Source organism: Ruegeria sp. BI7 (genome assembly GCF_056537925.1).
This window is the reverse complement of record NZ_JBQFSK010000008.1, coordinates 114,554-172,224: the sequence shown is the minus strand read 5'-3', so window position 1 is coordinate 172,224 and position 57,671 is coordinate 114,554. Positions and strand designations below refer to the sequence as shown.

Below are 57,671 nucleotides of genomic sequence, written 5' to 3'. Positions count from 1 at the left end.
TGCGCCACGATAAACGGAAACCCAACCAAGGCGCACATCGTCTTCCAACGTGAGCGACAACTTCTCGGCTTCGTCAAGTGGATCTAGAATAGCGGCGAACTGCCCCAGTGCCCAAAGAACGTTCCGTAGCGCAAATTTCGTATCTATTGCTGCGGTCGCAGTTTCGGCATCCACTTCAAATTTTTTGCGCGCGTCGAGCGCCCTGCGAAACTGGCTTGCTGCTTCGCGCAGCGCCGAGCGTTCAACCGCGTCTTCGCCTGCTCTGCGAAACTCTCGGAAAGCACGCGGCCAATCCTCGCCAAGAAAGGCGTGATGGGCCACAATTCCTGCGATTTCGCCATTGTTATCAGAACTTTTTCTTTCAAGTAGATCGGCAAATGCTGAGTGCAACTCGTGGCGTCGGCTCTTTAATAAAGTGGAGTAGGCAGCATCTTGGACGAGAGCGTGCTTGAACATGTAGCTTGCCATTGGCGGAACGCCCATGCGGAGCATCAATCCAGATTCAACAAGCTTTTCAAGCGCTTGCAGGCAGTTCATGCCGACCTCTGCCGACAAGTCCACAATGTCTTTGTGATCGAATTCACGCCCAATGACGGAGCCAATCTGAGCAATCGCTTTTGCCGACCCAAGCCGATCCAGGCGTGCTGAAAGCGATGTGTGAAGCGTGGCGGGAACAACATCCCCACTGCTCAACCCCGCCTCTTGAAATGCCTTGGTCAGTTCCTCGATGTAGAGCGGCACGCCATCGGCACGTTTAACAATTTGCGCGGCGGCTTCCTCGCTCACGTCTCCCCCAGAAACGGAGTTTAATATCCGCAAAGATTGCCGCCGACCGACCCGACTAAGGACAATCTCACGCCAATAGCCGCAGTCGTTCCAATCAGGCTGAAATTCCGGTCGGTACGTTAGCAATAACATGATTGGCGCTTCGGCGGCCTCAGAAATCATGTTTTGCAGCAGCTCCAGCGTCGACGGATCGGCCCAATGGATGTCTTCAATAACTATGATGATCGGGTGCTGCGCGCTCATACGCAGCACTTGATCTATCAGGCAGCGAATTATCGCGCGGCGCAATTGCACCGGAGGGAAATCCGGGGCATCGTAGCGCCCTTCAGTTTCTACCCTTAACAGCGACGCGATCAGAGGCACGCTTTCGGTCAACGGGATATCCGTCAGCCCCAGTATATTCTCTAGTTTTTCAAGTTGCGCCGCTACCGAATCCTGTTCTGCAATCCCGGCTGCTCTCCGCATCCCGGTGATCAATGGAAAAAAGGCATCGTTGGTGTGATGAGGAGAGCATTGGTAACGATAGCCGAAACGCCTGTCTCCAGAGATTTCGTGCCGCATTTCTTCTACCAATCGCGATTTGCCGATGCCCGGATCTCCGGTCAATGAAATCACTTGACCCGATCCTGCCTTTGCTTGCTGCCATGCATCACGAATTAAGTGAAGGTCCGAAGCTCGTCCAACCAATGGCGTTGAACCTTGGAACCGGGATGCTTCAAAACGTGTTTCGACAGTTGTTTCCGTGCCGACGCGCCAGGCTTGTACAGGCTCGTCAAACCCTTTCAATTCATGTTGGCCGATGTCTTCCACTTCAAAACGGCGGCCCAAGAGTTGACGGGTTAATGGGCCAACAACAATTTCGTATGGCCGCGCCAGGCGTTGAAGCCGGTCAGCCAAGCCGGGTGTTGCCCCGATGACGGCGGCGTCATCATTCATGACATCGCCAACTATTGTTCCAATAACAACTTCTCCGCTAGCTGCTCCTGCACGCGCTTGGAGTTGCCGTCCGTCTTGTGAGTGAATTTCCTGGATTGCTGCAAAGGCATCTTTTGCTGCCTTTACTGCTCGTTCAGCTTCATCTTCATGGGCTTCGGGCCACCCAAAATAGGCCAAAACGCCATCTCCGAGAAACTTGGCGACATAGCCTTGATACCGAAGGACAGCTGATACAACTGCCGACTGGTACTTTGTGACCAGATTCCGCATCTCTTCGGGGTCCAGCTGTCTTGAGAGGACAACGGAATCTACAATATCAACGAACAAAACAGTAAGCAGCCGCCGCTCGGGTGCTGCGTTTTCAATCGTGTCTTTCTTTACGGCTTGTGCCGCTGGCGAAATGGCCGCAAGCAGGCGACGACGGTGCCCAAGGCTGAAGCCAAGGTCTTTCAAGTCCTCGTCATTCAGATGGCGCAGAGTCTCAATGTCGACGTCGTTTTCTTCCAACAACGAAGCATAGCTCTCCAATCCCAGGCGACTCAGCCAGGCACGCAATCGTTGATCCACGTTGCCCCCCTCAGGTTCTTCGGGCTTATTGTATCACATCACAGAGAATTTATCTTTCGTATTGACAGTGTGATGGCCAGAGCCATTGGATGAGGGTCAGATTGTCAATCGTTGTCCCAAGCCGAGAATTAGCGCATTCCACAGCATTTTTTGCGGCACTGCCCCTAAAAAAACCATCCAGTGCTGCGGCTTTTCACCGAAAATTCAAAAATCGCAACAAGTTTCAATAACCTGCGGCGTTTATGCAATCAGCTTCCAATTGGGGAATTTTGGAGCCTTTCTGAAATGGTTTTGGCAGCTTGGACAACCGATGCTGCCAGATCTTCAAGCTTGTTTTCGGGAAATCTTGTAACTGGACCGGAAACCGAAACGCCCGCAACAACTTTGCCCAGCGAGTCGAAGATAGGTGCAGCAATACAACGCATACCCAAAAACCGTTCTTCATCGTCCAAGGCCCATCCACGCTGTCTGGACTTGCGGAGTACTGACTTCAGCTCTTGCAGGTCTGTAATGGAATTGGGCGTCTGGCGGACTAGTGTTTGTGGGGCCAAAAGGGTCTCAACCGCGGCCTCGTCCATAAATGCCATCATAGCTTTTCCCACACCGGATGTGTGAAAGTACGCCGCAGTTCCGTTTTTGAAAGAAGCCCTAATTGGGTTATCGGATTCGACCTGAATGAGAAACAATAGCTGCCCACATTCTTCGATTGCCAGATTTGCTGTCTCACCGGTGTCTTCTGACAGCGTGCGCATCACTGACGGCGCGACTTCGAGCAAATTTGATCCATCTTCAAACGTACTGCCGATCCGGTAGGCCTGCGGTCCAATTCGCCATTTGCCTTGCTCGGCATAATGAACAACCATGCCTCGCTGCTGCAACGTGGTCAGAAGCCTGTGTACCGTCGCAACTGGGATTGCCGTGACTCTGGCCAGTTCCGCAAGTGTCGCGCAGCGCGTATCCGAGAGAGCGATCAGCACGCGAATGCCGCGATCCAGCGCAACAACGGGCGATGTTTCGGCTTTCTCCTCATTCGCTTTTAGGCGCGGGCGTCCTCGGCGAAGCGGGTTTTTTTGTTCATTCATACTCAGGGCAACCAATGCTCAGTTTCTTACTGAAAGATTCTAGCTCGTTCAGCGGGGTAAAAAAATGAAAAATAAAAATATCAAACAATCAATAGGTTGATTGGATTTACTGTCCAAATTTCAAGAGTTTTCCAAAATATTTTGAAATATTTGGAATCTGTCTTATCGTTACTCTTATCCGCTGGAGAGCGGATTGGTGCCAATGCCGAGGCAAAATCGGTCAAGGCCCAGTTAAGGGAGGAAACATGACAAAATCTTTGAACCGCAGAAATTTTCTGCGTGGCTCTGCCGTTGTGGGCGCCGGTGCGCTTGCAGCTCCGGCTGTCCATGCTCAGGAAGGAACCAACCTTAAGATGCAGGCCGCCTGGGGAGGCGGTATTTTTCTGGAAAACGCGCAGTCTTACGTTAACCGCGTGAACGAAATGTCCGGCGGGAAACTCACGATCGAACTGTTGCCCGTGAATTCCGTCGTAAAAACAAGCCAGATGCAGGATGCTGTTCACCGCGGCGTTCTGGATGCTGCGCACTACGTGCCGGCCTATTGGTACTCTAAGTCGAAGACAGCGTCGCTCTTCGGAACTGGCCCCTGCTTTGGCTGGTCCAGCCAGGAAGTTCTGGGTTGGGTGAACTATGGTGGTGGTCAGGAACTATTCGACGAATTGATGGGCATTCTGGGCCTCAATGTCGTATCATTCTTCAACTCACCCATGCCGGCTCAGCCGCTTGGCTGGTTCAAAGAAGAAATCACAAGCGCAGATCAAATGAATGGTCTGAAGTACCGCACCGTTGGTCTTGCGGCAGATGTCTTGCTTGAGATGGGAATGTCGGTCGTACAGCTGCCGGGAGGTGAAATTCAGCCAGCAATGAAGTCAGGTCTGATCGACGCGGCGGAATTCAACAATCCAACGTCGGACCGAGACTTTGGGATGCAGGATGTGTCCAAGCATTATCACCTTGCGTCGTTCCACCAGAGTCAGGAGTTCTTCGAGGTCACGTTCAACAAGGACAAATACAACGCCCTTGCGCCTGAGCTTCAAGCCATTTTGAAGTATGCGTCAGAAGCCGAAAACTCCAACTTCTACTGGAACAACACCAAACGCTATTCCGAGGATCTGGTCACACTGGCAGAGGAGCAGGGCGTTAACGTATATCGCACCCCCGACAGTGTGATGCAGGCACAGCTGAATGCTTGGGATGTGGTCGTTGAACGGATTGCCAACGAGGATCCGTTCTTCGCAAAGGTAATTGAAAGCCAGAAGGCCTATGCGAAGACCGTGATGAATTATCTCAACCTGAACCAACCGGACTACAAGCTTGCATACAAGCACTACTTCGGTTGAGGCCTGAATACCTTTGAAATGAGGAGGTCGCGTTGTGGCGCGGCCTCCTGAACTCCGGGCAGAACAGGCGAGGAACTGACCTTGATCAAGACAATCCACGCCATCGAAGGGCTAAGCCAATGGGTCGGCAAAGCCTTCGGATGGTGCATCCTAATTCTGACACTTTCCGTGTCTTACGAAGTGTTCGTCCGGTATGTGCTGAACAAGCCCACCGTCTGGGCGTTCGACATGATGGTCCAGATGTATGGCGCGTTGTTTCTGATGGCAGGGGCCTATGCGCTGGCGCAAGACGCGCACGTCCGCGGCGATGTTCTGTACCGGCTGTTCTCTGTCCGCTGGCAGGCTCGGGTCGATTTTGTTCTATACATTCTGTTCTTCTTTCCCGGCATGTTCGCTTTGTTCTGGTACGGGTGGGAGATCGCGAAAGACAGTTGGCGCTATGAAGAGGTCAGCTGGAACAGCCCTGCGCGCATCCAGATTTACTTTTTCAAAACCCTGATCCCGGTCGCTGGTTTCCTTCTTATGCTTCAAGGCCTTGCTGAAATGGCCCGGTGTTGGCTGGCGATGCGAAATGGCGTCTGGCTCGAGCGGCTCGATGACGTGCGCGAAACCGAAGACATGTTGATGGAAAATACCATCGACAAAATTCGAACAACTGGCACTCAAAAAGGAGGTCGCAGCGATGACTGATCCACAAGTCGCCATCCTGATGCTCAGCCTCTTCATTGTTTTGGTGCTGCTGGGTTTTCCCATTGCGTTCACGTTGCTCGCCATGGGTGTCGGTTTTGGCTACTACGCCTACTACCAGTCCGCGCCCGAGACTATTGCGGACATCTTCAACAACAACATCTTCTACCTTCTGAACCAAAACACCTACTCGGTGATGGAGAATGATACGTTAGTTGCCATCCCATTATTCCTATTTATGGGATACGTCGTCGAGAGGGCGAACATCGTCGATCGCCTGTTCTTCTCGCTCTACATGGCGGCACGAAATCTACCGGGCTCGTTGGCCATTGCGGCGCTGCTGACCTGCGCAGTTTTTTCGACCGCGTCTGGGATTGTTGGTGCAGTTGTTACTCTGATGGGTCTGCTTGCATATCCTGCGATGGCGAATGCCGGGTATCAGCGCAGCTTCGCCTCTGGCGTTATCTGTGCGGGTGGAACTTTGGGCATTCTGATCCCACCGTCGATTATGCTGATAGTCTATGCCGCCATTGCAGAGCTATCACCATTGCGCTTGTATGCTGCGGCTGTTTTCCCGGGTCTTTTGTTGGCGGGGCTATACATCGTCTATGTGATGGTGCGCGTCTGGATAAACCCGTCGCTGGCACCAAAACCACAAGAGGAAGACATTCCTCCGAAACGTCAGATTTATATGGATTTGCTGGTTTCGTTTGTGCCTTTGACCGTTTTGATCATGCTGGTGCTTGGCTCTATCCTTGGTGGTCTGGCGACCCCGGCTGAAGCGGCGGCAATGGGCGCATTGGGCGGTTTGGTTCTGGCGATGCTGTATCGATCGCTCACTTGGGACAAAGTCAAACAGAGTGTCTTTCTCACAGCTAAGGCGACGGCCATGGTGTGCTGGTTGTTTGTCGGCTCTTGGACCTTCGCCTCGATCTTTTCCTATCTTGGTGGACACGATGTGATCGAGCATTGGGTCGTCGGTATGAACCTTCAACCCTGGCAGTTCTTGGTCCTTGCTCAACTGATTATCTTTCTACTCGGATGGCCGCTTGAATGGTCCGAGATCTTGATCATCTTTGTGCCTATCTTTCTGCCGATGCTGGATACGTTTGGGGTCAATCCGTATTTCTTCGCGATGCTGGTTGCACTGAATTTACAGACCTCATTCCTGACGCCTCCCATGGCCATGTCAGCCTATTATCTGAAAGGGGTTCTGAAGAACCAGATCCAGTTGATGGAGATCTTCAAAGGTCTGATGCCCTATCTGGCCATCGTGATCCTGTGCATGGTGCTGATGTATCAGTTCCCGGGGATCGCCCTGTGGCTTCCTGATTATCTGTTTGGGGTTTGGGTGCCATGACAAAGCATGATCTGTCACTGTTCTCGGCGGTTCAATCCGCCGAGGCTATCCGAACCGGGCGCATTTCATCCGAAGCATTGGTTGAGGCCTGCTTGGCGCGAATTGAGGAAACGGATGACAAGGTTCGGGCATGGGCATACCTGGACGCCGGCGTGGCACTCGATCAGGCGCGTGAGCTGGATCGTATTCGCAAGGCAGGGCGGGCGATAGGGGCGCTACATGGTGTACCCGTCGGACTGAAAGACATTGTCGATACAAAAGACATGCCCACGCAACGCGGATCGGCAATTTTTTCAGGCCGCCAACCTGAGACGGACGCTCGGCTGGTCGAGCATCTTCGTGAAGCCGGAGCGGTGATCATGGGCAAGACCAAGACCACTGAATTTGCCTTCATGAATCCGGCCGACACCACCAACCCTTTGGATCACAGCCGAACTCCGGGCGGGTCTTCCAGTGGATCTGCCGCTGCAGTTGCGGCTAGGCACGTTCCATTGGCGATTGGAACCCAGACCGGTGGTTCGGTGATCCGCCCCGCCTCGTATTGTGGCGTATACGGTTTCAAACCCTCCCGCGGAACAATCTCGCGTAGCGGTGTCTTTCGCACATCTGTGTCGCTGGATCATGTCGGCGGATTTGCAAATTCTCTGGAAGACATAGCTTTGTTGACAGACGTCCTGTCTAGCTATGACCAAGCCGATCCCGGCAGCTTTGCGAGACCGCGGGCTAACATGCTGAAAGGCGTGCGGGCAGAGGTGCCTGTCGAACCGAACATCGCCTGGCTGGATTTTCCGTTCAATGATCGTTTGGATGTGGATACCGTCGAAGGCCTTAATGCCGTTGTCGAATGCTTGGGTGGCCGGGTCGAGCGATTTTCGGCATCCCGTCAATTAGCTGACCTCATTAATGTTCACAAAACGATCTACGATTACGAAATTCGCGAGAACATGGTTGAGATTTCCGAAGCTCATTGGCCGGAACTCAGCCTCGAAATGCAGTCTGCAATAACCCGAGGAACAGAAATAAGCTTGGCGCAGTATGAAGATGCCTTGGCTGTCATGATCTCTGCTCAAAGCTTTTTCGCAGAATACTTCACCGAATTCGATGCAATCCTTGCCCCTGCGGCTACTGGAGAGGCCGTGCCACTGACAGCAGGGCATACTGGCGATTCAGTCTTTTGCCTGACTTGGACGCTGGCGGGATTGCCGTGCCTCACCTTGCCTTTGCTGGTTGGACAGAATGACCTACCAATCGGCGTGCAATTGATTGGCGCAGTCGAGGAAGACGACCGGCTTCTGCGCACTGCATCATGGGTCCAACGCACCCTCGCCGAACAAGAACAGTAAGGAAATTAAACGATGTCGCGACTTACCAACATTCTTATGGGCATTATCGGCACCGGTCTGATGATGGTTTTTGTTCTTGGCCTTGCACACAGCATTTCAACTGGCTTTGCCGGGTTTTGGGGAGGTTTGCCTTTCCTGTGTATTGCGGTCTTTGTGATTGCCTTGGCGCTTTATAATTTCTGGGAAGACGCCGTCAAAAAGGACTGAACGCATGAGTGACAGACCAGTCCTATGGCTGCCGCGCCGCGTGTCCGACGCAACCATTGCCCGTGCGCGAAAGGATTATGACGTGATCCTGAACGAAGCCGATACTCCGGGCACGTCAGAAGAGATCATTGAGATGAGTTCGAAGGTGGACGCAATAATGCCCTGCCATTCGGAACACTTCTCAGCAGAGGTCGTGTCAAAGCTTGACCCGCGTTTAAAAATTGTCGCGAACCATTCTGTTGGTGTGGACCATTGCGACCTGCCGGCCTTGGCAGCAAGGGGGGTCGTGGTGACAAACACACCAGACGTCCTTTCTGACGCTACGGCGGAACTTGCAATGTTGCTCATGCTTGGTGCGGCGCGGCACGCTGTCCGAGGCGATCGCCTTATGCGTACAGGTGCTTGGGACAGTTGGAGCCCATCTTTCATGGTCGGCAAGCAACTCACGGGTGCGCGCCTGGGCATCGTCGGTATGGGGCGCGTGGGTCGGGCATTTGCAACAAAAGCACGCGGGTTTGATATGGAAGTTCACTATTTCAACCGCACCCGCCTGTCACCTGATAAGGAACAGGGGGCAATTTATCACGAAAGCGTCGATACTCTTTTGCCAGTGGCCGACTTTTTGTCGCTTCACTGTCCTGCGACGCCCGAAACTCTGGACCTTATGAATGCCGAACGGCTGGCTGCGCTGCCTGACGATGCAATACTCGTCAACTCAGCTCGTGGCGCTCTTGTTGATGAAGACGCGCTGGTGCAAGCCATTGAAAGTGGAAAGCTGGCCGCCGCAGGGCTTGATTGCTTTAAGACAGAACCGGGCGGAAATCCAAAGTTCGCAGCGCACGAAAACATCTTCATGTTGCCGCATATAGGTAGCGCCACGACTAAAACCCGGGACGCCATGGGCTTTCGCGCTTTGGACAATTTAGACGCTTTCTTTGCCGGAAAAACACCGCGCGACCTTTTATAGAGTAGGAAGCTGTAAGGGTAAAAATTGCTTTTTTTGACCTAGGTGTGGTGGACTTTCCAAAGGCGAGTCATCCGAGGTCTGGAACGCATTGACCGCCTCGTTTTTTTAACGGGAACGGCAGATCGAAGATTCAGAACTTTGTTGCCTTTGCCCTTTTTGTCAGGTCGGTCTGACCCGATCAAAGATGCTGAGCGAGAGTACATGCTTGGGCGGTGATGATTTTTCAGAAAAATTGATCAGTATATTCGATCAATATCGGTGTAAAAGTCGGGTATCGTGAATAACAACCCATTTTCGCGGAGCGCTCCGGTATGTTTCTGGATTTCGAGGAACTGACTCTGAATGTCGGCGAGCAGAAGATTTTTGTTCGTCACGGGGGCGACCCCGGCAATCCGGGCCTTTTGTTGTTGCACGGCTATCCGCAGACATCGGCCATGTGGCATGCGGTTGCCCCGCAGTTCACAGATCAGTTCCATGTCATCTGTCCCGACCTGCGCGGATATGGTCGATCGTCCAAACCCGCCTCGGATGATCAGCATACGCCTTATTCGAAGCGCGAAATGGCAAAGGACATGGTCTCGGTCATGTCTCAGATGGGACATGAGACTTTTCTGGTTGGTGCCCATGATAGAGGTGCGCGCGTCACGCATCGAATGGCTCTGGATCATCCCCAGAATGTCCAGGCGATGGTCCTACTGGATATCGCTCCGACGCGTGAAATGTATCGCGACACCTCGAAGGAGTTTGCCACCGCCTATTGGCACTGGTTCTTTCTGATTCAGAAACACCCCATCCCGGAACAGATCATCGGCAATGACCCCGCACAGTTCTGGAAACTCAAATGCTTCAATCAGGCTAAAGGTGAAAGTCCCTTTACCGCCGAGGCGCTTGACGAATACATCGCGGCCTTTAGCACACCCGAGGCCATCCATGCCACTTGCGAAGATTACCGTGCCGCTGCGACCATCGACATCGAACATGACGATCGGGACGACGGGCGGAAGGTAGAACAACCGCTTATGGTCCTGTGGGCCAAGCGCGGGGTGATCGAGACCTGTTTTGACGCGATGGCGCTGTGGCAAGCGCGGGCGCACTGGGTCGAGGGAGAGGCCGTTGATACCACGCATTACATGGCCGAAGAGATCCCGGACGAGATAGCAAGCCGAATGCGCGCATTTTTCCTGCGCCAAATCGATCAGAAGGGTGCCGCCGAATGAGCAGGACGCTTTACGATAAACTGGTGGACGCACATAAGGTCTGCGACCTGCCGGACGGCGACATGCTGATCTATGTCGATTTCCATATCATGAATGAATACACCAGCCCGCAGGCCTTTTCCGGGCTGGATCAGAAAGGGCTCTCTGTCTGGCGGCCCGAGGCCCATTTGTCGGTCGTTGATCACGTGAACGCTACACGGCAGCGCGATCCGCATGATGCGGCGTCCAAGCTGCTGATCGACAATCTGGAAGCCAATTGCAAAAAGCACAACATCGCCTTTTATGGTCTGGGTGACTGCCGTCAGGGGATCGAGCATGTTGTTGTCCCCGAACAGGGGCTTGTCGCGCCAGGGATGCTGATTGCCTGCGGCGACAGCCACACCACAACCTATGGGGCCTTTGGTGCGTTGGGTTTTGGCATTGGCACGTCTGAGGTTGAACATGTGCTGGCGACGCAGACCCTGCGCTATAAGCGGCTGAAAACCATGTTGATCAATATCGATGGCGATCTCGCCCCCGGTGTGACCGCCAAGGACGTCATCATGAAGGTAGTTCAGGTGGTCGGTGCAGGCGGCGCCAATGGCTATGCTGTCGAGTTTTCAGGCTCAGCCATCCGTGCACAGGAAATGTCTGGGCGGATGACGATCTGCAACATGGCGGTCGAGCTGGGCGGACGGGCCGCCCTGATCGGTGCCGACAAAAAGGCGCTTGAGAAAATCAAGGGCCGCGCGCATAGCGATACGCTGGATTTTGGCGGTCTGGACTGGAACGCTGACCCCGGCGCGGAATATGACACGGTGTTTGAGATTGACGCCGCCGACATTGCCCCGCTTGTCAGCTGGGGCACCAGCCCGGATCAGTCGGTGCCAGTCGACGGCTCAGTCCCCGCGGAGACCGAAGGGATGACGCCCAAGGCACGCGAGGCGCTGAACCGGGCGCTGGGCTATATGGACCTGAAAGAGGGGCAGGCGATGACCGATATTGAAATCGACAGCGCCTTTATCGGCTCATGCACCAACAGCCGTATCGAGGATCTGCGCGCCGCAGCCAAAATCCTGAATGGCAAAAAGGTTGCCGCGTCGGTGAACGCCATCGTCGTTCCGGGCTCGACCTTTACCCGCCTGCAGGCCGAGGCTGAGGGGATCGACCGGGTGTTTATCGAAGCGGGCTTTGACTGGCGCCCGGAAAGCGGCTGTTCAATGTGCCTTGCGATGAATGACGATATCGCCATGGATGGCGAACGAATTGCGTCCTCGACCAACCGCAATTTTGAAGGTCGGCAAGGCCGCGGGGCACGCACCCATTTGATGAGCCCGGAAATGGTGGCGGCCGCAGCCATCCATGGTCGTATCGCGGATGTACGCGAATTCCTGAGTGAAGGAGTGGACTAGATGCCAAAGACTGTTCACGGGCTGGCCGCCGCCTTGCCGCTTGCCAATGTCGATACCGATGTGATCATGCCCAAACGCTTTCTGATCACGATCACGCGCGAAGGGCTGGCGGATGGCACATTCGCCGACCTGCGCTTTCACGACGACGATACGCCGCGCACGGATTTTGTGCTGAACACACATCCCTGGCACGAGGCCAGAATATTGATCGTCGGCGACAATTTTGGTTGTGGGTCCAGCCGGGAACATGCGGTCTGGGGGCTGGTTCAACTGGGTATTCAGGGCATCATCGGCACCAGCTTTGCGGGCATTTTCTACGACAACGCGCGCAAGAATGGCCTTGCCTTGCCCATCGTCAGTCCTGAGGTTCGGGATCAGTTGATGCAAGCGGCGTCCCATGAGGATGGTGCCAGCTATACGATTGATATCGAAAACCGGGTCATCAGACACGGCGAGGCAAAGCTGCCGTTTGAAATGGACGACGCGACGCAAACCGCCCATCTTGAGGGCCGCGACGACACCCTGAACTCGCTGGAATTTGCCGATGCGATCCGCAAATATGAAGGCAGGCTGGGCGATCAGCAAAGAGTGCGTGTCATACAGTAATCAGGACAGGTTGACTTGGAACTTCGCCAACTTCAGTGCTTTGTGGCCGTCGCCGAAGAATTGCATTTTCGAAAGGCGGGCGAACGCCTCGGCCTCAGCCAGCCTGCCTTGTCCGACCGTATATCCGCGCTGGAACACGAGCTGGGCTTTGCTCTGTTCTTTCGAACAACTCGGCAGGTCAGCCTGACGCAAGCGGGGTCCGAATTCCTGCGCGACACCAAACGGATACTGGCGGATATCGATAAATCCGTTTCCAAAGCCCGACACACGGCCGACAGCGGGCTGAAAACGCTGCGGGTCAGCGGCGTGGACGAAGCAATCTCGATGCTGTTGCCACCGGTGCTGATGGAGTTCCGCAAACGGCAACCTTCGGTGCATGTGGATATTCTTGAGATTTCGTCTTCGGACTACCATACGCAAGAGCTTGCGAACCATCGGACCGACATTGCTTTTGTCCGCAAACCCCCAGCGGAAGAATTTCTGCAGGCAGATCTTTTGTACCAGCAGGGAGCCGTTGTGGTGCTGCCCTCCGCATCCGAGCTAGCGGGCCGAGCATTGCTGTCAGTGGCGGATATCCGCGATCAGCCGATTATCGGATTTCCAAAACACGCGCGTCCGATCCTGCATGACCTGCTGTGGAACAGCTTTCGTGCCCAAGGATGGCAACCGGACATCGCCTGCGAAGTCATTGACAAATCCACCATGTTGCAGCTGGTGGCGCACGGGGTTGGCATCGGGCTGGCACCAGTCTGGATCCGCACGCTGGCACCTGCGGGTTTGAGCTGCATCCCGTATCGGACAGACAGTCAACGCATCAAACTCTACGTGGCGCGACGGGCGACGGCGAACTCGAAAATGGTGGAGGAGTTTGTGGATGTGGTTAAATACGTCTCCTCGACCCTGCACCCAGACGGCGCAGGTCAGTGACAGATTGCCGATGTGCTTCACTAAGGCACACGTCGACTAAAGTGGAGCAACTCCGGAAGCCTTGATTAACTGCGTGGTTCACCCCAAAGCTGCGCGACGAGAATGCTCAATTGGCGAAACACCGAGCCACTAGGCGGGTTTTCGCGTCTAAATCGACCACAGGTTGGAGAGCAGTTGAGCAGACCCTACATGTCCAGAAACAAGCATCTAAGACATACGCGTGAACGTAAGGAAACCGACATGAAGAAGACAGCAGTAGTATGCCTGCTTGGTGGCACGTTGCTCTTGGCAGCATGTGGAGCCCCGACAACACCAACTCAGGCTCAAGCACAAAACGACGCCCGATGTGCCGCTGGGATTTTGGGGGGTGCAGCCTTGGGTGGCGTCTTAGGCAATCAGGTTGGTTCGGGCACAGGCCAGACCCTTGCAACGGCGGCTGGTGCCGGACTTGGAATGTATGCAGGCCAGTCGGCTTGTAACTGACGAAAAGGCACAGAAAGTGGGGTGCTGGTCTTACCTTTGCCTTATCGTGCGCTGAAACACTGCGTCGGAGTGTCGAAAAAAAGTCGCTCCGGATTGCTGCCAGCATCGTGCCTTAAGGTAAACTAGAAAATGACAAATCCAATAATCAAGCCAACGTCTTCTGACGACATTCCGGATCTCAAAGCCGTGCTGGACAATACAGGACTTTTCCCAAGCGAGATGCTTCCGGATATGCTGGCACCTACATTGTCAGGGGAAACAGAAGCTCTCTGGCTTACGTGCCACTCAGACGACGAAGCCGTCGGCTTGTGCTACATCGTTCCAGAAGACCTTGCTGACGGAACCTGGAATATGCTCGCGCTCGCGGTGCGCCCAGACTTGCAAGGCAAACGTCTGGGCGCGGCCTTGGTCAAGGCCGCGGAACAGTATTTGAAAGACAAAGGGCAACGTATCTTAATCGTAGACACATCTGGCACTGATAACTTTGCACTCGCGCGCAAGTTCTATGCTCAGAATGGCTATGAGGAAGAAGCGCGCATCCGCGATTTCTGGGCGGAGGACGATGACAAGATTATCTTCCGAAAGGCCCTGTGACGCAATAGGCCCTCAGGCGCTGATATGGCAGAGGGTACCACAAGAAAGCTAGCAGCTTACGCGCCGTGCAACTTCTTCATGGTCACAGCTTGATGGATAGCACTGCTCCGAATGTGGCCAGTGATCTTAAAGTTGTTTGGCGCCCATTGAAGTCATCGGAATCTAACGCCTGCGGGCGGCCTAATCGGTTGGCTTTTTCAATCCGTCAAATCGTGGGTCTGGTGCCGTGGTTTGCCCCGTCACTGCTGGCATCGGCTGCAACTGCACAGCCTGGCGAGTGTATTTTAACGCTTTGATCCGATGTGGTCGAAACGCTTGAAGGGTGGATTCCATTAGGTCGAGTTCTCAGGTAATACGTATGGATGGATATCGTCGTCATTACGACCATCATCACTTCTCTTTTTGTTGTAATCGGGGTGGCGGAACCACTGGCCGCGCGATTGCGCTTGCCCTACAGCGTTATCCTCGCTGTTCTTGGGATAGTGATTGGGCTTGGCGCGGCATTCTTTCTTAACACCGACCTGACGGATGCGCTGAACCCGGGCGCGCAAGCGATTATTGACCTGCCGATCCGGTCTAACGTCTTTCTCTATGTTTTCCTGCCAACATTGCTCTTTCAGGCGACGCTTGGCATGAACCTGCGCAGGATGCTGGACGATTGGATGCCCATCCTGATGATGGCGGTTGTCGCGGTGATCGTGGCGACACTTTCCATTGGCTATGCGCTGAGTTGGGTAAGTACGCTGCCACTGGCCGCCTGTCTGTTGATCGGTGCAATTGTGTCGACAACTGACCCTTCGGCGGTTGTCAGCATTTTTCGATCAATCTCCGCGCCGCGCAGGCTGTCGCGAATTATCGAAGGCGAAAGCCTCCTTAACGATGCCGCTGCCATTGCTCTTTTCGGACTATTCATGAGCTTTGTCATGCTCGGAAGGCCCGACCCATTGCTAAGTGAAGCTGTGGGGCAATTTCCGCTGCTAATCGCAGGAGGTGCTTTCACCGGTTGGCTCATGGCGCGCATGGCTGTTTGGGTGATGGCGTTCGTCGACCGCTGGGAGATGGCACAAATTTCTATTTCTGTTGCACTGCCTTATCTCGCGTATATCGTTGCAGAACAAAGCATCGGGGCTTCTGGTGTTATCGCCGTGGTGGCCGTAGGTCTTACGCTTAACCTCACGGGTCCCGGTCGTTTGTCACCGGCCGGTTGGACAAATCTTCAAGAAGTATGGGACCTGCTGGCACATTGGGCGGGCGCGCTGATCTTTATTCTTGCGGCATTGCTGATTCCGAGACTGTTGGAAGGAGTGCAGCCGTCGGACTTCGGCCTGTTGGCCGTCGTGGTTCTTGCTGCAGCGTTTGCACGGGCGGCGGTTCTGTTCGGCTTGTTGCCATTGCTCACGACAATCGGTCTGTCGCCAGCTGTTGAACGCCCCTACCGCACCGCGATGCTGTGGGGCGGACTGCGGGGTGCCGTGACACTGGCGCTGGCGCTGGCAGTCACCGAAAGCACGCATATCCCGCTGGAGACCAAGCGACTGGTCGGCATCCTGGCCACTGGCTTTACGCTGTTTACACTGATTGTGCAGGGAACAACCTTGCGCGCAGTGATCACAAAACTGGGGCTCGATAGGCTCTCTCCGCTTGATACGGCACTGTCACGCCAAGTGGTCGCCGTCGCCTTGCAATCGGTGCGCGAGGACGTGTCCCGCATTGCAGAAAACTACGACTTGACCCACGATATCGTCAGAAACGAAGCCAAACAGTTCAGTGAACGCCTCGACGAGGCCGTAAACGCTGCTGAAGACAGCGCGCAGATTCTTGATCGTGATCGGATCACACTTGGCCTTATTGCGCTGGCTGGGGCAGAGCGGGATTCCGTGTTGGCCCGGATGCGAGAGCGCACCATGTCATCTGTGCTGAGTGAGAAGATTCTGTCCGACGCGGATCGACTCATTGAAGGCGCACGGACCGGAGGGCGGCTCGGCTATCAGCGCGCGTCAAACCGGTCCGTCGTTTACGGCAGGTCTTTCCGGATCGCCGTTTTTTTGCACAACCGGCTTCGAATCTCGTTTCCACTCACGCGTATTACAACGGATCGGTTTGAAAGACTGCTCATGCAGCGCCTGATCCTGCGGGACCTTGATGGGTTCGTCCGTGGGCGCATACGTCGAATCCACGGCCGCCGGGTTGCGGAATTGCTTGACGACCTGTTGGCGCGTCGATCCGAGGCGGTTGAGGCAGCGCTTGACGGATTGCGGCTCCAATATCCAGGCTACGCCGAAAAGCTGGAGCGGCGGTTCATCCGTCGAACGGCGCTGCGGCTGGAAGAGCGTGAATACGCGGTCATGCGCGAGGACGGCCTTGTGGGTGAAGAGCTCTATTCGGTGTTGATGCAGGAAGTGGCGGCGCGACGTGCTTTGTCTGAAGGGCGTCCGGTACTGGACATTGCCCTTAAAGGACGGGATCTGGTCCGGCAGTTTCCACTATTTTCGGATCTGGACAAAGCGTCACTGAGGAAACTCAGCAGAGCATTGCGAACCCGATATGCCAACGCGGGTGACACGATCATATCCAAAGACGAATTCGCGGGGAGTGTATTCTTTATCGCTTCTGGGGCAGTCGAAGTGGAACTCGGCAGACATACTACGCGGTTAGGTCGTGGTGAAATGTTTGGGCAATTGGCCATGCTGTTGAAACGGCCCCGTCGCGTAAACGTGCGGGCATTGGCCCCCTCGACACTGCTAATGCTCGATGAAGCGCGTTTCCGGCGATTGCTCCGGCGCAGTGAGGCAATGCGGAATTCTGTCAAGATGAGCGCAAACAAACGCATGATCGACCCCGCAGTGTTGGATCTGGATGAGCCCGTAGGATCTTCTGAACAAGGGCCCAATTCCTGATAGGCCATCAATGGAAGGAGATTGCGACCCATTCTAGCCGTTTGTAGCCGGTTATTTTTTGCTGGGTTGCGGACGGTAAAACTAGCTATTCGCCGCGTGCGTAAAAAAGGCTGCACGGACACAAGCTGCGCGATTGCCGTTACAAAATCTGCACAAATACCTAACGAAAACAAAAAGCTTCAGCTTCGGCCGTTTCATGCGGATATCTGAGATTCAACTGACGGATTTTTCAGCAATTAGCTTCAATGCATCACTCACATCGGTCGTATGCTCACCTCCTGTGATCCTCTCTAAAACGGCACTTAGATCAAAGTCGGCACTTTGCGCTTGTTCAAAACGATTGCATTGCTTGATGTAATCTACCGAGACGCGTAGCTCGAGCATTCCTGCCTTCTGCCGCCTCGCAGATTTCAAAGCCTCACGAAACTCTTGTTCGGCCACTTCATTCTCGCACAGCGCAAGCGCATAGACCCGATCCGTCTCAGATTGGGCCCATCCTTCATTGGTTTGATTTTGGAATTCACGTGCCTGAGCCAAAAAGCTCAAGGCACCTTCCCGATCACCGGTTTTAAGTGTGAGTTCGGCAATCAGAGTAAGAAAGAACGGCTTATAGTTTCCCGCCCCGCTTACCCTCCAAGCTTCTGAAGCTTTCAGTAACGCAAGGATCGTTTCCTGGTTTGGCGAAAGATACGCATTCACCCAGCTTCGCCAGAGGGTCGCAGTCAAGGACATGAACGTGAATGAGTGTTTGATTGAAAGCGCCTCAAGCTTTTCAACAGCCCCGAGTACGTTTTCAGGTTCACGTCTCATTAGGTAAAGCATGCACAGATAGGTCAGCGACTGCGCAATGCTGTGGGCATGCTCAAGTTCTTCTGCGCCCGCCACCGCTTGCGTCTGAACTTCAAGAGCGTTGTCTGGATCCCCGCGCATCCACATGGCCAAACTTAAAAAGCACGAAGTGATGGCCGCATGGTCCGACCCGTAAATGTACGCGAGGTGGCCATCACGTTTCCGGCTGTAGAGTTCTAACGCCTTGTTCAAATGCTCGTATGCTGAACCTAATTCCCCGATATGAAACAACACGGCGCCCATGGCGCGATGTGCCACCATTTGGTGCTGCGTCTCGCGTGTTGTAGTCGCCAATTCCAGCAATTGCGTGGCAACGTTCTTGGCCAAATCATACTCGGCGCGCACCAAATGAAAGGAATACAAACCGTTCAGAACCGGGAACAGATGATCGGTTTCTTCAACGCGTTCGCACAAGTCGCGGATCCTTGCGTAGACCGAGCCGGTCTCATCCGCAGCAATTCCTGAGGTTGATCGTAGAACGCCTGCTTTCAGAACCTGGATCTCAATTTCTTTGCGGTCTCGCTCAGTGCTTTGTTCCAGTTCACTCAATTGCTCGATGGCCAGGGAAAGCTGCGTGTTCGCCTCTGTATTCGCAGATCGTTGGACAGCACGCTGACCGGCAAGATACCGGTAATTGACGGCCTCCTTACGCATGCCCGCCATAGTGTAATGATGGGCTAGCACTTCTGGGCTGGCATCACCCGTGTGCGTCGAAGTGTCATCAAGTTGTTGCGCTACGCGAGAGTGCAAAACACGACGCTCTCGCTTCAATAGGCTGTTGTAGGCAGTGTCACGAATGAGGGCATGACAGTAGCTGAAGGTTTCAAAGTCTTCGGCGCGAGAAACGGTAACAATGCCTGCTTCTACCAATAGTTCCAGGTTCGCACGCAGCGCTTTATCGCCAATATCGGCCACTTTAGAGATCAAAGGATAGGTGAATTGAGGCCCGATTACGGCCCCTATCTGGGCCACCTCTTTGGCAGAGCTCAAACGATCAAGGCGCGCCATAAGTGCATCATGTAACGTGCTGGGGACCGAGTTGGCCGGAGAGGCCCCACCCATCGTATAAGTGTCTCGGCCCTTGATCAGAATGCCCGATTCAAGGAGATCTTTGGTCACTTCCTCTATGTATAACGGCACTCCGTCAGATCTTGCCGCGACCGCGTCGTACATCTCGTCCGAGATCACCTCACCTTTGGCGACTTCATCCACAATGCTCTTCACCTCTTGAAAATCCAACTGCTTCAAAACAACTTTCGTGAGGTTCGATTGCAGCGTCCAGCCCGGGTCGTACTCGGGCCTGAATGTCATGACGACCAGAACCGGAAGGTCGCGAATTCGGTCCACTATTCGGTCCAAAAGCAGCTTGGTCGTTGGATCAATCCAATGCGCATCTTCAAACAAGAATAGAACCGGCTGCTCCTTTGCTTCCGACGTGAGATTTCCTAGCAGCAGGTCTAATGACTGATCCATGAGCTGCTGAGGCGTCAGGTTCAGGGGGCCCAATTGATCCTCGAATGGGATGGACAGAAGGGACGCGGCCAGCTTCAATGCATCGTTGGAATGATCGTCCAGAACAGCACGGATTTTTTCAAGCTTTGCCTCGTTCGAGTCTTCGGAACGGAGCTTGGCGACATTCTCAAGTTGTCGAATGACAGGATAGAACGCAGTCGCAAAATGGTAGGGAGAACACTGATATCGCATCTGCGTGCCGGGCAAGTCCGAAGATTTTTGCCTGAATTCTTCCACCAGCCGTGACTTGCCAATTCCTGGCTCACCCGACACAAGCACAACCTGCCCGTGACCACCGCTGGCAAGCGTCCATTTGTCATTGAGGGTCTCTAATTCTGCGGAGCGACCCACCAACGGCTTAAGCAACACATCATCTATTGCCAAAAAACGGCTGACGGTTTGCCGCTCACCCGTCACTTGCCAAGCTTCGACCTCTTTAGCAAAACCCTTGAGCTTGAACGCGCCTCGCAGAACGTATTCGAAGGTATCACCGGCCAACTGATGCGTGCTGGGGGCGACGATCATCGTTCCTGGATCCGCCATTGCCTGAAGGCGCGCGGCCAGGTTCGGCGTCTCACCCATCGCCGTCCCGTCCTCAAACATATTTTCGCCACGCAAATCGCCGACGACAACCAATCCGGTCGCAACCCCGATACGGACGTTAAGTTTCGCGTGGGTGCGAATTTTCGGCATTTCATTCATAATGCGCAGGCCCGCCCGAATTGCCCGCTCTGGATCATCTTCATGCGCGTGGGGAAATCCAAAAAAGACCATAATCCCATCGCCGTAATAGCTGGCAATATGGCCATCAAACGCAGCAACCGACGCAGCACATGTTTCTTTGAAAAGTCGAAGAACATCGGCCAGATCTTCCGGATCGACGCGTTGGGAAATTTCTGTCGATCCGACCAAATCAATGAACATGACGGTAAGCTGTCGCCGTTCCGCGATAATCTCGGGGCCAGTACCGGTGTTGTGTGGGTCTAGGCCTGGCTCTGCATCGAAGCGAACAGCCTTCATGAAACGCCGCCTTGGTCCGAGGGGGAGGCCGATTGTCACAAGGTCATCGTCTGTTAGCTCAGAAAGATCACCTTGTTCGATTTCGTGTTCTGCAAAGGCAGCAGCATACTTGGACAAACCATGTTTTTTTAGCCAAGACGCTATATCGGACATCTACATTTTTGCTTGCTGTTTCAGCAGAACTATCGCCTGCGCCCTACCAGCATGCTTTCCCTTGTTGGATTGACCCGTCGTGCAAACGGTGTTTTCTGATCATGTTCCACTCAATGAAGGACTCTGATTCAAAGTAGGTCAAGGATTTCATTGGCGCATTGGACGTTAAGCCGTGTACGGCAACGATCGACTTAGATTGGCGGCCTTGGCAAAATCAACATCGCTTGATGCCATAGAACCCGATCTGTGCCCACACGACAGCGACAGATCTTTTCCGGTTCATATTTCCCATGGTGGCGCTGCGCCAATCTCTGCAATCAGAAAGTCCATGAACACCATCAGAGAATTGGTTAATCAGACCAACTGACCCGCGCGGCGCGGCTGCGCCAAGGACATCCACCTTTAACACCTAACGGTGTAGGCAAGACCACGTTCATGGACATCATCACAGGTGACAGGTACTGTGCCGCAAGCTTCATTGATATAACCGGGCGCCACTAAGGTCGAAATGTTTGGGGAACATTGCCCTCAGGAACCGAAAGACAATTCGCATTGCTTCGTCGCGATCAAAGGAATCCGGGTGAAGCAGGTAGTCAGTCCACATGCCTTCCAACATGGCGAGCGTGCCGTGAGTGGCGTCGCGCGCAACTTGATTTGGGTGTTCGATTTCAGTCTCTTTCGCTATGCGGGCGAACGCGTTGAAGATCAGTTTCCGAAGCTTTGCATCGCGGGTATCTGAAAACGCAGCGATTGCCGCTCTGTTCCTGGCCTCACCTCGAAACGCGTACCAAATTGCGACGTTTTTCTTATTGAGAATGGCTTCGCTCAAGTCACCCCGAACAATCATCTCAATATGTTCTTGGCCTGTCTGTCCGGTCGTTTCCAGCATGGCATAAATGCCATTGTAATATTGCTCGGACGAATAGCGCGCAGCTTCGTCGACAAGGTTGTCCTTACCCCCGAAATGAAGGTGAATCATGCCGCGGGATAAACCGGCGCGTTGAATGATTTCGCTGACCGACGTCTCGGAAATCCCCTTTTCTGCGACCGAGTCGAGTACCGCCTCGATCAGTGATAGGCGGTTTCGTTCTCGAATTTCTTGTCGTTTTCCAGTCATCTGATCAGGTGGTTTTGTTTGTTTTCAGTCTCTTGCGGGTCCTTCTAATGGCCTTTGGGAAATTGGCCAGCCCCGGTTGTGAAAATATCAGTTGACACAGCTAGCCCTAAAATTCCAGATTTAAATGGACGATTGTCCATTTTGTGATCGATATTGTCACGCCACCGAAAGCAAAGTTCAGCAGGGAAGCATGGCTGGAGTCATACGAAGTGAAACGGGCAAGGGCCTGGCACTGAGCGCGCCTGCGACGCTCTATGTCGGTCTGCTTGTGGCCGTGCCCCTGTGCATTCTTGTCGCCTACAGCTTTTGGACCCAGACCTATGTCGAGATTGACCGCACGCTGACATGGGCGAATTACCAAGAGGCGTTCACCGATCCGCTGGTCCGGCATCTTATGATCCGATCGGTTGCGATAGCGGGGGCGGTGACGCTGGCAACAGTCGGTCTGGCCTATCCGATTGCCTACTTCATCGCATTTCGGACGCAGAAAAAGACCCTCTGGCTATTGCTGATCACCATTCCTTTTTGGAGCAGCTACCTGCTGCGGGTGTTCAGCTGGAAGCTGATCCTTGGCTTTAATGGGGTGATGAATTCGGCCCTTATTTCGCTGGGGCTGATTCAGGAACCACTGACCTTCCTGCTCTACAATGAATTCGCCGTTGTCCTTACACTTGCACATGCATGGGCGCCGTTTGCGATCTTGCCGATTTATGTGTCGCTGCAAAAGATCGACCGCAGCTTGTTAGAGGCCGCAACCGATCTCGGATGCAGCAAGCTGGAACGGTTTGTGCGCGTGACTTTGCCCCTAACGGTACCGGGGATCATCGCCGCCTGCTTGATCATCTTCATCCCCACGGTGGGCGACTACGTCACGCCGGCCCTGGTCGGTGGCTCGCAGGGGAAAATGGTGGCTAATTTGATCCAGGTGCAGTTTGGCGCGGCCAATAACTGGCCCTTGGGTGCAACCCTGTCTCTGCTTGCCATGCTTTCGGTCGGCTGCGTCGCAATCCTGTTCGTGGTGGTTGTCACCGCTCTGGGGCGGAGGATCAGATGACCAAGGCCATTCGTATCCCATGGTTGCTTGTTTACGCGATCGCCTATCTGGTGTTTCTCTACCTGCCGGTTCTGCTTTTGCCGCTGTTTTCGTTCAATGACGGAACCATCGTGGCCTTCCCTTTAAAGGGTTTTACACTGAAATGGTACGCGCAGTTGGGTCAGCAGGACACGCTGCTTCAAGCGATGGTGAACTCGCTGATCGTTGGCAGCGTGACTGCCTTGATGGCGACGTCTCTGGGCCTTTTCGCTGCGCGCGCCTATGTCCGGTACCGGTTCAAAGGGCGGGAATTCTCCGAAGGTCTGGTCATGCTCCCGCTGGTCGTTCCCGGCATTATCGTTGCCAGTTCCATGCTGGTGCTGTTCATCAGCGTCGGCCTGAAGCCATCGCTGACGACAGTGATCCTTGGCCATGTATTCGTGGCTTTGCCCTTTGCCGTGTCGATCATGAAATCCGCCTTTGACGATTTCGACCAGTCGTTGGAAGAGGCCGCGTTTGATCTGGGTGAAAGCGTTGTGGGGACCTTTCGGCGTGTCACTCTGCCAATCGTTGCGCCAGGCATCATCGCCAGCCTTTTGGTCACGTTCACCGTGTCATTCGACGAGTTTGTTCTGGCCTTCTTCCTGTCTGGCAACAGCCCGACATTGCCGGTCTATATCTGGAGCCAGATCCGCTTTCCGGCAAAGCTACCCAACACGCTGGCGCTGGGGTCGCTGCTTTTGCTGTCCTCGGTTCTGCTGCTGTTGATTGCCGAATATTTCCGCCGCCGTTCCATCCAATCCACAGATTGAAGCCAAAGGAAACCAACCTGATGAGCGAACAGAACATCATCGAAATACAGGGCGTCGAAAAACGCTTTGGTACCTTTGTGGCCGTGTCCGACCTGAACCTGACCTTGAAAGAGGGGGAGTTCTTTTCGCTTCTTGGGCCTTCGGGCTGTGGAAAGACAACGGCCTTGCGCATCATCGCGGGGTTTCAGGATCACGAAGAGGGCGAGATCCGGATTGACGGACGGACGATGGGCGAGGTGCCCGCCAACAAGCGGCCCACCAACATGGTGTTCCAAAGTTATGCGATCTTTCCGCACCTGAATGTAGGTGACAATGTCGGGTTCGGCTTGCGCAAGACAAAGCTGTCGCGAAATGAAATCAAGGAACGCGTTGCCGAGGCGCTTGAGATGGTGGAACTCGGCGGCTTGCAGGATCGCAAGGCTAATGAGTTGTCGGGTGGACAACGACAACGTGTAGCGCTTGCCCGCGCGCTGGTCATGCGGCCCAAGGTGTTGCTGTTGGATGAACCATTATCCGCGCTGGACAAAAACCTGCGCGAAGCGATGCAATTGGAAATGCGCCGCCTGCAGCAAAAGCTTGGAATTACCTTCGTCATGGTCACGCACGACCAGTACGAGGCGATGACCATGTCCGACCGGATCGGCGTCATGTTCGCTGGGCAGCTCAAGCAGGTCGACAAGCCCGAGGTTCTGTATTCCCAACCGTGCAATCGGGAAGTGGCCTCTTTCATCGGCGGGATGAACTTTCTGAATGCCGAAGTGACTGCTGAGAACGCCGACACGCTGGACGTGAATGTTCAAGGGTTTGGCTCGATGACTATCGGGGTGAACCCCAACGTTCAGGTGCATGACATGGATCTATTGGTCGGCGTTCGCCCCGAGCAATTGGAGATCAGCGCGGAAAAACCGGATGGGTACGACGCGCATGTTCAGGGCAAGGTGTCGGACGTCGCCTTCTATGGCGAAAGCGTCCACTATTATGTGCGCGTCGACGGGTTGCCGGAAAGCATCGCCGTTGCAGTGCCAAACTACTTTCACACAGTAGATCACAACCGCGACGATACCGTCTGGCTTGGGGTTCAAAGCGCCTCGGTGATCGACTTGGGCAAACGTGAGTCTTTGGGAGGAGAGAAATGAATAAAGCAGCATCACTAACGGCAGCAGTGGTTGCCACCTTCACGGCAAGCCAAGCATTGGCTGACGCGGCTGATCTGACCGTTTTCGACTGGTCCGGATATGAGGATCAGGGATTCTTTGGTGACTACGTCGAAAAATACGGCGGGCCGCCCAGCTACACTTATTTCGGCAGCGTGGAAGAGGCTTTCACCAAGCTTCAATCCGGGTTTGAGGCCGATCTGGCCCATCCGTGTACGGACGCCCTGAGAAAATGGGTCGCAGCGGATATGATCAAGCCGATTGACACCAGCAAGCTGGAAAACTGGGACAAACTGATGCCCAAGATCAAAGAGGTCGATGGTATCACGATCGACGGGCAGACCTATATGGTACCCTTCGAATGGGGGAACACCGGCCTGATCTACCGCACCGACATGATTTCGGCTGATGATGTTTCGCTGCAATTGTTGTTAGACCCGGCCTATCAGGGCAAGGTTGCCGTTCCGGATGCAGCCTCCAGCGCGTTCGCCATGGCTGCACTGGCAACTGGTGCCTCAAGCTATTCCGATATGAGCGAAGAGGAGTTCCAGAAGGCGGCGGATTACCTGCGGGCAATTCATCCCAATGTACGTTTCTACTGGTCTGATGCAGGTCAACTGGATCAAGCCATTGCCAGTGGTGAGGTGACCCTGGGTTGGGGCTGGAACCAATCGGAGTTGAACCTGATTTGGAACGAAACCCCGGCAGTCATGATGCGTGATGTGGACAAAGGCATCGCCACCTGGGTCTGCGGTTACGTGCATCTGAAGTCTGCCAAACAGTCCGATGAACAGGTCTACGACATGCTCAACGCGCTCAGCTCGGCCGCCAGCGGTAAGTATATCATCGAAAGCTGGGGTTATGCCCATGCCAATGAAGACGCATTTGCGCAAGCTGATCCAGAGTTGATTGAGACCTACGGGTTCTCGGACGTGGACAGCTTCTTTGAAGGCAGCCTGTTCTTCGACGCGGTCAATCCTGAGATTGAAGCGAAGATGTTGAAGGAGTTCGAGCGCATCAAAGCGGGCTTTTAGAACCATCTAACTACACAATTGGGATTGGCGGTGCCTTAGAAAGCCCGCCGATCCCACAGAACCATTTCCAAATTTTCTGGAGGAAGCGCGACAATGTCAGGCGCTGACGGATATTCTGTTCTCTTTGAACCGGTTCAGATCGGGCCAGTATCGGCCCGAAACCGGTTCTATCAGGTGCCCCACTGCAATGGTATGGGACATCTGCGACCGCAGGCCGAAGCTGCCATGCGGGCAATGAAGGCCGAGGGTGGTTGGGCCGTAGTGTCCAATCAGGAGACGGAAATTCATCCCACTTCAGATTTGTCCCCATATGCAGAAAACCGACTATGGGACGAACGGGATATTCCTGCGCTGCGCCTGATGACCGATGCAGTTCATGCCAAGGGTTCGTTGGCGGCCATTGAATTGGCACATAACGGCCACCATGCGCAGAACCACCTGAGCCGCGCGCCTTTGCTAGGCCCGTCAGAACTTGCCTTGCAAACCGCTTATCCCAAACAGGCCCGGGCAATGGATAAGGCCGATATTCGAGAGTTTCGCAAATGGCATCGCGCCGCCGCGCGGCGTTCGCGCGAGGCGGGGTTCGACATTGTCTATATCTACGCCGGTCACCACATGACCTTGCCGCATCATTTTCTGCTGCCGCAGTTCAATGACAGGACAGATGAATATGGCGGCTCGTTAGAGAACCGGGTGAGGCTCACCCGAGAGCTTCTGGAAGAAACCAAAGAAGAGGTCGGGGATGACTGCGCAGTTGCTCTGCGGTTTGCAGTCGATGAAATGCTGGGCTCTGACGGCATGCAGGCACAGGAAGAAGGCCGTTCGGTTGTCGAATTGTTGGCCGAGCTGCCGGACCTTTGGGATGTAAACGTCGCGGATTGGAGCAACGACTCGGCGACGACCCGCTTTGAACCCCGCGATGGTTTCCAAACCTCGTATATTGAGTTCGTCAAACAAGTCACTTCCAAGCCTGTTGTGGGCGTCGGGCGCCTTACGTCTCCGGACTTGATGGTGTCACTTGTCAGGAAAGGTATCCTTGATTTCATCGGCGCAGCGCGACCATCCATTGCCGACCCGTTTCTTCCCAACAAAATAAAGGAAGGTCGGATCGAGGAAATTCGCGAGTGTATTGGCTGCAATATCTGTGTGTCCTCCGACGCGCTGGGCGTTCCTATCCGATGTACTCAAAACCCGACGATGGGGGAGGAGTGGCGCCGGAAATGGCATCCTGAAATCATAGAGAGCCGAGGAAAAGAAGAAGCCGCGCTTGTTGTCGGCAGCGGTCCCGCCGGGCTTGAATGCGCCATGCAATTGGCACGTCGGGGCTATGAAGTAACCCTGGCCGAAGCCAAGCAAGAGCTTGGGGGGCGCGTGTTGCAGGAATCCGGTCTGGCCGGGCTATCCGCATGGAAGCGCGTGACAGATCACAGGGTCTATGACTTGCAGCAACGCGGGAACGTGCAACTGTTCACCGACAGTCGCTTGTCAGCAAGCGAGGTTGTCGAGTTGGGCATTCCGAATGTCTTTCTGGCAACTGGCGCGTCATGGCGGCGAGACGGTCGCGGGAAGTCTGCGTTCCGGGGCGTATCGATAGAGTCAGGCTCTCAAGTATTCACTCCGGACGACATCATGTCAGGGGTAATGCCGGGGGATGGCCCGATTATGGTCTACGATGATGATCAGGCCTATCTCGGTGGCGTGTTGGCGGATCATCTGGCGCAGGCCGGGCGAGAGGTCGTCTTTGTAACCCCGGCCTCGATGGTTTCGCCTTTCACTGAATTGACCTTGGAACAGGTCAAAGTGCAACGCGGCTTGTTGGAAAAAGGTGTTCGGCTGGTGTTGTCCCAGACCCTGGTCGAAATCACGCCCGGATTGGCGAGAGTTCAATGCGCCTATACCGGACGCGAACAAAGCGTCGAGTGCGCATCAGTTGTTTTGGTCACGCAGCGCGCGCGCGAGACTGCCCTTTATGAGGAACTGCGAAATTTGCCCGACAAGCCACTGACAAGTCTGGAACTGATCGGTGATGCGGCAAACCCCGGTTTGATCGCTGACGCTGTTTATTCGGGCCACATGGCAGCCCGGAATTTTGAACGCGACGCGGGCGATATCGACCGTGAATTTTTCCGTCGGGAAATCGTTTCCCTTGAATCTGCATGAGGTGCGCTATGCCAAAAGATGACTTGCAAGTAATGCGCGACTTGATGGAAGCGCAGCGGGAAGGGTTCGCCTTGCCGCGCCATTTCTATACGTCTCAGGCAGTATACGAAAACGATATCAGCACGTTCTTGAATCGCAACTGGATCTGGGTCGGACATATCAGCCAGATTGCCGAGCCGGGCGACTATTTCCTGTTCGACTACGGGCCTGAATCCATCATCATCGTTCGGGATCGCGAGGGTGAGGTGCGCGCGCATCTAAATGTTTGCCGCCATCGGGGATCGCGCGTTTGCATTGAACAGAAAGGCAAGGCGCGAAACTTCATCTGTCCCTATCACGCGTGGACCTTTGACCTGAACGGTAAGCTCAGAAACGGGCGGTCAATGGGGGCGGATTTTGACCCGGGCCAGTACGGTTTGTTTCCGGTTCAGGTAAAGATATTTCAGGGTCTGATTTTTGTTTGCCCGTCCGAAGACGCGCCGCCGCTGGACGCCGCTTTGGATAGGCTGGCCCCGCTGTCAAAGCCGTTCGGTTTTGAGAATCTGAAGATTGCCCATGAGGCCTCATACCCGGTTCCGGCGAACTGGAAGCTTGCTCTGGAGAATTACTTGGAATGTTATCACTGCGCGCCATCTCATCAGGACTATTCGCGCAGTCATTCCTTGAAAGATCCGGCCCAGGTTCTCGAGTTCAGCGGGGCACTGCACGAGCGGATGAAAGAAGCCGGGGTTCCCCTCGAGGAGCTTGATCTGACTGGAGAAAACGCAGTCGCACCGGGCGCAGATGTCTATTGGCGGCGTTACCCACTGTTCCCCGGCTACTTGACCGGCAGCAAGGATGGCGCGCCCTTGGCGCCGCCATTGGGTGAGCTGAAATCCCAAGACGGCGGGGCCACCGATCTGGGGATCGGTACGCTAAACTATTTCCTCGTCTATGCCGATCACGTTGTCGGGTATCGGTTCGTGCCGCGTGCTCTGCAAGACACCGATATTCAGATCGTCTGGTACGTTCGCGGCGACGCCGAAGAGGGGCGCGACTATGACAAGGATACCCTGACATGGCTGTGGCATGTCACATCGCTCGATGACGAACGGATTATCCGGCACAATCAGGAAGGCGTGAACTCGCACCATTTCGTCCCCGGGCCATTGTCCGAGATGGAATGGAGCATTTCGGGCTTCTATCGCAACTACTTCAGCATGATCTGAGACGCGCAAAATTCGGAGAAAGAACATGACAGAGCTAACGCAGCGCAGATCAAGACGGCGCGGGGGCGGGCGTGAGGCACGCGCAGCCGTGCGAACCAGCAACGCAGCCTCGCAAGCAATCTGGCCGGGTATTTCGGGTGGGCGATACAAGCCCCTGTCAGACGCGGACATGTCGCGCATTCACGAGGCCGCGCTTAGCATTCTGGAACGCACAGGCGTGGGGGACCCAACGCAGGAAGTTCTCGATCTTGTGGTGCCAAAAGGGGCGACATTGAACGCGCACGGCAGGTTGTGCTTTCCTCGCGCCTTGATGGAAGATCTGTTGGCCAAAGCCGCCAGTGAATTCTTTGTCCATGCACGCGGATCGCGGGCCGGTAAGGACGACATGCACTGCACCAAGGACAAGGTGTATTACGCAAATTCCGGCACGGCGGTGACAACCTTTGATGCCGAGACTCGCAGTTACAGGCCATCAACGCTTAAGGATATTTACGACTTCACCCGCTTGGTCGACCGGCTCGATAATATTCACATGACCGGTGACACGGTTTTGGCGACGGATGTGCCACAGGATTATGAGCATGACATGAGCATGCTCTACGCCATTCTGGCAGGCAGCGAAAAACCTTCCTGCCTGACCTTCAGAACCCGCGAGCACATTCAGGATGCGATCCATCTGTTCGATCTGGCATCGGGTGGCGAGGGCAAGTTCCTTGAAAAGCCCTCGGTCATCTTTGGAGGCTGTCCCATCGTATCCCCGCTTAGGTTCGGGCGCGAAAATCTGGAAATCTTGATCGATACGGCGAAGATGGGGCTGGTGTGCGATCTTGCCGTTCCCCCACAGGCCGGGGCGACTTCGCCGGCGCCTTTGGCAGGAACCTTAGCGCAAGCGGTTGCTGAGACCTTGTCTTGCGTCGCTATTGCGAACCTCATCAATCCGGGCACTCCGGTCGTCTTTGCAGCTTGGCCTTTCATCACCGACTTGCGTACTGGGTCCTTTACTGGCGGCAGTGGCGAACAGGCGTTAATTTCAGCTGCGGCCATCCAGATGGGCAATTTCTATAACCTGCCGACCAGTGTTGGGTGTGGTATGACGGATTCCAAAATCCCGGATGCGCAATACGGTTTGGAAAAGGCACTGACCTTTGCATTGGCGGCGCATGCCGGTGCCAACAGGCTCTGCGAATTTGGCGGTATGCTTGGCAGTCTGATGGGCTGCAGCTTTGAGTCCATGGTCATCGACAACGAGGCTGCGGGCATGATCTCGCGAACGCTGCGCGGGATCGAGGTGAGCGACGACACGCTTTCGGTCGACGTTATCCATGAATGCGCTATTGATCCGGGTCATTTTCTTGGTAACGCGCAGACCCTGCAATATATGGAGACGGAATATGTCTACCCGACCCTGCTGGATCGGGAACTGACCGATACATGGGAAAAGGCAGGTCGACAGGACATGTTTGAGCGGAGTCGGTCGGTGGTGGACGACATCCTATCCAATCACTATCCGAACTACTTTGGCAGCAAGGCTGATGCAGAGGTGCGGGCCAAGTTTCCGATTAAATTACCGCCTGAGTCGATGCAGGCGGGTTGAGGACAGCGGAAGGCGATGCGGCATTGCAACTTGTAAAATAGTGATGCCGCATCAAGACGGCTTCTAAGCCTTAAACGCACCCTGCTGTGTCAGGTCTTCAGTCGCCAACCGAATACCTTTCTCAAGGATATCGAACATCTGGTTCAACTCGCCCTCCGTGATGATCAGCGGTGGGGAAAACACGCACATGTTGATGATCGGTCGCAGGATCAGCCCGTTTTCCTGGCAATGCTGGTCAATCAATGCGCCAACAGACTTATCAAGGTCCAAAAGATTATCAGCATTAGCATCGGCAACGCATTCGACGCAGCCAACCAGCCCCATACCTCGGGCGTCACCCACAAGCGGCAAGGCCGCCAGAGCCTGAAGGCGTTCTTCGAACAGCGGCGTAAGCGCGCGGACATGTTCCAGAATACCGTCGCGCTCCATGATTTCGATGGTTTTCAAACCAGCTGCCGCGCTTACCGGGTGGCCTGAATAGGTGAACCCGTTTGAAAACGTAGCCTCCTGCGCGTTCCCACCACTGACATCTGCGATCAGTCGATCAGAGATAATGCAGGCCCCCATGGGGACATAGCCAGACGTCATACCTTTGGCGCAGGTGATGATATCTGGTTGAATGCCAAAGACGTCTTCGGATGCAAACCAATGCCCAAGCCGCCCAAATCCAGTCACAACCTCATCTGAAATATACAGGACATCGTATTTTCGGCAGATGTCCAAGCAGCGCTGATGATACCCCTGCGGAGGCACGATGACCCCACCAGAACATAGGATCGGTTCAGCGATGAAAGCCGCGACCTTGTCAGGGCCGGTTGCCAGGATCATGTTCTCTAGATCAGCGATTTTTTCGTCTAGAAAATCTTCAACCGTTTGATCGGCGCGGCGCGTGTACGGGTTCACATTCGGCAGGAAGCGCGTCAGGTGAGAGGCCTGGTCCAACCACCCTTTGTCGCGCTCTTTTCCAGATACTGAGGCCGCCAAATAAGTCGAACCGTGATAGGCCTTTTGCCGCGATATCACGATCTTTTTTTCAGGTTTGCCAAGCAGGTTATTGCGGAACTGCACAAGCCGCAGGGCGCTATCAACGGCTGTTGAGCCGCCGGTTGTAAAGAACACATGGTTCAGGTCACCCGGCGTTCTTTTGGCGATCTCATGTGCCAGCCGGGCTGGGGCCGAGTTGGCGTTGTTGAAGGGCGAAAAATACGCCATCTCTTTCGCTTGCTGGGCCATCGCATCGGCAATTTCAGCGTTCCCATAGCCCAATTGAACGCACCACATCCCCGCAGGTCCGTCAATCAAGCGTTTTCCGTCCTCTGTCACGATGTGAACGCCTTGGCCACTTTCGGCAAAGGTTCGTTCATTTTGGCCAAGGAATGACATCCCTTCCCACGGATGCAGGAAGTGTTCGTTGTCCCAGTCACGTACGGACTGAAAGTCGGAGTTGAACAGGGTCATGGGGCACCTTGATGTAACATATATCACAAAATGAACAAATATTCATTCAATGTCAATCCTTGAACTTTCGCTTCACTAGATGCGAGAAAGCAAAGGTGAGTAACCCAGCGAAGGAAAAACAAGATCACACTCGAGGCCGATACTCCGACCAATGCCCGCGATCTGAGTAAGTTGCAGAACCGACAGCAGCTGATTCAGGCGGCTGCGGATGCCATCCATAAATACGGTATTCGCGGCACGACCTCGGCCAGAATCCAGGAGCTGTCAGGACTGTCGAGGGGGATGGTGAACCTGCATTTTGGCTCCAAAGAGAAACTGCTGCTTGCCGTGGCCGAGGAATTGTCGGCGCGCTATGCAGGGCAGTGGAAAGCAATCGCGGACCGTCCGGAATTAGGCCCTGCGGACAAGTTAATCTCAATCCTCAAGGCGGATTTCGACCCTTTGGTCCTGAACGCACGGGACGTCGCGATCTGGTTTTCATTTCGGGCCGAAGCGCTCTCGAATCCCGACATATTTCCTTTCATCGACTCACGGGACAAAAGATTCCGGACAGTGATCCTTGAGCTGTTGCAGCAAATCATAAGCGAAGGTGGGTACAAAGACGTAGACGCCAAACTTGCTGCAGACGCATTGATTGCTTTGCTGGAAGGGCTCTGGACCGACTTCCATTTACACTCAGAGATTTTCAAACCCGAAGAGGCTTTGAAAATCTGCTTGTTTTTCTTGCAGTCGATGTTTCCAAGTCATTTTGATTTTAAATCGATATCGTAAATTGCGAGGCGGCACATTTTCGAGCCACCTCAGAATTGGATTTATTGCAAAGATTGGCGCTTTCACAGGCCTTTCAGAACCCATCCAGCGCATGTTCGTGCTGCATTGCGATAAGCCAAGGTTAGTTCAATCGACCGTAAAATGTCATGCGGGCACTCTCTGACAGTTCAACATCAGGTTCCGAGTTATAGGCCAACACGGCGAGCATTCTTGTCTTGTCACTTTCATTCGGAGAGACCCGGTGAATGGAGTTTCTACCGCGAAACAGAACCAGCGTGCCTTGATCCATGTTCAGAACTTGTGGCTTTAGTTCCTTGTCCAGAACGGCCCTGACACTTTCATAGTTCATGTCGCCTGCGCTCGCGTCCCGCAGGTCCTTTACATATTCGAAACGGCTACCGGCGTCGGGTTTCTGGATCAGCAAAGTGATTGCGAACGAGGAATTGTCGAAATGCCAACCGAGTTCTTGCCCTCGGGTTGCGTAGTGAATGTTAATTGATGACAGCGGATCGACATAAGGGTGCAGTTCAGTCTCGCCCGTGACCTGCTTGATGAAGCTGTGGAATGATGGGTCGTTATACAGGGTGCGCAGGGGCGATGCCGGTGACACCACGTCGTCGCAGATACATCCTTTGGACGACTCCACTTGCCGATTTGCCGGGTGTGATGCGTCAAACTCTGGATTTGGCGGCGTTAGGTAGACCGAGTGGCTTTGAGTGCAGAAATATGCCTGGTCTTGTCCCGTCAAAGCCTCGGCTTGCATCATTGCCAGTGCCTCGGGGCGGATGAATTCCTCAAGGACCAAGACACCGTTTTCATTCAGTGACGATCTTGCCTTCGTACCGAAATCTTCATTTCCCAGAGGGTAACGCCCAAAGTCGACGATGTCTGCAATATTCATGCCACTGACCCATTTAGCAAAAGCTTAGAACGGGTGGATTAAACCTTTTCTGACAGCGCGAGAAAAGCTGCTTTTTCAGTGCGGCTTGTTTGCCTCCCAAGAACGAACCCAGGCGAATTCGGGTCGGGGGAACGTTTCAGCTTACTTGGAACGTCTCGGTACAGAATTGCCGCCCTTTGCCGCGGCAGCGCGTGCGCGGTTTTTCTTGCTGTTTGGCTTTCCCTTGGGCGGCGGCGGGCCCTTTGGGCTGCGGTTTGGTTTTTTGCCTTTACTGCTTAGGCTATCGCCATCGCGCTTGGGCTTAGTGTCGACTTTGGTTTTCTCAGGCGGCTTTGATGCCGTCTTTTTTCGCGCCTTCGCAGGCTGTGGATCGACAAGGCGAGGCGGTCTGCGCTCAGACTTTTGCGGGTCTCTCTTGCCTTTCACACCTCGTTTTGGGCCTGTCTTTGTCGGTTTCGAAAAGTCGGGGGCCGTGTCCAGCCGCACGATGTCTTTTGTGCCCTCGACCTTCATCTCAGGTCCGATCGCGTCCAAAAATCCGGAAACGCTGCTCTCGCGAATTTCGATAAAGGTCACATCGTCAGCGATGCGGATCGCGCCGATATCGGATTTGGTGAGGTTCCCGGCCTTGCACACCATGGGAAGAACATAGCGCGGAGACGCGTTATCGTTGCGTCCTTCCGACAGCGAAAACCACACACTCGGGCCAAAAGGTGCCTCTGACTTTGTCCCTGTGGTTTTGACGTCGCTTAACTCTTCCGGAGCAGAATGCTGACGTTTGTATTGACGGACATAGGCCGCGGCGAGTTGTTCCGGCGAGAATCTGGCCACCAGTTCGTCGACCGATGTGCGCTCGCTCTCGACGAGATCCACCTGCCAGTCGTCCGAGCCGAACATCCGCTGTAGATCCTGTGCGTTGACTGCGTCTGCGGAAGGTGCCGGACCCCAATCAGCAGTCAGTTTGGCGAATTTCAACAGCCGTTGAGCCTTTTTGAACGAAGCCGGTGCGACGATCAGGGCGCTGACCCCTTTGCGCCCCGCGCGCCCGGTTCGACCTGAACGGTGCAGAAGAGTTTCGTGACTGTTGGGCAGTTCGGCATGGATCACCAGATCCAGATTCGGCAGGTCAATCCCGCGCGCGGCCACGTCGGTCGCCACACAGACGCGGGCACGCCCGTCGCGCATGGCCTGCAGGGCATTTGAGCGTTCGCTTTGGGTCAGTTCACCGGACAAAGCCACAACCGAGAACCCACGGTTCGACAAGCGGGCAGTCAGGCGTGCAACCATCGCACGTGTGTTGCAAAAGACGATGGCGTTCGGGGCCTCGTAATAACGCAGCACGTTGATGATCGCGTTTTCACCATCGCGCGGGGCCACATTCATTGCACGGTATTCGATATCGGCGTGTTGCGTCCGTTCACTGACGGTGCTTACACGCTCGGCATCCCGTTGATACCGGGTGGCAAGGGTGGCAATGGCGCGCGGAACCGTGGCGGAAAACAACAGTGTTTGGCGGTCTGTGGGCGTTTCATCCAGAATGAACTCCAGATCCTCGCGGAACCCAAGGTCAAGCATTTCGTCGGCTTCATCCAAAACCACAGCGCGCACGGCCGTCAGATCAATCGACCCGCGCATGATATGATCGCGCAAACGCCCCGGGGTCGCGACCACGATATGCGCCCCACGTGACAGAGCCCGGCGTTCGTCGCGCATATCCATTCCGCCAACGCACGAGGCAATGAACACCCCCGCGTCGGCGTAAAGCCATCCCAATTCGCGTTTGACCTGCATTGCCAGCTCTCGCGTTGGCGCAATCACCAGTGCCAAAGGCGCGTCTGAGGTGCCGAAAACCTGCGCATCGCCCAAAATGGTCGGCGCGATGGCCAGGCCGAACCCAATGGTTTTTCCCGATCCTGTCTGTGCCGAAACCAGCAGGTCTTTTCCTTGCAATTCAGGTGCGGATACGGCCTCTTGGACCGGGGTCAGGGTGTCATATCCTTTGCGCTTCAGCGCATCTGCGATTGTCTGTTTCATAGCTCGGCTTTCTTGGGTGATGCGGTCACCCTCAGAGCGTCCAACACACGGATCATCGTCGAAGCACGCTCCTTACCGAGAGACGAACCGGATGTATAGAGTGGAAGATGAATGGTCGCCGAACTGGCGGATTTTTCGACCACGGCCGTGCGGTGTGTTCCAAAAAAATCTGTGATCCAGCGGATTTTCCAGTTCAACGCCAAGGTGGTGGACTGTACTGTCCAACGTCATTTGCCCGGTAGGACAGGCAGCCGCACGGTCCTGCCTTACAAGCGCGTTAAGGGTTCGCCTATTTTATCTGTTTTCAGGGCAAAACCCCTGTTTGCGCTAAAATGGGCGAAAAAATTAACTGTGATTTCAACACTGTCCGGCGCGCTACGGGAAACCCCCTATATCGAAATTCAGGCCGATTCGTTAACTGTATTTTATCGAACGGGTCATATCGGACGATACCACTTTTCCCCTGTGAGGGGCTGGCTACTTACCCCCTCGGCCGGCCCCTCAGTCACTGGCCGCGACCCGTTTCGATCCCCCTCTAGAAATAGGCTCTCAGGCGCTTTGCTCCAGAGATAGCAGTACTTGTGCAACCAGATTGGGCAATTCAGAGGATCGGTCGTAGCTTGCTGTGTGTGGAATGTCGGCAACCGGTGATTTTCGATAACCTTCGGTGAACAACAAAAACGGCACTTGTGCGCGTTGAGCGGTTTCGGCATCCACCTCGCTATCTCCGACAAACAACTGCGGACCGGCTGCGGTAACGGCGGCAAAGCTGGCCTCAAGATGGGCCGGGTCGGGTTTGCGGGTGTTCAGGCTGTCACCTCCAAGGACGGCATCGAAATGGGGCGCAAGCCCCATCGCCTCAAGCACATGGCGGGCAGGGGCTTCGGGTTTGTTGGTACAAACCCCCAGAACGCAGCCCATGTCACGCAAATGCTCCAGCGCCTGCAGCACACCGGGATAGACCACGGTTTTATCGCTGGAGGCGGCGTTGTAATGGGTAAGCGTCAACCGGGTCAGATCACCGTGCTGGACCATCGGCAGGTCGCAATGCTCAATCACACGCTCCACCAGTTTGGGTAGCCCGTTGCCAACAAATTGTTTGATCTGGTCCTGTGATAAGGGCGCTACGCCGGCGTCACGCAACATATTGTTCGCGGCCGCGGCAAGATCAGGAAGACTGTCCACGAGCGTTCCATCCAGGTCAAACATGATAGTCGCGGCCATTGGCTGCCCCCTTGGTTTGATATTCTGAGAAAGTGGTACCCTGCCTGAATTTTTGGTGCAATCGTGCGAGGTTGGAGAATTAACCAGAACGGGCCTTGACATACCTGACTATTTTAATCAGATTACTTTTCAAGTCCACAGCCAACCCCTGTCAGGGTCAGCCAGATCAAGTGAAACGCGAACAGATTAAGGCATTTCGCCCCAGCCCCCTCTGGAGTTGTCCTGATGAATATGCAGACCCCGAATCCCAGCCAATCCTATGCTGTATCCATGCTGCCATCGCATAAGGCCGAAGAACTGACCAATGGCGGTAACCTGGCCCATATCGAATTGGGCGACCAGCTGTATACGCTGCGCATCACCCGCGCAGGCAAATTGATCCTGACGAAATGAGTGCGACTTCCTCTCGGGGTGGGGCGGCTGTTGGTCGCTTAACTGACCTTGGCCCCATCGAAGCCGGAGCCGTGATGTATTTGCGGCTTTGGGGCGACGGCGCGCAGGGCCGCGCAGACGCCGCCAGTGATTTTGAAATTGCTTTAGGCGCAGATTGCGGGCGCGCTGCGATGATTTCGCTGGACCGTCTGTGTTCGCTGTGTGCGCATCACGGGCGCCGCCCGTTGATCCGTCACGGATTGGGGTGTTCTTGTCTTGGCGCTGACGAAAATTGCTTTGCGCAGATGATCGCGGCGGCCTCTGAAGGTTCCCGTGAAGACGCGATGATGATGGCGTCCCTGATTGTGCGACCGGATTTTGCCCCCGCTCTGGCCTCATTATCAGAAGAACTTGGACTAGCGCTGCGTCGTATGACCGCGTCGATTCCGCTGCCCACAACCGGGCACCAACCCACCGCAGCCCTGCTGCATTAGGCAGCAGCGTGGCGCAGAACCCCGGCCCTCCCTAGGCCGGGGTTTATTTCTCAGCAGCACCCGCACCCAGCATGGTGATGCCCGTGATCGCAGGCTGCGGCAGGGGTGAAATCACCCACTCCGGTCAAAACGTCCCGCAAAGCCCAGAGGATCATGTCGACGTCCTCGGCCTCGATCGTCAGCGGTGGGCGGATTTTCAGGATGTTGTCCTTGGGCCCTTCGCTGCCGATCAGAATACGATGATCGCGCATCCGGTTTTTGACGTATTTGCAGATTTCGGTGCCCTCGGACCCATCCGGGTTGATCAGCTCAACCCCAAGAAACAGGCCCATTCCTCGCACATCGCCAACGCATCCGAAATCGGACTCAATCTGACGCAGACCATCCATCAGGCGCGCGCCCATATCGCGGGCGTTGTCCTGCAGGCCTTCGTCATCGACGATGTCCAGCACCTCTTTGCCGATCCGGCATGACAGGGTCGAGCCGCCAAAGGTTGAAAAGAACTCGATCCCGTTGTCAAAGCTCTGGGCGATTTCTTTGGTCGTAACCAGTACGCCTAGCGGATGGCCGTTACCGATAGGTTTGCCCATGACGATGATGTCCGGCAGCGCGCCTTGATGTTCAAAGCCGAAATAGTACTCACCCAGTCGCCCAAGCCCGGTTTGTACTTCATCGGCAATGCACACACCGCCCGCAGCGCGGATTTTCTCATATACCGCTGGCAGGTAACCTTTGGGCGGAATGATTTGACCGCCGACCGAGGGGAAGGTCTCGGCAATGAAACCTGCGACCCCGTGCCCCTTGTCTTGCAGAGCAGCGATTGCAGGGTCTACAAAATTCGCGAATTTTGTAGCGCGGTCCGGGTCGTCACGTTTGTATGACCCGCGATAGTCGTCGGCAACCTCAACCAGCTCGACCCAGTCGGCCTGACCGACACCGCCGGGTTTGTTGAACTTATAGGCCGAGATCGCAACAGCCGCGTTGGTGTTGCCATGATAGCCGTGATCCGGGGTGACAATGCCCTTGGCGCCGGTATGGGTGCGGGCCAGTCGCAAGGCCAACTCGTTCGCCTCGGTGCCTGAATTGACAAAAAAGCAGACCTCGAAATGATCCGGCAGTTTCGAGAGAATCTTGTCGGCAAAGGTCGTTTGGGCAGGGTGCAGATAGCGCGTATTTGAATTCATTCGCTTCAGCTGATCCGCCGCCACCGCCTGAATTCGCGGATGCGCATGGCCCACATGGGGGACGTTGTTATAGGCGTCCAGATAGGGCCGTCCCCATTCGTCAAACAGATGATGTTTCCACCCGCGCACCAGCATGACTGGATCGTCATAGGTCAGGCTAAGGTTGCTGCCGAAGTGGTCGTGCCGCCCCTGCAGGATCACCTGTTTATCTGTGGGCCGATAGAATACCTTGTCGTCTGGCAGGTTCAGCAATGCCGCGGGATTGGGGCAGACGGCGTGCCACAGCTCTATCTCATCCGGATCGCCGACACCGGGCCAGTCGGTCTGCATTCCATCCGTGGTCAGGGCCAGCTGGAAATGCACATGCGGGGCCCAGCCACCGTTCTGGCTGGCGTCCCCTAGCCGAGCAAAGGCCGCACCCTGCGCCACCGGATCGCCCGGCTTCAGACGGTCACAAACTTCGGGGTCCAGATGACCATAAAGAGTATAGAAGGGATCGCCCTCGGGCGTTTCGTGGTGCAGGATCACGACGCCGCCATAGTCCAAATGGGCGTCGCGGTTCTCGACCGCTTCGACCCGGCCGCTCATCGGCGCGTGCAGCACGGTGCCTGCCGGGGCAAACACATCCACCGCCAAATGCACGGTGCGCCGGTCCGAAGCCTTCCAGGGCCCCTTGCGGAACCCGGGCTCGGCATAGATCAGGCGGGGTTCGTTGTAATAGCCCAACCACAGGCCTTGGCCAAATTCCTCACCCACACGCGCGGCCTCTTCCAGTGGCATGTGGAACGGGTTCTGCGGCCAGGTCGAGTTCTCAACCGACAGCGAGCCCATGGGCGCATCGCTCAGATCCTGATTGAACATCAGGGCGAACTGGCCGCGATGTTCGGACAGATAGGCGTGGATGCGTTCGGCCCCGTCAGTAACGGGCAAACCGCAGGCCGTTCGTAGCCGCGCCGCCATCAGGTCACCGTTCACGCCCGCATTCTCAAGGAACCGCCATGCGGGGGCCTGACTGATCGTCACATAAGGATCATCCGGGTTCTCGATCGCCATAAGGGTCGAGTTTACAACGGACACCGCCAGCCGCATCCGCAGCAAGGGCCAGATCAAATCAATCTCATCGGGGCGCAGCCGATTAGCCGCGTGATAGCCCTGCACAAGAGCGGCAAGCGCGCGTTCCGGTTTAGGGCGATCCAGAACGATATAGGCCCCCGCAATCGCCAGATCACAGACACGCGGCGCAGCACACATATCGCCCAGATCAATCAGGCCCGAGATACTCTGCCGCTGACCCAGTTCGCCCTCAACCAGAATGTTGTAGTCGTTGACGTCATTATGGATCGCCTGTTTCGGCAGTTCCGCCAACGGACCCGAGATCGCCGCGAACTGGTCACAAATCTCGGACAGCAAAACCCGACGAGCAGGATCAGTGATCGCATCCAGCCGATCGGCGATCCAACCGGCTTGCGTAAGGTCCCATTTGAATTCTGCACGATGCAGCCCGTCATGGGTAAACCGCTCCAACGCTTTGTCGGTGGCACCCAGAACACGCCCCAATTTCAAGATCAACGCCTCGGATTTAGGCGCGGCCTTGGCGTAACATTGCCCCGGCAGGCATTCCAGCAACCAGACCAGCCGCATCTGCCCTTGCTGATCGGCAATTTGCGGCAGCTGCGCCCCGGTAAGGGCGGGATAGACCTGAGGGAATGGCAGCCCCGGCGCCTCACCCGCGATATGGGCCAATGCCTTGACCTGCAGATCAACGAACTCTGCTTCGCATCCGGGGCGCATGACTTTCAGTACATAATCCTGACCATTGGTAGCCCGCACCATAAAGTTCAGATCATATTCGCCATCCAGCCGCGTCAGCTTGGCGTCCAGCCCCCAATGGGTGAGCAGGGCATCCGCCCAGAATACGGTCAAGTCGCTCATACGCTTCCCTGTCCAATTTTCACGAGGTTCCCCTTCATCTGGCCGAAAATATCCTCGGGGGTGAATTGGCCGAACGGTCCAAAAGGGGGCAGACAGCCCCCCAATGCCGTCATTCCAACGCGCGCAACCGCTTGAACAGCGAAGATGTATCCCACCGTCCGCCGCCCAGCTTTTGCACATCTTTGTAGAATTGATCGACCAACGCCGTAACCGGCAGGGACGCCCCGGTTTCGTTTGCCGTCTCAAGGCAAATCCCCAGATCCTTGCGCATCCAGTCAACCGCAAAACCGTGTTCGAAATGATCATCCAGCATGGTTTCATAGCGGTTCGCCATCTGCCAGCTGCCCGCAGCGCCCTGACTGATCACCTCAACAACAGATCGACCGTCCAATCCGGCTTTTTCAGCGAAATGTAGCGCTTCGCTGAGACCCTGAACCAGACCGGCAATGGCGATCTGGTTGCTCATCTTGGTCATCTGCCCTGCGCCGCTGTCGCCGATCCGACGGCAGATCTTGGAATAGACCTGCATGATCGGTTCAGCCGCATCATAGGCGGCCTGATCACCACCGCACATGATCGACAAGACGCCATTCTCGGCTCCCGCCTGACCGCCCGAGATCGGGGCGTCCACAAATGCGATACCCTTGCTTTGGCCCGCCGCATAAAGCTCACGGGTCACCTTGGCGGAAACGGTGGTGTGATCAACGAAAGTTGTGCCGTCGGCCATTCCGTCAAAGGCACCATTTTCACCCGTGCAAACCATCCGCAGGTCATCATCGTTGCCGACGCAGGCCATGACGAACTCCGCGCCCTGAGCGGCCTCTTTCGGGGTGGTTGCCATCGCGCCACCATGTTGGGCAACCCAGGCTTCGGCCTTTGCGGCAGTGCGATTGTATACGGTTACTTCATGGCCCGCCGCCTGCAGGTGACCGGCCATTGGATAGCCCATGACGCCCAAACCCAGAAACGCAACTTTTGCCATATTGTGATCCTCTCTGTTGTCCGGGCCATTTCATTTGGCGGGCCGGATTGCCAGGCAGAGACAAAGCAAAGCCGCGCGCAAAGAGCAACCCCGTGTCAGGGTTTGCCACCCAAATCCTGCAGGATCGGACAATCAGGTCGGTCATCTCCGGCACAGGCGTCGATCAGGTGGCCCAGCGTATCGCGCATCGCGTTGAGGTCGGCGATCTTGGTTTCGATCTGCGCCAGATGCGCGCGGGCAACCTTTTTGACATCGGCACTGGCGCGGGTTTCATCCTCATAAAGGGCCATCAGAGTGCGGCAATCCTCGATCGTGAACCCCAGCGCGCGGGCGCGGCCTAGAAAGTTCAACTTATGCACGTCCTGTTCGCGGAACCGGCGATAGCCGTTGTCGTCCCGCATAGGTTTGATCAGGCCGATATCCTCGTAATACCGGATCGTCTTGGCGGGCAGGCCGGTCTGGGTTGCAACGTCTCCGATATTCATGGCGTCACCGTTTGGGATGTATGATCTTGGGATGTTTCGGGTAGCGCAGCCCGGACACGGCGCAGGCGCAGCGCGTTGGCGACCACAAAGACGCTGGACAACGCCATTGCCCCGGCAGCGAGGGCAGGGGACAATAGATGCCCGCTGAACGGGAACAGCACCCCAGCGGCCACCGGGATCAGCAGGATGTTGTAACCAAAGGCCCAGCCCAGGTTCTGGCGAATGTTGCGCATGGTGCGGCGGCTGATCTGGACCGCATTGGCCACACCGCGCAGATCACCCGACATCAACACCACATCCGCCGTTTCAATCGCCACGTCAGTGCCGGTTCCGATGGCCACGCCGATATCCGCCGCCGCCAACGCTGGGGCGTCGTTAATACCGTCGCCGACAAACGCCAATGTGCCGAATTGTTCACGCAGCGCGGTGATCGCGGCCAGTTTACCGTCCGGCAAAACCTCGGCCGTGACATGGTCGATGCCCAGCCTGTCGGCCAGCGCTTGTGCAGTACGGGCATTGTCGCCGGTCACCATCGCCAGTTTCAGGCCCATCGCGTGTAGTCTTTCCAACGCGTCCTGCGTGCCAGGCTTCACCGGGTCCGAGACCGCCAATAGCGCTGCCGCCTGACCGTCAATGGCGACAAAAAGGGGCGTGGCACCTTTGCTGGCGCGCAGACCGGCCTCGACAGTCAGGGTGGTTAAATCCACCCCGTTCTGCGCCATCAGCCGCGGCGACCCGATCAAAAGATCGTGTTCTTCCACCGTCGCCTGAACGCCCAGCCCGGTTAGGGATTCAAACGCGGATATTGCGGGCAGATCGTCCGGGCCCGCGCGGGTGATTGCGGTGGCAATGGGGTGTTCTGACTGTGCCTCTACCGCTGCGGCCAGCCGCAGAACGGTGTCGCGATCAAAGCCGTTCGTGGTGGTGACGCTTTCCAGTTCGGGCCGCCCCAGCGTCAGGGTCCCGGTCTTGTCCAGCGCGATGACCCGCGCCTGTTGCAATTGCTGCAGCGCATCGCCTTTGCGGAACAAAACCCCCAGTTCAGCTGCGCGCCCGGTGCCGACCATGATCGAGGTCGGCGTCGCCAGACCCATCGCGCAGGGGCAGGCAATGATCAGGACCGAGACCCCGGTAACCAGTGCCATCGGCAGCGCAGGCGCAGGGCCAAAGATCAGCCAGACGACAATCGTCAGCAGCGCGACGGCGATGATCACCGGCACGAACCATGCGGTGATACGGTCGACCAGCCCCTGAATCGGCAGCTTGGCCCCTTGCGCCTGTTCGACCATCCGAATGACCTGCGCCAGAACCGTATCAGCCCCGACCCGCGTGGCGCGCAGGCGCAGCGCGCCGGTGCCGTTGACCGTTCCGCCAACAACCTGATCGGTTGGGGATTTGCCCACAGGAACGGGCTCGCCCGTGATCATGCTTTCATCCACGTAGGAGGTGCCCTCAAGCACCTCTGCGTCCACAGGAACCCGCTCACCTGGGCGGATTTGCAGGATGTCCCCAACAGTAATGTCGGCGATCGGACGGTCGATGAAGCGACCGTCCATTTCGACCCGCGCGGTTTTGGGTTGCAAGCCTACCAGTTTGCGGATTGCGGCCCCGGTGCGGCCCTTAGCGCGGGCTTCCATCACGCGACCCAGCAAGATCAAAACGACGATGACTGAGGCGGCCTCGAAATACACGTTTGCGCTGCCCTGCGGTAGGATCTGCGGCGCAAAGGTGGCCGTGGCCGAGAACAAGTACGCCGCGCCCGTGCCCAAAGCCACAAGCGCATTCATATCCGGAGATCCGAGCAGCAGCGAGGGGATGCCCTTTGCGTAGAAAACCCGCCCGGGCCCCAGCAAAATCACTGAGGTCAGCGCGAATTGGATCAGATGGCTGGTTTGCGTGCCGATGCTTGCCTGCACCCAGTGATGGAAAGCCGGGATCATATGCCCGCCCATCTCTAATACGAACACGGGCAGGGCCAGGATAGCGGCAAACAGGGTGGCGCGGGTCAGCGCATGGGCCTCTTCGGTTTTGCGCCCATCGGTCTGGGGGTCGGCGGCGTCCGCCACGCGCGCCGGATACCCGGCCTCTTCGCAGCGTTTCGCCAGCACCTGTGGATCGGTTGCGCCGTCGACATAGGTGATTTGCGCGCTTTCCGTGGCCAGATTGACCTGAGCGTCGACCACTGCCGGATCAGCTTTCAGCGCGCGCTCGATTTTAGAGACGCACGAGGCGCAGCTCATACCGGCGATCTTCAGGGTCGTTTGCCGGGTCGCAGCGGGATATCCGGCATGCGACAGTGCGTTGATCAAACCGCTGACCTGACCGTCATAGGTTACTTGCGCTGTTTCCGTCGCAAAATTGACCGATGCTTCAGACACACCCGGCACATCCAACAAGGCGTTTTCCACCCGACCGACGCAAGAGGCACATCCCATGCCAGAGATTTTCAACTGAGTTGTCTGTGGCGCAGCCATCCGACTCATCCTATCGTCACTTTTACCCTCCAGATGAGGGTTCCAGTCACGGGAAGGTCAAGGGGTCATGTCAGATATCCGTAGAATTCCGCAGCGCAGATCAATTGTTCGATAGCTGATCAAGCAAAAGAGAATCGTGCGAAAAGGGAAGGGGGGAGCGCACGGATTCAGGCGAGGCAAAAAACGCCAACGCAAGGCCCATAGCCAGCAACAGTGCCCCAATCAGGCCGAGATGAACAACATTCAAGGCAAAGCGTAGCATGGTTGTGGACCCTATTATCTGATTTAGTTTGCGAATTTTGGGTGCAACGGGGTCAGGACCGTTGCGCTAGTTGCTGTCTTAGTTTTTCGTTCTCGGCCTGTAACTGAGCCAGTTGCTGGCCCAGCGCGTTAAGATGCGGGCGCAACTCGGTTTCGGTAAAGCGGGGTGTGATGTTGCTGGGGCAGTTCCAGTCCAGCGCCTCGACCCGAATTCGGACGGCGCGTTCGGCGGGGGCTTTTGCACCTTCGGGATATAGGTCGGCGGCGGCGGCCGCGCCCTCAGAAAACTCCACCCGACCCAAAATCTTGAGGCGCCTCTGGTTGGCATAATCCATCAGGATCAGGGCGATCCGGTCGTTTCCATCCAGGTTCCCGCGCGAAATATACTGTTTATTCCCCGTGAAATCGGCGTATCCGATGGTCTGTGGGTCCAGAACCTTTAGAAACCCAATCGGTCCGCCGCGATATTGAACGTAAGGCCAGCCGGTCTCGGAAACGGTGGACTGATAGAATCCATCGCGCGCTTCGATAAAGGCCTTTTCAACCGGTCCGATCTGATGGCCTTGCTGCGGACCGCCGTCAACAAACTTGGCGTAAGTCTTGGCTGAGCCCATCCTTTCCTGATGCGCACGGACGGCTGTTGTAAATGTCAGTTCGGAAAAGGCACGCGGCATGTTTTTACCCCTTTACAACCCCAGGTCAGACAGCCCGGCGTGATCATCGGGACGGGGCCCTTGTTGCCAATGAAACAGGCGATCGCCCTCGGAAATTGGTAAGTCGTTTAATGAGGTATAGCGTTTGGCCATCCGCCCATCTTGTGCAAATTCCCAGTTCTCGTTGCCATAGGACCGAAACCACTGTCCGCTGTCGTCCCGCCATTCGTATGCATAGCGCACGGCGATACGGTTGCCGGAAAAGGCCCACAGTTCCTTTATTAAACGATAGTCCAGTTCCTTGCTCCACTTTCGGGTCAAAAAGGCGTGGATTTCGGCGTGACCGTTTAGGAATTCTGCCCTGTTTCGCCACTGGCTGTCATCAGTATAGGCCGGAGTGACCACATCCGGGTCGCGGCTGTTCCAAGCGTTTTCCGCCATTCGGACTTTCTGTTTGGCGGTTTCCAAACTGAACGGGGGCAGCGGGGGTCGGCTCATTGCGTGGTCTTTCATGTCAGTATGGCTGCAAGCATCGCCAAGGTTAAAACAACCGGGACGTACTGGGGTGGGAAAAGGCTGGCATGGTGTCTCATCTGAACGCTCCATGGTTTACTGATCGGTACATCATGTTGGCAATGTGTACCGATCTGTAAACTTTTGCAAGTCTTATTTTGAAATTTCACCGCAGCGCACTCTACGGTTGCCGTGAGGACAGTGCGGTATTATGTACTGATCTGTACATGTAGGAGGTGACACATGCGCCCAAACAAACGCGATGAACTGGTCCGCAAGTCTTTGCAGGTCTTTTATCGTGACGGATTTCACGCCACCGGAATGGACAAGCTGGTGGTGGAAACGGGCGTGTCAAAAACCTCGATGTACAAACACTTTCGCACCAAGGAAGAGCTGATTCTGGCTGCCTTGCAGTTGCGGGATGAGAACTTCCGAAAAGAGTTCTTTTCTCGGATCGAGGAGCTCGCAGATACCCCTGCCGGCCAGTTGCTCGCCAGTTTCGATGCGCTGGGCGAGTGGTTTGATGAGAAAGAATACCGCGGCTGCATGTTCATCAAAGCAGGGGCGGAGTATCAGGAAATTGACCACCCGATCCACAAGCAATCCGCCGAGCACAAGCGCATATTGCTCGATCATTTTATCGATCTGGCTCGGAAGGCCGGTGCCCGTGATCCAGAACATCTGGCCTGCCAGATTGTTCTATTGCAGGAAGGCGCGATTGTGACGGCTGTGTTCTTGAAAACCTGTGACCCGGCGGGGGATGCTAAGGCGGCTGCCCGGGTCTTGCTGGACGCGGCGCTGGTCTGACCGGACCCGAACATTCAAAAGAACGTTACGTTCCAACGCGTTGGGTGGATTGGATTGCAATGCCTCCAAAGCTACCTTGATCAACGAAAGATTTGGGGAGGATACCGCATGCAGCTATTTACCACGACCGCCAGTTGGGTAACCGAAGAACACCGGATGTTTGCCGAAATGGCGGATCGGTTCATGGATGATGAGCTGATCCCCAACATCGAACGCTGGATCGAAAATGGTGTCGTGGATCGCGACATGTGGCGCAAGGCTGGCGACATAGGGCTAATGGCAGGCGCGATCCCCGAGGTTTACGGCGGTGTAGGTGGTGGCATCGGATTTGATGCAGTTACGATGTACGCGCAATCCTCGCACGGGGATTCCGGGTGGGGGTATGCGATCCAATCTATCGTTATCCACTATATCAGCGCATATGGCAGCGAAGATCAAAAGCAAAACTGGTTGCCGAAACTGGCGTCGGGCGAGATGGTCGGCTCGCTTGCCATGACCGAACCCGGGACCGGCTCGGATGTGCAGGCCATTCGCACGACGGCCGACAAGGATGGAAATTCCTACCGTTTGAACGGATCCAAGATATTCATCACCAACGGGCAATCGGCAGATTTGATCCTTGTGGCGTGCAAGACGGACAAGGCGCTGGGCTCAAAAGGGGTTTCACTGATTGGGGTTGAGACCGAGGGCGCCGAGGGCTTTCGCAAGGGGCGTAACCTCAAGAAGCTGGGGATGAAGGCCAATGACACGGCTGAGCTGTTCTTTGAAGACGTTAAGGTGCCTATGACCAACCTTCTGGGCGCGGAAGAGGGGCAGGGGTTCTACCAAATGATGAACCAATTGCCCTGGGAACGCCTGACGATTGGCATCGGTGCGCTGGGCGCAATTGATTTCGCCATCGCTGAGACGGTGAAGTACACGCAAGAACGCAAGGCATTTGGTCAACGGGTGATGGATTTCCAGAACACCCGCTTCAAGCTGGCCGAGTGCAAGACCAAGGCCGAGGTTTTGCGCAGCTTCGTCAATGATTGCATCGCACGGCTTGAAGCTGGCACGCTGGATGCGGCGACCGCTTCGATGGTGAAATACTGGGGGTCGGAAGTTCAAAACGAAATCATGCATGAATGCTTGCAGCTGTTCGGTGGGTATGGGTTCATGATGGAATACCCGATTGCCCGCCTTTACGCGGATGCCCGCGTTCAGATGATATATGGCGGCACCAATGAGATCATGAAGGAACTCATTGCCCGATCTTTGGATACTTAATCAGACCGGTTACTCCCGCCCGTCATCAATGTTTCTGACGAAACATCTCCTCCCGTTGGGCCAGGCAGGACGCAAGGCCGAAGGCGGCGCAGAGCCGCATTGCACCTCTGGCTTACGTGTTGGGGGCCTGATCAATCTGACCTTGCAGCCACGCTCGGAATGATCTGAGTGGTTCGGATTCCGCCCGCGATTGTGGCCAGACCAGATAGAAATTCCCAAGGCTGACACCCGGACCGTGCCACGCTGGGACAAGCCGCCCCGCTGCCAGATCAGCATCGATCAAGTAACTTGGGAGCAATGCCACGCCCAGCCCGTGGATAGTGGCCTGTCCCATGGTCGAGAATTGATCGAATAGCATTCCCTGTATCCCAGAAACCTCGCGGCCTTGTGCGGCGAACCATTTCTCCCAGGCTTCGGGGCGTGTTTCCAAATGCAACAGGGGCGCTTTGATCAACCACTCAATGTCATCGCTGTCGTCGGGCAGCATATCGGGTGCGCAAACGGGCACCACATCTTCGCGCATAATGGGCAGGTAATTCACGCCGGCCCAGTCGCGTTGACCAAAGTGGATCGCGGCGTCGAATTGTTCCGTGTCGAAATCAAAGGGCCGCAGCCGCGTATTCAGATTTACCGTGACTTCTGGATGGCGGCGGGCGAAATCCTGCAGGCGTGGCGCCAGCCAGTGCATGCCGAATGCAGGCAGGATCGACAGGTTTAGCGACCCTCCGGTCGGGTTGGCCTTGAGCTTCAGCGACGCCTGCGCCAGTTGGTTCAGCGCTTTGCGGGCGACCTGGACATATTCCTTTGCCGCAGGCGTCAGATGCAACCGCATTTGGCTGCGCTGGATAAGGGCGACGCCAAGCTGTTCCTCCATCGTCTTGAGCTGACGGCTGATTGCGCTTTGCGTCAGTGACAGCTCTTCGGCGGCGGCAGAGGCGCTGCCAAGGCGATCAACGGCCTCAAGCGCCAGCAAAGAGGGGATCGAGGGCAAAAAGCGGCGCGGGGCGATCATATGACAAATCCTCATACCTTTCGAAAGGAATATCACTGGCTTTTGCCGCGCGCCAGCCCGATACAAATGCAGGTATTTCTTCAGGGTATGTGCGTGTAAGCCTGTGCATCGGATCGGAGGTTTATTTCCCGGGTGCTTGCGACTTTCTTTTGCCTCTGCCCTCGAATGCCTGCAAGAAAGGGGGGGTGCTGCTGCGGCAACACTCCGGATTAAGTCACACAGGATCAGGGAACTGGCCATGGATCGCGCTCAGATCGTTCACGAGAATTTCCTGACCCGAGTCGCACAGCGCGATTTACCCGACGGGGCCGCCCCCAGACCGGGTCTGAGCAACCCCGATGCGGTGTCATTGTTTCGGTCGCAAGTCCTCAGCCGTGCGCTGGACCGCACCAGCCGTGCGATGCAAAAGGCGGGGCAGGGCTTCTATACGATAGGCTCTTCGGGGCACGAGGGGATGGCAGCCGTCGCCCACGCGCTGCGCCCGACCGACATTGCCTTTCTGCATTATCGCGATGCGGCGTTTCAGATTGCCCGGGCCGAACAGGTGCCGGGCCAGCAGATCGCCTGGGACATGTTGCTTAGCTTTGCATGTTCCAAGGATGACCCGACCTCGGGCGGGCGACACAAGGTGCTGGGTTCAAATGCGCTGACGATCCCGCCGCAGACCTCGACCATTGCCAGCCACCTGCCCAAGGCGGTGGGCGCGGCCTATAGCCTGGGCGCGGCGCGGCGGCATGATCCGGAACACCGCGAGTTGCCCTTGGACGGGATTGCTGTTTGTTCTTTTGGGGATGCTTCGGCCAACCATTCGACCGCGCAGGGGGCGCTCAACACGGCCGGTTGGACCAGCGTGCAATCGACGCCGTTACCGTTGTTGTTCGTGTGCGAGGATAACGGGATCGGAATCTCGGTAAAGACACCGAAGGGCTGGATTCAATCGTCGATGGAGCATCGGCCGGGCGTCAAGTATTTCCAAGCCAATGGGTTAGACATATTCGAGACTTACGCCGTGGCCAAGGAAGCCGCTGATTACGTGCGAACCCGCCGAAAACCCGCCTTTCTGCACCTGAAAACAGTGCGCCTCTACGGTCACGCCGGGGCGGATGTGCCGACCACCTATCTGTCTAAAACCGAGGTCGAAGCTGATGAGGCCAACGACCCGCTGCTGCATACTGTGCGTTTGTTGGATCAAGCGGGCGCGTTGCAGCCGGATCAGGCGTTGAAGATTTACAATGACACCTGCGCCCGCACGGATCGCATCGCCGCCGGGGCCGCCACCCGCCCTCACTTGTCAGATGCCGCCGAGGTGGTGGCCAGTCTGGTTCCACCGAAACGTATCTGCAAACCCACCAACGGCCCAGATGCCGAGGCGCGCGCCAAAGCCTTTGGCGGCGATTTGCGGGCGATGAATGACCCCCAGCCCATGAGCCGCCTGATCAACTGGGCGCTGACAGATCTGATGCTGGAACACGGTGAAGTCGTCTGTATGGGTGAAGACGTGGGCCGTAAGGGAGGCGTCTATGGTGTGACGCAGAAATTGCAACAACGCTTTGGTCCGGATCGGGTGATCGACACGCTGTTGGACGAGCAATCCATACTTGGGCTGGCGATAGGAATGGGGCACAACGGCTTTATTCCGATCCCCGAAATTCAGTTCCTGGCCTACCTGCACAATGCCGAGGATCAGATCAGGGGCGAGGCCGCGACGCTGCCGTTCTTCTCGAACGGGCAGTTCACGAACCCGATGGTGCTGCGGATTGCGGGGCTGGGGTATCAGAAAGGGTTCGGCGGGCATTTCCACAACGACAATTCCCTGGCGGTGCTGCGCGACATTCCCGGCGTGATCATTGCCTGTCCGTCCTCTGGTGCAGATGCGGCACAGATGCTGCGTGAATGCGTGCGGTTGGCGCGGGAAGAGCAAAGGGTGGTGGTGTTTCTAGAGCCCATCGCGCTGTATCCGATGCGCGATTTGCACGGGGCGCAAGATGGCGGATGGATGACCACCTACCCTTCGCCGGATCAACGTATTTCGTTGGGTGAGGTTGGCGTGCATGGGGATGGCACCGATCTGGCCATCGTGACCTATGGCAACGGGCATTATCTGTCGCAACAGGCGCTGCCCAATCTGGACGCAGCCGGGATAAAGACGCGCATCATCGACATGCGCTGGCTGGCGCCTTTGCCAGTCGAGGCCCTGCGCGAGGCCACCAAGCCCTGCGCACATGTTCTGGTCGTGGATGAATGCCGCCGCACCGGCAGCCAGTCCGAGGCGCTGATGACGTTCTTCGCCGAAGAAAATCCCGCAACGCCAACCGCACGCGTTGTGGCCGAGGATTGCTTTATCGCCACGGGTCCGGCCTATGCCGCGCCACTGCCATCCAAGGGCGGTATCGTTGCCGCCGCGCTGAAACTGGCCGGAGGCCGCCAATGACCCGCACAGCCGTCGTCATCTGCCCCGGTCGGGGCACCTATAACAAGCCCGAGCTGGGCTTTCTGCACCGCCATCACGCGCAGTGGATGGACCTGTTCCACAACTTCGACGCCATCCGTGCCGAGACGGGGCAGGACGCCGTGACCGCCCTGGATGGTGCAGGCCGGTATACGATGTCCAAGTATTCGCGGGGCGATGTGGCCTCGCCCTTAATTTATGCGGCCTCGTTTGCCGATGCGCAGGCTTTGGCGGACGATATCGAGGTTGTCGCGGTCACCGGCAATTCGATGGGCTGGTATATTGCCCTGGCCGTTGGTGGTGCGCTGTCGCCGCAGGATGGTTTTCGGGTGGTGAACACGATGGGCACGCTGATGCAGGAACAGCTGATTGGCGGGCAGCTTGTCTATCCATACGCGGGCGACGATTGGCGGGATGCTCCGGCGCGCAAGGCCGAGTTGCTGGCGGATGTGGCGCGGATCAACGCAACCGACGGGTGTGATCTGGCGCTGTCCATCGATCTGGGTGGGATGTTGGTGCTGGCCGGGGACGAAGCGGGGTTGAAGGCGTTCGAAGCTTCTCAGCCTGTTGTACAGGAACGCTTTCCGATGCGGTTGGCGAACCACGCGGCGTTTCATACGTCCTTGCAGACTCCGGTCGCTGCGGAAGGGCGCGCGCGACTGGCACCGGATCTGTTTGCGCAGCCTGATCGCCCCTTGATCGATGGGCGCGGCAAAATCTGGTGGCCGGGCGCGACAGATACGCAGGCGCTGTGGGATTACACTCTGGGCCATCAGGTGACCGAGACCTATGACTTTACCCGCGCCATCCAGACCGCTGCGCGCGAGTTCGCCCCTGACTTGTTCATCGTCACCGGCCCGGGCGCGACCCTGGGGGGTGCCGTGGCGCAATCACTGGTTCTGGCCGATTGGAAGGGCATGTCGGACAAGGCGGCGTTTCAGGCGCGGCAACAGGTCGAGCCGTTTCTGATCGCAATGGGCCGTGATGATCAAAGGGCACTTGCAACCGGCTGAGTCCACCGCAATGATCCGCGCAAAATTCTGGAGCCCAGCGTGAGTGACCACGACCAATCCCTGTGGTTGAAAACCTGCCGCGAGCATGTGGAAGACCGCCCCCTAAGCGGTGATCTAACGGTTGATCTGGCCGTAATCGGCGGCGGCTATACTGGCTGTTCTGCAGCATTGACGGCAGCGCAGGCCGGGGCGTCGGTCTGCCTGTTGGAGGCGCAAGACATTGGCCACGGCGGTTCAGGCCGAAACGTCGGTCTGGCGAATGCGGGGCTGTGGTTGCCGCCCGAGGATATCCGCGCGCATCTGGGCAAGCGGGCCGGGGATCGGTTGATCGATCTTTTGGCCGCGGCACCTGCGGATGTGTTTGACCTGATCGAGCGGCATGGCATCGAATGTGATTCTGTACGCAATGGGACGTTACACTGCGCGCATTCCGCCTCGGGCCTGCAGGATTTGCAGAGGCGTCACGCCCAGTTGAGCGCCACGGGAGCCCCGGTTAAATTGCTGCCCGCCGATCAGGCCACCCAACGGATCGGCAGCGCGGCATTCCATGGCGCGCTGTTTGATCCGCGTGCGGGGACGATTCACCCATTGGGCTATGTGCGTGGTCTGGCCCGTGCCGCTGCCGAGGCCAGGGCGCGGATTGCCACCCAATGCCCGGTGCAGTCGATGCAGTACGACAACGGTCAATGGGTGCTGAAAACCCCGCATGGCTCGGTGCGGGCGAAATCGGTAATTCAGGCCACCAATGCCTATCATCAGGGTCTTCAAGATACCGCCCCGGACTATGTTCCGGTCTATTACTTCCAGTTCTTTACGGCTCCGTTGTCGGACAATCTGCGGGCCAGCATTCTGCCGGGGGCGGAGGGGTGCTGGGACACCGGGTTGGTCATGACCTCTTTCCGTATGGATGCCGAAGGGCGGCTGATCATCGGGGGCATGGGTGATCTGGGCCAGGTGGGCCGGGCGGTTCACGCGGCATGGTGCAGGCGCAAACTGGCCGAGTTGTTTCCTCAACTTGCAGATCAGCCGTTGACCGAGGGGTGGCATGGGCGCATCGCCATGACCTCGGACCACATCCCCAAGATCACGCAGATCGGTCCCAATGCCCTTTCAGCACACGGATATTCTGGACGGGGCATCGGTCCGGGTACGGTTTTTGGCCGCTTGATGGCAGAAAGCCTGCTGCAGGACGACCCGAGCCTGCTGCCTGTGCCCGCGGTTCCTGAATACCGCGAAAGCTGGACCGCCCTGCGACGTGCTTATTTCGAGACGGGCGCGACGTTGATGCATCTGATCAAGGCACGGTTCTGATCCGCGGCCGCCCCGGTGATCAATTCTGCAGCGTCGTGGCGATGGTCTCGATCCGTGCGCGCAACCAGCGATGGGCCGGGTCATTGGCCGAGCGTTGATGCCAGACCATGTAGATCGAGACCGGCTCGCACTCGAACGGCAGTGGCGCGCAATCCAGTGCCGCCAACGGCCCGTGTTTCATCAGCACAGTGTCCGTCGATATCAGGTCGCTGCCCTTCACAAAGGACGGAATCGCGTGGAAATGCGGCAGGGTGACGGTTGGTGGCCGGATCTGGCTTTGGTCCACACCACGCATCACAGCGCGGGAACTGCGTCCGTCGGTAAATCGCACCTCGATATGCTCAGACTGGCAATAGGCCTGCCAACTGTCTGGCGGATTGCGCTGATCGGCATCGTAGAAAATCATTAGCGGGCTGATCAGTACGCGTTTTTGTAAAATATCCGGCCCATCGGGCGGCAGCGGGGTCAGCATCAACTGACACCGGTCGTTGCGCAGCAGGTCGGGGTCGGGGACGCCGGACGGGATGAACCCCAGCCGCAGACGCACGCCTTCAGCCCGAAGCGCGCGCAGCAATGGCGGAAAGATCAGGTCGCGCGGCATGTCGTTGGTGGCGATCTGGATGCTGATCTCATCGGCCAGCGGATCAAACGGACGCTCGTCAGTCAGCGCCCGCATGCCGTCCAGCACCTGTTGTACCGGCTCTTTCAGTGATAAGGCGCGCTCGGTCGGGGTCAGGCCCTGACCCGAGCGCACGAACAACGGATCCCCCAGAACCTGCCGCAGTTTGGCCAGCGTGTGGCTGATTGCCGATTGCGTCACACCCAACCGGTCGGCAGCCTTTGAGACCGAGCTTTCCTCGAGGATCGTCAGAAAGGTTCGCAGGACTTTGCCGTCCAGATCCGTGAAATCAGTTTTGCTCATATCATCTATGACTATTCATGAATGGATTTGCTGTCTACGGCACATTAGGTGACAGTCAGCAACAGGAGGCGCGCAATGGGAATCCGCTTTTTCTCGGATAAGAACAGACCTGTCCATATGGGCCGGTATCCGCTGGAGCGGTTGGCGCGGCAGATCGAGATGCCGGATCTGTCTGTGGTGCCCCTGATGCCAAAGCTGAGCTTTCGCCGACCGAACCAACCCGAAAGCATCGTCAACGCGATGGGTGAGTTTCAGGCGATGATGGACGCCATCCGCGACGGGTTCGTGAATCCGGTGAGATCAGAGATTCCGGCGGACCCGTCCGAGCGCGCCAACCACCTTAAGGCATTTGGCTATTTCAATGATGCCTCGATGATGGGCTGCGGCCCGTTGCCGTCTGAGGCGTTGTTGCCTGAGCCACGTCGCAACCCCGATATCGACCGGCTGGCCCATGCGCTGAAGACGCGACAGACCAAGACGTTGGCTTCGGGGATCGACCTGATCATGGCGGACCTGAAGGAAAGCATGGAGGCCGCGCCCAAACCGATGGACACGCATCGCCACGCCATCGTTTTTCTGTACGAACACAATCGTGATCCAGACCCGGCCGAGCCAGGGGCCGAGTGGATCATCGACGCGCAGGATCACCGCGCCTGTCTGCTGGCGACCGAGAATGCGGTGGTGATCGCCAATTACATCCGCCTGCTGGGTTATGACGCGCGGGCGCATACCGCGATGTCGTCCGAGGTTGATCTGGGCCGGCTGGCAGTGGCGGCGGGTCTAGCCACGGTTGAGGGTGGCGACATAGTGGCCCCGTGGTTGGGCAAACGGTTCGGTCTGGCCGCCATAACGACCGAGTTAGAGATCACGCATGACCAGCCTCTGTTGCCCATGGCGCAACAGCCGTGGTTTCACACACAGGGTCCGGCTTGGTGGTTGGGCACCGGGTTTGCCAAGAACGCCTTGAACCGCGACGTTTACGCCAAACGGCGCTATGTGGACGGCGCACATCCGTTCGAAAAGCTTAAACGCGCTGAGAGCCCTACCACTTATATCGACGAAGAAAATGTCGCCCGCGTCCCCAAGCGTGCTGACATGTTCGCCCGTGCGTTGTTTGGCGATATGGGCAAGCCGTTGCAGGATGCGACAAAGGGTGGGCATTATGTCCGCAAATCCGCCCCCAGCTTTGCACAGCGCCGGGCGCTTGGGGCCTTTGTTCTGCTGCAGGATGGTGAAAGTGCTGACGTTTCACCGCCCACCGATGCCGCTCGCAACGCCGCGAATATCAAGGCAGCAAGCTATTTTCTAAGTGCCGATGCGGTCGGCCTCAGCCGGTGCCCTGAATGGAGCTGGTATTCCCACGACGCTGCTGGAGAGGAAATCAACCCCCCGCATGATCAGGCGATCAGTATGATCATAGACCAGGGGCGTGAAACCATGGAAGGGTCCAGTGGTGACGACTGGATCGCGGTCAGCCAATCCATGCGGGCATATTTGCGGTTTTCCCTTCTTGGCGGAGTAATCGCGCAGCAAATCCGTAACCTCGGATACAAGGCCAAGGCGCATACCGTCATGGACGGCGAAGTGCTGCAACCGCCGCTGTTGCTTCTGTCTGGTCTGGGTGAGGTCAGTCGGATCGGAGAGGTGATCCTGAACCCCTATCTGGGTCCGCGCCTGAAGTCCGGTGTGGTGACAACGGATATGCCGGTTAGCCACGACAAGCCCATCGATTTCGGTCTGCAGAGCTTTTGCGAGGCATGCAACAAATGCGCGCGTGAATGTCCTTCGGGGGCGATCACGGCCGGGCCGAAACTGATGTTCAACGGCTATGAAATCTGGAAATCCGACAGCCAGAAATGTGCCACGTACCGGATCGGCACGTCCGGTGGGGCCATGTGCGGACGGTGCATGAAAACCTGTCCATGGAACCTTGAGGGTATTTTCCAGGAGCGCCCCTTTCGCTGGGCCGCGATCAACCTGCCACAAGCAGCACCTGTGTTGGCAAAACTGGATGATGCGGTCGGCAATGGCAGTTTGAACGACACCAAGAAATGGTGGTGGGATATCGAGTTGCAGACTGACGGCGCCTATCGCCCCACCGCTCACCCGCTGAACCG

Annotated in this window: 46 protein-coding genes (2 of these 46 running past the window's edge); 30 read left to right on the top strand and 16 right to left on the bottom strand. The window is 56.3% G+C overall.

Annotated elements, in window-relative coordinates:
• Positions 1-2,289: the 5' portion of an adenylate/guanylate cyclase domain-containing protein gene (locus tag ACR0JB_RS17065; protein ID WP_480790100.1), read on the bottom strand. 966 nt of this gene lie to the left of the window's left edge; 2,289 of the gene's 3,255 nt are visible here — the first part of the coding sequence; it begins with the start codon at positions 2,287-2,289; the stop codon falls past the left edge of the window.
• Positions 2,290-2,537: 248 nt separating this feature from the next.
• Complete coding sequence (locus ACR0JB_RS17060; RefSeq protein ID WP_170350795.1) at positions 2,538-3,371, bottom strand: IclR family transcriptional regulator; 834 nt, start codon at positions 3,369-3,371, stop codon at positions 2,538-2,540.
• 245 nt (positions 3,372-3,616) lie between these two features.
• On the opposite strand from ACR0JB_RS17060, the gene ACR0JB_RS17055 reads away from it, so the two are divergent.
• From ACR0JB_RS17055 to ACR0JB_RS16995, 13 genes are all read left to right on the top strand, one after another.
• The gene (locus ACR0JB_RS17055; RefSeq protein ID WP_170350796.1) at positions 3,617-4,711 is read left to right on the top strand and encodes a TRAP transporter substrate-binding protein; all 1,095 of its coding nucleotides are present in this window, start codon (positions 3,617-3,619) and stop codon (positions 4,709-4,711) included.
• A gap of 81 nt (positions 4,712-4,792) precedes the next feature.
• Positions 4,793-5,401 (top strand): TRAP transporter small permease subunit, encoded by a 609-nt coding sequence (locus tag ACR0JB_RS17050; RefSeq protein WP_480790099.1) that lies wholly within the window; start codon positions 4,793-4,795, stop codon positions 5,399-5,401.
• Positions 5,394-6,758: a TRAP transporter large permease gene (locus tag ACR0JB_RS17045; protein ID WP_170350798.1), complete on the top strand. Its 1,365-nt coding sequence runs from the start codon at positions 5,394-5,396 to the stop codon at positions 6,756-6,758. Before ACR0JB_RS17050 ends, ACR0JB_RS17045 begins: the two co-directional genes overlap by 8 nt.
• On the top strand, positions 6,755-8,101 hold the full coding sequence (locus ACR0JB_RS17040) for an amidase (RefSeq protein WP_170398049.1): 1,347 nt from the start codon (positions 6,755-6,757) through the stop codon (positions 8,099-8,101). Before ACR0JB_RS17045 ends, ACR0JB_RS17040 begins: the two co-directional genes overlap by 4 nt.
• Before the next feature lie 12 nt (positions 8,102-8,113).
• Entirely contained in the window at positions 8,114-8,308 is a 195-nt protein-coding gene (locus tag ACR0JB_RS17035) for a hypothetical protein (RefSeq protein ID WP_170350800.1), read from the top strand.
• Between the two features lie 4 nt (positions 8,309-8,312).
• Entirely contained in the window at positions 8,313-9,275 is a 963-nt protein-coding gene (locus ACR0JB_RS17030) for a 2-hydroxyacid dehydrogenase (RefSeq protein WP_170398046.1), read from the top strand.
• A 311-nt stretch (positions 9,276-9,586) separates the two neighbouring features.
• Complete coding sequence (locus ACR0JB_RS17025) at positions 9,587-10,492, top strand: alpha/beta fold hydrolase (RefSeq protein WP_170398043.1); 906 nt, start codon at positions 9,587-9,589, stop codon at positions 10,490-10,492.
• Entirely contained in the window at positions 10,489-11,883 is a 1,395-nt protein-coding gene (gene leuC / locus ACR0JB_RS17020) for a 3-isopropylmalate dehydratase large subunit (protein ID WP_170398040.1), read from the top strand. The genes ACR0JB_RS17025 and leuC overlap by 4 nt, the downstream gene beginning before the upstream one ends.
• Positions 11,884-12,489, top strand: coding sequence for a 3-isopropylmalate dehydratase small subunit (gene leuD, locus ACR0JB_RS17015; protein ID WP_170398037.1), 606 nt, complete (start codon positions 11,884-11,886; stop codon positions 12,487-12,489).
• Between the two features lie 15 nt (positions 12,490-12,504).
• Positions 12,505-13,416: a LysR family transcriptional regulator gene (locus ACR0JB_RS17010; protein ID WP_480790098.1), complete on the top strand. Its 912-nt coding sequence runs from the start codon at positions 12,505-12,507 to the stop codon at positions 13,414-13,416.
• Between the two features lie 102 nt (positions 13,417-13,518).
• Complete coding sequence (locus ACR0JB_RS17005; protein WP_480790097.1) at positions 13,519-13,899, top strand: glycine zipper 2TM domain-containing protein; 381 nt, start codon at positions 13,519-13,521, stop codon at positions 13,897-13,899.
• Between the two features lie 129 nt (positions 13,900-14,028).
• The gene (locus ACR0JB_RS17000) at positions 14,029-14,493 is read left to right on the top strand and encodes a GNAT family N-acetyltransferase (protein ID WP_170398031.1); all 465 of its coding nucleotides are present in this window, start codon (positions 14,029-14,031) and stop codon (positions 14,491-14,493) included.
• 362 nt (positions 14,494-14,855) lie between these two features.
• On the top strand, positions 14,856-17,390 hold the full coding sequence (locus tag ACR0JB_RS16995) for a cation:proton antiporter (RefSeq protein WP_480790096.1): 2,535 nt from the start codon (positions 14,856-14,858) through the stop codon (positions 17,388-17,390).
• Positions 17,391-17,603: 213 nt separating this feature from the next.
• Here ACR0JB_RS16995 and ACR0JB_RS16990 read toward each other — a convergent pair whose 3' ends face one another.
• Together ACR0JB_RS16990 and ACR0JB_RS16985 are read right to left on the bottom strand one after the other, a co-directional pair.
• Entirely contained in the window at positions 17,604-20,924 is a 3,321-nt protein-coding gene (locus tag ACR0JB_RS16990) for an ATP-binding protein (RefSeq protein ID WP_170398025.1), read from the bottom strand.
• Positions 20,925-21,399: 475 nt separating this feature from the next.
• Positions 21,400-22,041 (bottom strand): TetR family transcriptional regulator C-terminal domain-containing protein, encoded by a 642-nt coding sequence (locus tag ACR0JB_RS16985; protein ID WP_480790095.1) that lies wholly within the window; start codon positions 22,039-22,041, stop codon positions 21,400-21,402.
• A 190-nt stretch (positions 22,042-22,231) separates the two neighbouring features.
• Between ACR0JB_RS16985 and ACR0JB_RS16980 the strand changes: the two genes are divergently transcribed.
• From ACR0JB_RS16980 to ACR0JB_RS16950, 7 genes are all read left to right on the top strand, one after another.
• On the top strand, positions 22,232-23,095 hold the full coding sequence (locus tag ACR0JB_RS16980; protein WP_170362042.1) for an ABC transporter permease: 864 nt from the start codon (positions 22,232-22,234) through the stop codon (positions 23,093-23,095).
• The gene (locus tag ACR0JB_RS16975; protein WP_170398019.1) at positions 23,092-23,886 is read left to right on the top strand and encodes an ABC transporter permease; all 795 of its coding nucleotides are present in this window, start codon (positions 23,092-23,094) and stop codon (positions 23,884-23,886) included. Before ACR0JB_RS16980 ends, ACR0JB_RS16975 begins: the two co-directional genes overlap by 4 nt.
• A gap of 20 nt (positions 23,887-23,906) precedes the next feature.
• A complete protein-coding gene (locus ACR0JB_RS16970) occupies positions 23,907-25,022 on the top strand; it encodes an ABC transporter ATP-binding protein (protein ID WP_170398017.1) in 1,116 nt (371 codons plus the stop codon).
• Entirely contained in the window at positions 25,019-26,074 is a 1,056-nt protein-coding gene (locus tag ACR0JB_RS16965) for an ABC transporter substrate-binding protein (RefSeq protein ID WP_170398014.1), read from the top strand. Before ACR0JB_RS16970 ends, ACR0JB_RS16965 begins: the two co-directional genes overlap by 4 nt.
• A gap of 93 nt (positions 26,075-26,167) precedes the next feature.
• Positions 26,168-28,234, top strand: coding sequence for an oxidoreductase (locus ACR0JB_RS16960; RefSeq protein WP_170398012.1), 2,067 nt, complete (start codon positions 26,168-26,170; stop codon positions 28,232-28,234).
• Positions 28,235-28,242: 8 nt separating this feature from the next.
• Entirely contained in the window at positions 28,243-29,442 is a 1,200-nt protein-coding gene (locus ACR0JB_RS16955; RefSeq protein ID WP_170507153.1) for an aromatic ring-hydroxylating oxygenase subunit alpha, read from the top strand.
• Positions 29,443-29,467: 25 nt separating this feature from the next.
• Positions 29,468-31,036, top strand: coding sequence for a trimethylamine methyltransferase family protein (locus tag ACR0JB_RS16950; RefSeq protein WP_170398005.1), 1,569 nt, complete (start codon positions 29,468-29,470; stop codon positions 31,034-31,036).
• Between the two features lie 63 nt (positions 31,037-31,099).
• Here the strand turns inward: ACR0JB_RS16950 and ACR0JB_RS16945 are convergent, their stop codons facing one another.
• Positions 31,100-32,494: an aminotransferase gene (locus ACR0JB_RS16945; protein WP_170398002.1), complete on the bottom strand. Its 1,395-nt coding sequence runs from the start codon at positions 32,492-32,494 to the stop codon at positions 31,100-31,102.
• A gap of 171 nt (positions 32,495-32,665) precedes the next feature.
• On the opposite strand from ACR0JB_RS16945, the gene ACR0JB_RS16940 reads away from it, so the two are divergent.
• Entirely contained in the window at positions 32,666-33,265 is a 600-nt protein-coding gene (locus ACR0JB_RS16940) for a TetR/AcrR family transcriptional regulator (protein WP_170397999.1), read from the top strand.
• A 121-nt stretch (positions 33,266-33,386) separates the two neighbouring features.
• Here ACR0JB_RS16940 and ACR0JB_RS16935 read toward each other — a convergent pair whose 3' ends face one another.
• On the bottom strand, positions 33,387-34,166 hold the full coding sequence (locus ACR0JB_RS16935) for a HalD/BesD family halogenase (RefSeq protein WP_170397996.1): 780 nt from the start codon (positions 34,164-34,166) through the stop codon (positions 33,387-33,389).
• Positions 34,167-34,307: 141 nt separating this feature from the next.
• Complete coding sequence (locus tag ACR0JB_RS16930) at positions 34,308-36,200, bottom strand: DEAD/DEAH box helicase (protein WP_480790094.1); 1,893 nt, start codon at positions 36,198-36,200, stop codon at positions 34,308-34,310.
• A 111-nt stretch (positions 36,201-36,311) separates the two neighbouring features.
• Here ACR0JB_RS16930 and ACR0JB_RS16925 point away from each other — a divergent pair, with 111 nt between their 5' ends.
• Positions 36,312-36,773 (top strand): hypothetical protein, encoded by a 462-nt coding sequence (locus ACR0JB_RS16925; RefSeq protein WP_480790093.1) that lies wholly within the window; start codon positions 36,312-36,314, stop codon positions 36,771-36,773.
• On the opposite strand, the gene gph is transcribed toward ACR0JB_RS16925, so the two are convergent.
• On the bottom strand, positions 36,750-37,424 hold the full coding sequence (gene gph / locus ACR0JB_RS16920; RefSeq protein WP_170413588.1) for a phosphoglycolate phosphatase: 675 nt from the start codon (positions 37,422-37,424) through the stop codon (positions 36,750-36,752). The two genes, ACR0JB_RS16925 and gph, sit on opposite strands and share 24 nt — an antisense overlap.
• Before the next feature lie 225 nt (positions 37,425-37,649).
• Between gph and hemP the strand changes: the two genes are divergently transcribed.
• Positions 37,650-37,817, top strand: a complete 168-nt coding sequence (gene hemP, locus ACR0JB_RS16915) for a hemin uptake protein HemP (RefSeq protein WP_170350842.1) — start codon at positions 37,650-37,652, stop codon at positions 37,815-37,817.
• The gene (locus ACR0JB_RS16910) at positions 37,814-38,290 is read left to right on the top strand and encodes a hypothetical protein (RefSeq protein ID WP_480790092.1); all 477 of its coding nucleotides are present in this window, start codon (positions 37,814-37,816) and stop codon (positions 38,288-38,290) included. Before hemP ends, ACR0JB_RS16910 begins: the two co-directional genes overlap by 4 nt.
• Before the next feature lie 50 nt (positions 38,291-38,340).
• Here the strand turns inward: ACR0JB_RS16910 and ACR0JB_RS16905 are convergent, their stop codons facing one another.
• The 6 genes from ACR0JB_RS16905 to ACR0JB_RS16880 form a co-directional block, all read right to left on the bottom strand.
• A complete protein-coding gene (locus tag ACR0JB_RS16905) occupies positions 38,341-41,406 on the bottom strand; it encodes an aminotransferase class III-fold pyridoxal phosphate-dependent enzyme (RefSeq protein ID WP_480790091.1) in 3,066 nt (1,021 codons plus the stop codon).
• Between the two features lie 109 nt (positions 41,407-41,515).
• Positions 41,516-42,388 (bottom strand): NAD(P)-dependent oxidoreductase, encoded by an 873-nt coding sequence (locus ACR0JB_RS16900; protein ID WP_480790090.1) that lies wholly within the window; start codon positions 42,386-42,388, stop codon positions 41,516-41,518.
• A 95-nt stretch (positions 42,389-42,483) separates the two neighbouring features.
• On the bottom strand, positions 42,484-42,873 hold the full coding sequence (cueR, locus tag ACR0JB_RS16895) for a Cu(I)-responsive transcriptional regulator (protein WP_170362056.1): 390 nt from the start codon (positions 42,871-42,873) through the stop codon (positions 42,484-42,486).
• On the bottom strand, positions 42,870-45,347 hold the full coding sequence (locus tag ACR0JB_RS16890; protein WP_480790089.1) for a heavy metal translocating P-type ATPase: 2,478 nt from the start codon (positions 45,345-45,347) through the stop codon (positions 42,870-42,872). The genes cueR and ACR0JB_RS16890 overlap by 4 nt, the downstream gene beginning before the upstream one ends.
• Positions 45,348-45,661: 314 nt before the next feature.
• The gene (locus ACR0JB_RS16885; RefSeq protein ID WP_480790088.1) at positions 45,662-46,282 is read right to left on the bottom strand and encodes a pyridoxamine 5'-phosphate oxidase family protein; all 621 of its coding nucleotides are present in this window, start codon (positions 46,280-46,282) and stop codon (positions 45,662-45,664) included.
• 12 nt (positions 46,283-46,294) lie between these two features.
• The gene (locus tag ACR0JB_RS16880; protein ID WP_217354393.1) at positions 46,295-46,759 is read right to left on the bottom strand and encodes a nuclear transport factor 2 family protein; all 465 of its coding nucleotides are present in this window, start codon (positions 46,757-46,759) and stop codon (positions 46,295-46,297) included.
• A 258-nt stretch (positions 46,760-47,017) separates the two neighbouring features.
• On the opposite strand from ACR0JB_RS16880, the gene ACR0JB_RS16875 reads away from it, so the two are divergent.
• Complete coding sequence (locus tag ACR0JB_RS16875; RefSeq protein WP_170397981.1) at positions 47,018-47,581, top strand: TetR/AcrR family transcriptional regulator; 564 nt, start codon at positions 47,018-47,020, stop codon at positions 47,579-47,581.
• Positions 47,582-47,689: 108 nt separating this feature from the next.
• Complete coding sequence (locus tag ACR0JB_RS16870; RefSeq protein ID WP_170397979.1) at positions 47,690-48,847, top strand: acyl-CoA dehydrogenase family protein; 1,158 nt, start codon at positions 47,690-47,692, stop codon at positions 48,845-48,847.
• Between the two features lie 112 nt (positions 48,848-48,959).
• Here ACR0JB_RS16870 and ACR0JB_RS16865 read toward each other — a convergent pair whose 3' ends face one another.
• Positions 48,960-49,859 (bottom strand): LysR substrate-binding domain-containing protein, encoded by a 900-nt coding sequence (locus ACR0JB_RS16865; protein WP_170507159.1) that lies wholly within the window; start codon positions 49,857-49,859, stop codon positions 48,960-48,962.
• Between the two features lie 238 nt (positions 49,860-50,097).
• Between ACR0JB_RS16865 and ACR0JB_RS16860 the strand changes: the two genes are divergently transcribed.
• Genes ACR0JB_RS16860 through ACR0JB_RS16850 form a run of 3 tightly spaced genes read left to right on the top strand, consistent with a single transcriptional unit; the run spans position 50,098 to position 54,632 of the window.
• Positions 50,098-52,290, top strand: a complete 2,193-nt coding sequence (locus ACR0JB_RS16860) for a dehydrogenase E1 component subunit alpha/beta (RefSeq protein ID WP_480790087.1) — start codon at positions 50,098-50,100, stop codon at positions 52,288-52,290.
• A complete protein-coding gene (locus ACR0JB_RS16855) occupies positions 52,287-53,321 on the top strand; it encodes an ACP S-malonyltransferase (protein WP_170397969.1) in 1,035 nt (344 codons plus the stop codon). Before ACR0JB_RS16860 ends, ACR0JB_RS16855 begins: the two co-directional genes overlap by 4 nt.
• Before the next feature lie 39 nt (positions 53,322-53,360).
• Positions 53,361-54,632 carry an NAD(P)/FAD-dependent oxidoreductase gene (locus ACR0JB_RS16850; protein ID WP_170397967.1) on the top strand — a complete coding sequence of 424 codons (1,272 nt, stop codon included), beginning with the start codon at positions 53,361-53,363 and terminating at the stop codon, positions 54,630-54,632.
• 19 nt (positions 54,633-54,651) lie between these two features.
• On the opposite strand, the gene ACR0JB_RS16845 is transcribed toward ACR0JB_RS16850, so the two are convergent.
• Positions 54,652-55,554, bottom strand: coding sequence for a LysR family transcriptional regulator (locus tag ACR0JB_RS16845; RefSeq protein WP_170397964.1), 903 nt, complete (start codon positions 55,552-55,554; stop codon positions 54,652-54,654).
• Positions 55,555-55,629: 75 nt separating this feature from the next.
• Between ACR0JB_RS16845 and ACR0JB_RS16840 the strand changes: the two genes are divergently transcribed.
• Positions 55,630-57,671, top strand: partial view of a 2Fe-2S iron-sulfur cluster-binding protein gene (locus ACR0JB_RS16840; protein ID WP_170397961.1) — the 5' portion only. 1,171 nt of this gene lie beyond the right edge of the window; 2,042 of the gene's 3,213 nt are visible here — the first part of the coding sequence; its start codon is at positions 55,630-55,632; its stop codon lies beyond the right edge, outside the window.

Excerpts from the sequence above, each read along its gene's own strand:
- ACR0JB_RS17060 (WP_170350795.1), bottom strand. The coding sequence starts at position 3,371 with ATGAATGAACAAAAAAACCCGCTTCGCCGAGGACGCCCGCGCCTAAAA.
- ACR0JB_RS17055 (WP_170350796.1), top strand. The coding sequence starts at position 3,617 with ATGACAAAATCTTTGAACCGCAGAAATTTTCTGCGTGGCTCTGCCGTT.
- ACR0JB_RS17045 (WP_170350798.1), top strand. The coding sequence starts at position 5,394 with ATGACTGATCCACAAGTCGCCATCCTGATGCTCAGCCTCTTCATTGTT.
- ACR0JB_RS17040 (WP_170398049.1), top strand. The coding sequence starts at position 6,755 with ATGACAAAGCATGATCTGTCACTGTTCTCGGCGGTTCAATCCGCCGAG.
- ACR0JB_RS17035 (WP_170350800.1), top strand. The coding sequence starts at position 8,114 with ATGTCGCGACTTACCAACATTCTTATGGGCATTATCGGCACCGGTCTG.
- ACR0JB_RS17030 (WP_170398046.1), top strand. The coding sequence starts at position 8,313 with ATGAGTGACAGACCAGTCCTATGGCTGCCGCGCCGCGTGTCCGACGCA.
- ACR0JB_RS17025 (WP_170398043.1), top strand. The coding sequence starts at position 9,587 with ATGTTTCTGGATTTCGAGGAACTGACTCTGAATGTCGGCGAGCAGAAG.
- leuC (WP_170398040.1), top strand. The coding sequence starts at position 10,489 with ATGAGCAGGACGCTTTACGATAAACTGGTGGACGCACATAAGGTCTGC.
- leuD (WP_170398037.1), top strand. The coding sequence starts at position 11,884 with ATGCCAAAGACTGTTCACGGGCTGGCCGCCGCCTTGCCGCTTGCCAAT.
- ACR0JB_RS17005 (WP_480790097.1), top strand. The coding sequence starts at position 13,519 with ATGCTCAATTGGCGAAACACCGAGCCACTAGGCGGGTTTTCGCGTCTA.
- ACR0JB_RS17000 (WP_170398031.1), top strand. The coding sequence starts at position 14,029 with ATGACAAATCCAATAATCAAGCCAACGTCTTCTGACGACATTCCGGAT.
- ACR0JB_RS16995 (WP_480790096.1), top strand. The coding sequence starts at position 14,856 with ATGGATATCGTCGTCATTACGACCATCATCACTTCTCTTTTTGTTGTA.
- ACR0JB_RS16990 (WP_170398025.1), bottom strand. The coding sequence starts at position 20,924 with ATGTCCGATATAGCGTCTTGGCTAAAAAAACATGGTTTGTCCAAGTAT.
- ACR0JB_RS16985 (WP_480790095.1), bottom strand. The coding sequence starts at position 22,041 with ATGACTGGAAAACGACAAGAAATTCGAGAACGAAACCGCCTATCACTG.
- ACR0JB_RS16980 (WP_170362042.1), top strand. The coding sequence starts at position 22,232 with ATGGCTGGAGTCATACGAAGTGAAACGGGCAAGGGCCTGGCACTGAGC.
- ACR0JB_RS16975 (WP_170398019.1), top strand. The coding sequence starts at position 23,092 with ATGACCAAGGCCATTCGTATCCCATGGTTGCTTGTTTACGCGATCGCC.
- ACR0JB_RS16970 (WP_170398017.1), top strand. The coding sequence starts at position 23,907 with ATGAGCGAACAGAACATCATCGAAATACAGGGCGTCGAAAAACGCTTT.
- ACR0JB_RS16965 (WP_170398014.1), top strand. The coding sequence starts at position 25,019 with ATGAATAAAGCAGCATCACTAACGGCAGCAGTGGTTGCCACCTTCACG.
- ACR0JB_RS16960 (WP_170398012.1), top strand. The coding sequence starts at position 26,168 with ATGTCAGGCGCTGACGGATATTCTGTTCTCTTTGAACCGGTTCAGATC.
- ACR0JB_RS16955 (WP_170507153.1), top strand. The coding sequence starts at position 28,243 with ATGCCAAAAGATGACTTGCAAGTAATGCGCGACTTGATGGAAGCGCAG.
- ACR0JB_RS16950 (WP_170398005.1), top strand. The coding sequence starts at position 29,468 with ATGACAGAGCTAACGCAGCGCAGATCAAGACGGCGCGGGGGCGGGCGT.
- ACR0JB_RS16945 (WP_170398002.1), bottom strand. The coding sequence starts at position 32,494 with ATGACCCTGTTCAACTCCGACTTTCAGTCCGTACGTGACTGGGACAAC.
- ACR0JB_RS16935 (WP_170397996.1), bottom strand. The coding sequence starts at position 34,166 with ATGAATATTGCAGACATCGTCGACTTTGGGCGTTACCCTCTGGGAAAT.
- ACR0JB_RS16930 (WP_480790094.1), bottom strand. The coding sequence starts at position 36,200 with ATGAAACAGACAATCGCAGATGCGCTGAAGCGCAAAGGATATGACACC.
- ACR0JB_RS16925 (WP_480790093.1), top strand. The coding sequence starts at position 36,312 with ATGGTCGCCGAACTGGCGGATTTTTCGACCACGGCCGTGCGGTGTGTT.
- gph (WP_170413588.1), bottom strand. The coding sequence starts at position 37,424 with ATGGCCGCGACTATCATGTTTGACCTGGATGGAACGCTCGTGGACAGT.
- hemP (WP_170350842.1), top strand. The coding sequence starts at position 37,650 with ATGAATATGCAGACCCCGAATCCCAGCCAATCCTATGCTGTATCCATG.
- ACR0JB_RS16910 (WP_480790092.1), top strand. The coding sequence starts at position 37,814 with ATGAGTGCGACTTCCTCTCGGGGTGGGGCGGCTGTTGGTCGCTTAACT.
- ACR0JB_RS16905 (WP_480790091.1), bottom strand. The coding sequence starts at position 41,406 with ATGAGCGACTTGACCGTATTCTGGGCGGATGCCCTGCTCACCCATTGG.
- ACR0JB_RS16900 (WP_480790090.1), bottom strand. The coding sequence starts at position 42,388 with ATGGCAAAAGTTGCGTTTCTGGGTTTGGGCGTCATGGGCTATCCAATG.
- cueR (WP_170362056.1), bottom strand. The coding sequence starts at position 42,873 with ATGAATATCGGAGACGTTGCAACCCAGACCGGCCTGCCCGCCAAGACG.
- ACR0JB_RS16890 (WP_480790089.1), bottom strand. The coding sequence starts at position 45,347 with ATGGCTGCGCCACAGACAACTCAGTTGAAAATCTCTGGCATGGGATGT.
- ACR0JB_RS16885 (WP_480790088.1), bottom strand. The coding sequence starts at position 46,282 with ATGCCGCGTGCCTTTTCCGAACTGACATTTACAACAGCCGTCCGTGCG.
- ACR0JB_RS16880 (WP_217354393.1), bottom strand. The coding sequence starts at position 46,759 with ATGAGCCGACCCCCGCTGCCCCCGTTCAGTTTGGAAACCGCCAAACAG.
- ACR0JB_RS16875 (WP_170397981.1), top strand. The coding sequence starts at position 47,018 with ATGCGCCCAAACAAACGCGATGAACTGGTCCGCAAGTCTTTGCAGGTC.
- ACR0JB_RS16870 (WP_170397979.1), top strand. The coding sequence starts at position 47,690 with ATGCAGCTATTTACCACGACCGCCAGTTGGGTAACCGAAGAACACCGG.
- ACR0JB_RS16865 (WP_170507159.1), bottom strand. The coding sequence starts at position 49,859 with ATGATCGCCCCGCGCCGCTTTTTGCCCTCGATCCCCTCTTTGCTGGCG.
- ACR0JB_RS16860 (WP_480790087.1), top strand. The coding sequence starts at position 50,098 with ATGGATCGCGCTCAGATCGTTCACGAGAATTTCCTGACCCGAGTCGCA.
- ACR0JB_RS16855 (WP_170397969.1), top strand. The coding sequence starts at position 52,287 with ATGACCCGCACAGCCGTCGTCATCTGCCCCGGTCGGGGCACCTATAAC.
- ACR0JB_RS16845 (WP_170397964.1), bottom strand. The coding sequence starts at position 55,554 with ATGAGCAAAACTGATTTCACGGATCTGGACGGCAAAGTCCTGCGAACC.